Annotated in this window: 54 protein-coding genes and 2 pseudogenes (1 of these 56 only partly in view); 27 read left to right on the forward strand and 29 right to left on the reverse strand. The window is 72.5% G+C overall.

The features are described from left to right. Together ACFFF6_RS06600 and ACFFF6_RS06605 are read left to right on the forward strand one after the other, a co-directional pair. Positions 1–1,357 (forward strand): LAVTG motif-containing sortase-dependent surface protein (locus ACFFF6_RS06600; RefSeq protein WP_376979335.1); only part of this gene is annotated, 1,357 nt, incomplete at its 5' end. A 116-nt stretch (positions 1,358–1,473) separates the two neighbouring features. Beyond that, on the forward strand, positions 1,474–2,883 hold the full coding sequence (locus tag ACFFF6_RS06605) for a copper amine oxidase (protein WP_376979336.1): 1,410 nt from the start codon (positions 1,474–1,476) through the stop codon (positions 2,881–2,883). A 129-nt stretch (positions 2,884–3,012) separates the two neighbouring features. Here ACFFF6_RS06605 and manD read toward each other — a convergent pair whose 3' ends face one another. Further along, a complete protein-coding gene (manD, locus tag ACFFF6_RS06610; RefSeq protein WP_376979338.1) occupies positions 3,013–4,245 on the reverse strand; it encodes a D-mannonate dehydratase ManD in 1,233 nt (410 codons plus the stop codon). A 163-nt stretch (positions 4,246–4,408) separates the two neighbouring features. Here manD and ACFFF6_RS06615 point away from each other — a divergent pair, with 163 nt between their 5' ends. From ACFFF6_RS06615 to ACFFF6_RS06625, 3 genes are all read left to right on the forward strand, one after another. Continuing rightward, positions 4,409–5,407, forward strand: a complete 999-nt coding sequence (locus ACFFF6_RS06615; protein WP_376979339.1) for a LacI family DNA-binding transcriptional regulator — start codon at positions 4,409–4,411, stop codon at positions 5,405–5,407. Between the two features lie 167 nt (positions 5,408–5,574). Beyond that, complete coding sequence (uxaC, locus tag ACFFF6_RS06620) at positions 5,575–7,002, forward strand: glucuronate isomerase (protein WP_376979341.1); 1,428 nt, start codon at positions 5,575–5,577, stop codon at positions 7,000–7,002. After that, entirely contained in the window at positions 6,999–8,249 is a 1,251-nt protein-coding gene (locus ACFFF6_RS06625) for a mannitol dehydrogenase family protein (RefSeq protein WP_376979343.1), read from the forward strand. Before uxaC ends, ACFFF6_RS06625 begins: the two co-directional genes overlap by 4 nt. Positions 8,250–8,264: 15 nt before the next feature. Here the strand turns inward: ACFFF6_RS06625 and ACFFF6_RS06630 are convergent, their stop codons facing one another. Then, on the reverse strand, positions 8,265–8,876 hold the full coding sequence (locus ACFFF6_RS06630; protein WP_376979344.1) for an ElyC/SanA/YdcF family protein: 612 nt from the start codon (positions 8,874–8,876) through the stop codon (positions 8,265–8,267). Positions 8,877–9,127: 251 nt separating this feature from the next. Here ACFFF6_RS06630 and ACFFF6_RS06635 point away from each other — a divergent pair, with 251 nt between their 5' ends. The 3 genes from ACFFF6_RS06635 (at position 9,128) to ACFFF6_RS06645 (ending at position 11,492) form a co-directional block, all read left to right on the forward strand. Then, a complete protein-coding gene (locus tag ACFFF6_RS06635) occupies positions 9,128–9,799 on the forward strand; it encodes a TMEM175 family protein (protein WP_376979346.1) in 672 nt (223 codons plus the stop codon). Between the two features lie 436 nt (positions 9,800–10,235). Continuing rightward, entirely contained in the window at positions 10,236–11,090 is an 855-nt protein-coding gene (locus ACFFF6_RS06640; protein ID WP_376979348.1) for a C40 family peptidase, read from the forward strand. Between the two features lie 93 nt (positions 11,091–11,183). Then, positions 11,184–11,492, forward strand: a complete 309-nt coding sequence (locus ACFFF6_RS06645; RefSeq protein ID WP_376979350.1) for a hypothetical protein — start codon at positions 11,184–11,186, stop codon at positions 11,490–11,492. Positions 11,493–11,536: 44 nt separating this feature from the next. Here the strand turns inward: ACFFF6_RS06645 and ACFFF6_RS06650 are convergent, their stop codons facing one another. From ACFFF6_RS06650 to ACFFF6_RS06700, 11 genes are all read right to left on the reverse strand, one after another. Beyond that, complete coding sequence (locus tag ACFFF6_RS06650) at positions 11,537–11,728, reverse strand: hypothetical protein (protein ID WP_376979352.1); 192 nt, start codon at positions 11,726–11,728, stop codon at positions 11,537–11,539. After that, positions 11,725–12,714 (reverse strand): ATP-binding protein, encoded by a 990-nt coding sequence (locus ACFFF6_RS06655; RefSeq protein WP_376979353.1) that lies wholly within the window; start codon positions 12,712–12,714, stop codon positions 11,725–11,727. Before ACFFF6_RS06655 ends, ACFFF6_RS06650 begins: the two co-directional genes overlap by 4 nt. Positions 12,715–12,936: 222 nt before the next feature. Beyond that, positions 12,937–13,347: a VOC family protein gene (locus ACFFF6_RS06660; protein ID WP_376979355.1), complete on the reverse strand. Its 411-nt coding sequence runs from the start codon at positions 13,345–13,347 to the stop codon at positions 12,937–12,939. A 79-nt stretch (positions 13,348–13,426) separates the two neighbouring features. After that, entirely contained in the window at positions 13,427–14,485 is a 1,059-nt protein-coding gene (locus ACFFF6_RS06665; protein ID WP_376979356.1) for an intradiol ring-cleavage dioxygenase, read from the reverse strand. 310 nt (positions 14,486–14,795) lie between these two features. Continuing rightward, on the reverse strand, positions 14,796–15,884 hold the full coding sequence (locus tag ACFFF6_RS06670) for a methyltransferase family protein (protein WP_376979358.1): 1,089 nt from the start codon (positions 15,882–15,884) through the stop codon (positions 14,796–14,798). Between the two features lie 45 nt (positions 15,885–15,929). After that, positions 15,930–16,955, reverse strand: coding sequence for a Gfo/Idh/MocA family protein (locus tag ACFFF6_RS06675; protein WP_376979360.1), 1,026 nt, complete (start codon positions 16,953–16,955; stop codon positions 15,930–15,932). Positions 16,956–17,008: 53 nt separating this feature from the next. Then, positions 17,009–18,508 (reverse strand): gluconokinase, encoded by a 1,500-nt coding sequence (locus ACFFF6_RS06680; RefSeq protein ID WP_376979362.1) that lies wholly within the window; start codon positions 18,506–18,508, stop codon positions 17,009–17,011. A gap of 129 nt (positions 18,509–18,637) precedes the next feature. Beyond that, on the reverse strand, positions 18,638–19,864 hold the full coding sequence (locus ACFFF6_RS06685) for a Dyp-type peroxidase (RefSeq protein ID WP_376979364.1): 1,227 nt from the start codon (positions 19,862–19,864) through the stop codon (positions 18,638–18,640). After that, positions 19,861–20,478, reverse strand: coding sequence for a copper chaperone PCu(A)C (locus ACFFF6_RS06690; protein ID WP_376979366.1), 618 nt, complete (start codon positions 20,476–20,478; stop codon positions 19,861–19,863). The genes ACFFF6_RS06685 and ACFFF6_RS06690 overlap by 4 nt, the downstream gene beginning before the upstream one ends. Before the next feature lie 56 nt (positions 20,479–20,534). After that, positions 20,535–21,194, reverse strand: a complete 660-nt coding sequence (locus ACFFF6_RS06695) for a hypothetical protein (RefSeq protein WP_376979368.1) — start codon at positions 21,192–21,194, stop codon at positions 20,535–20,537. 50 nt (positions 21,195–21,244) lie between these two features. Continuing rightward, positions 21,245–22,168 (reverse strand): LysR family transcriptional regulator, encoded by a 924-nt coding sequence (locus ACFFF6_RS06700; protein WP_376979370.1) that lies wholly within the window; start codon positions 22,166–22,168, stop codon positions 21,245–21,247. Between the two features lie 106 nt (positions 22,169–22,274). Here ACFFF6_RS06700 and ACFFF6_RS06705 point away from each other — a divergent pair, with 106 nt between their 5' ends. Continuing rightward, positions 22,275–22,568: a hypothetical protein gene (locus tag ACFFF6_RS06705; protein ID WP_376979372.1), complete on the forward strand. Its 294-nt coding sequence runs from the start codon at positions 22,275–22,277 to the stop codon at positions 22,566–22,568. Between the two features lie 22 nt (positions 22,569–22,590). On the opposite strand, the gene ACFFF6_RS06710 is transcribed toward ACFFF6_RS06705, so the two are convergent. The 4 genes from ACFFF6_RS06710 to ACFFF6_RS06725 form a co-directional block, all read right to left on the reverse strand. Continuing rightward, positions 22,591–26,181, reverse strand: coding sequence for a S41 family peptidase (locus ACFFF6_RS06710; RefSeq protein WP_376979374.1), 3,591 nt, complete (start codon positions 26,179–26,181; stop codon positions 22,591–22,593). A gap of 74 nt (positions 26,182–26,255) precedes the next feature. Beyond that, positions 26,256–27,137: an S-layer homology domain-containing protein gene (locus ACFFF6_RS06715; RefSeq protein WP_376979376.1), complete on the reverse strand. Its 882-nt coding sequence runs from the start codon at positions 27,135–27,137 to the stop codon at positions 26,256–26,258. Next, positions 27,128–28,066: a hypothetical protein gene (locus tag ACFFF6_RS06720; RefSeq protein WP_376979378.1), complete on the reverse strand. Its 939-nt coding sequence runs from the start codon at positions 28,064–28,066 to the stop codon at positions 27,128–27,130. Before ACFFF6_RS06720 ends, ACFFF6_RS06715 begins: the two co-directional genes overlap by 10 nt. Positions 28,067–28,203: 137 nt before the next feature. Further along, complete coding sequence (locus ACFFF6_RS06725; RefSeq protein WP_376979380.1) at positions 28,204–28,806, reverse strand: TetR/AcrR family transcriptional regulator; 603 nt, start codon at positions 28,804–28,806, stop codon at positions 28,204–28,206. 74 nt (positions 28,807–28,880) lie between these two features. Between ACFFF6_RS06725 and ACFFF6_RS06730 the strand changes: the two genes are divergently transcribed. Continuing rightward, the gene (locus ACFFF6_RS06730) at positions 28,881–30,101 is read left to right on the forward strand and encodes an FAD-dependent oxidoreductase (protein WP_376979382.1); all 1,221 of its coding nucleotides are present in this window, start codon (positions 28,881–28,883) and stop codon (positions 30,099–30,101) included. Between the two features lie 8 nt (positions 30,102–30,109). On the opposite strand, the gene ACFFF6_RS06735 is transcribed toward ACFFF6_RS06730, so the two are convergent. The 3 genes and pseudogenes from ACFFF6_RS06735 to ACFFF6_RS06745 form a co-directional block, all read right to left on the reverse strand. Then, positions 30,110–31,027, reverse strand: a complete 918-nt coding sequence (locus ACFFF6_RS06735; RefSeq protein WP_376979384.1) for an exodeoxyribonuclease III — start codon at positions 31,025–31,027, stop codon at positions 30,110–30,112. A gap of 30 nt (positions 31,028–31,057) precedes the next feature. Further along, positions 31,058–32,131 (reverse strand): LLM class flavin-dependent oxidoreductase, encoded by a 1,074-nt coding sequence (locus ACFFF6_RS06740; protein WP_376979386.1) that lies wholly within the window; start codon positions 32,129–32,131, stop codon positions 31,058–31,060. A 107-nt stretch (positions 32,132–32,238) separates the two neighbouring features. Continuing rightward, positions 32,239–32,325, reverse strand: a pseudogene (locus ACFFF6_RS06745) (RidA family protein); the annotation flags it as partial. A gap of 10 nt (positions 32,326–32,335) precedes the next feature. On the opposite strand from ACFFF6_RS06745, the gene ACFFF6_RS06750 reads away from it, so the two are divergent. From ACFFF6_RS06750 to ACFFF6_RS06760, 4 genes and pseudogenes are all read left to right on the forward strand, one after another. Continuing rightward, complete coding sequence (locus tag ACFFF6_RS06750) at positions 32,336–32,767, forward strand: WYL domain-containing protein (protein WP_376979388.1); 432 nt, start codon at positions 32,336–32,338, stop codon at positions 32,765–32,767. A 161-nt stretch (positions 32,768–32,928) separates the two neighbouring features. Continuing rightward, positions 32,929–33,090, forward strand: a pseudogene (locus ACFFF6_RS20000) (helix-turn-helix domain-containing protein); the annotation flags it as partial. Between the two features lie 242 nt (positions 33,091–33,332). After that, positions 33,333–33,893: a hypothetical protein gene (locus tag ACFFF6_RS06755; RefSeq protein ID WP_376979390.1), complete on the forward strand. Its 561-nt coding sequence runs from the start codon at positions 33,333–33,335 to the stop codon at positions 33,891–33,893. Positions 33,894–33,990: 97 nt separating this feature from the next. Further along, positions 33,991–34,188: a hypothetical protein gene (locus ACFFF6_RS06760; protein WP_376979392.1), complete on the forward strand. Its 198-nt coding sequence runs from the start codon at positions 33,991–33,993 to the stop codon at positions 34,186–34,188. Positions 34,189–34,264: 76 nt separating this feature from the next. Here the strand turns inward: ACFFF6_RS06760 and ACFFF6_RS06765 are convergent, their stop codons facing one another. Next, on the reverse strand, positions 34,265–35,035 hold the full coding sequence (locus ACFFF6_RS06765) for a TetR/AcrR family transcriptional regulator (RefSeq protein ID WP_376979394.1): 771 nt from the start codon (positions 35,033–35,035) through the stop codon (positions 34,265–34,267). Between the two features lie 192 nt (positions 35,036–35,227). Next, entirely contained in the window at positions 35,228–35,677 is a 450-nt protein-coding gene (locus ACFFF6_RS06770) for a VOC family protein (protein ID WP_376979396.1), read from the reverse strand. A gap of 202 nt (positions 35,678–35,879) precedes the next feature. Between ACFFF6_RS06770 and ulaA the strand changes: the two genes are divergently transcribed. Next, positions 35,880–37,631 carry a PTS ascorbate transporter subunit IIC gene (ulaA, locus tag ACFFF6_RS06775; protein ID WP_376979398.1) on the forward strand — a complete coding sequence of 584 codons (1,752 nt, stop codon included), beginning with the start codon at positions 35,880–35,882 and terminating at the stop codon, positions 37,629–37,631. Positions 37,632–37,633: 2 nt separating this feature from the next. Continuing rightward, entirely contained in the window at positions 37,634–38,326 is a 693-nt protein-coding gene (locus ACFFF6_RS06780) for a sugar isomerase domain-containing protein (RefSeq protein ID WP_376979399.1), read from the forward strand. Here ACFFF6_RS06780 and ACFFF6_RS06785 read toward each other — a convergent pair. From ACFFF6_RS06785 to ACFFF6_RS06810, 6 genes are all read right to left on the reverse strand, one after another. After that, complete coding sequence (locus ACFFF6_RS06785) at positions 38,277–39,026, reverse strand: GntR family transcriptional regulator (RefSeq protein WP_376979400.1); 750 nt, start codon at positions 39,024–39,026, stop codon at positions 38,277–38,279. The two genes, ACFFF6_RS06780 and ACFFF6_RS06785, sit on opposite strands and share 50 nt — an antisense overlap. A gap of 40 nt (positions 39,027–39,066) precedes the next feature. Beyond that, the gene (locus ACFFF6_RS06790; protein WP_376979402.1) at positions 39,067–40,716 is read right to left on the reverse strand and encodes an alkaline phosphatase D family protein; all 1,650 of its coding nucleotides are present in this window, start codon (positions 40,714–40,716) and stop codon (positions 39,067–39,069) included. A gap of 257 nt (positions 40,717–40,973) precedes the next feature. Continuing rightward, complete coding sequence (locus tag ACFFF6_RS06795) at positions 40,974–41,498, reverse strand: ferritin (RefSeq protein ID WP_376979404.1); 525 nt, start codon at positions 41,496–41,498, stop codon at positions 40,974–40,976. Positions 41,499–41,592: 94 nt separating this feature from the next. After that, complete coding sequence (locus ACFFF6_RS06800; RefSeq protein WP_376979406.1) at positions 41,593–43,050, reverse strand: MFS transporter; 1,458 nt, start codon at positions 43,048–43,050, stop codon at positions 41,593–41,595. Positions 43,051–43,131: 81 nt separating this feature from the next. After that, positions 43,132–43,548: a DUF1801 domain-containing protein gene (locus tag ACFFF6_RS06805; RefSeq protein ID WP_376979408.1), complete on the reverse strand. Its 417-nt coding sequence runs from the start codon at positions 43,546–43,548 to the stop codon at positions 43,132–43,134. Between the two features lie 267 nt (positions 43,549–43,815). Next, entirely contained in the window at positions 43,816–44,820 is a 1,005-nt protein-coding gene (locus ACFFF6_RS06810; RefSeq protein ID WP_376979410.1) for a LacI family DNA-binding transcriptional regulator, read from the reverse strand. A 364-nt stretch (positions 44,821–45,184) separates the two neighbouring features. On the opposite strand from ACFFF6_RS06810, the gene ACFFF6_RS06815 reads away from it, so the two are divergent. The 5 genes from ACFFF6_RS06815 (at position 45,185) to ACFFF6_RS06835 (ending at position 50,078) form a co-directional block, all read left to right on the forward strand. Further along, positions 45,185–46,177, forward strand: a complete 993-nt coding sequence (locus ACFFF6_RS06815; protein ID WP_376979411.1) for a carbohydrate ABC transporter permease — start codon at positions 45,185–45,187, stop codon at positions 46,175–46,177. After that, complete coding sequence (locus tag ACFFF6_RS06820; RefSeq protein WP_376979412.1) at positions 46,174–47,094, forward strand: carbohydrate ABC transporter permease; 921 nt, start codon at positions 46,174–46,176, stop codon at positions 47,092–47,094. The genes ACFFF6_RS06815 and ACFFF6_RS06820 overlap by 4 nt, the downstream gene beginning before the upstream one ends. A 65-nt stretch (positions 47,095–47,159) precedes the next feature. Continuing rightward, positions 47,160–48,563 (forward strand): ABC transporter substrate-binding protein, encoded by a 1,404-nt coding sequence (locus ACFFF6_RS06825; protein ID WP_376979414.1) that lies wholly within the window; start codon positions 47,160–47,162, stop codon positions 48,561–48,563. After that, positions 48,560–49,345 (forward strand): glycerophosphodiester phosphodiesterase, encoded by a 786-nt coding sequence (locus ACFFF6_RS06830; RefSeq protein ID WP_376979415.1) that lies wholly within the window; start codon positions 48,560–48,562, stop codon positions 49,343–49,345. Before ACFFF6_RS06825 ends, ACFFF6_RS06830 begins: the two co-directional genes overlap by 4 nt. Continuing rightward, the gene (locus ACFFF6_RS06835) at positions 49,338–50,078 is read left to right on the forward strand and encodes a glycerophosphodiester phosphodiesterase (protein ID WP_376979417.1); all 741 of its coding nucleotides are present in this window, start codon (positions 49,338–49,340) and stop codon (positions 50,076–50,078) included. Before ACFFF6_RS06830 ends, ACFFF6_RS06835 begins: the two co-directional genes overlap by 8 nt. 7 nt (positions 50,079–50,085) lie before the next feature. Here ACFFF6_RS06835 and ACFFF6_RS06840 read toward each other — a convergent pair whose 3' ends face one another. Further along, on the reverse strand, positions 50,086–51,084 hold the full coding sequence (locus ACFFF6_RS06840) for an NAD(P)/FAD-dependent oxidoreductase (RefSeq protein WP_376979419.1): 999 nt from the start codon (positions 51,082–51,084) through the stop codon (positions 50,086–50,088). Between the two features lie 65 nt (positions 51,085–51,149). Here ACFFF6_RS06840 and ACFFF6_RS06845 point away from each other — a divergent pair, with 65 nt between their 5' ends. From ACFFF6_RS06845 to ACFFF6_RS06870, 6 genes are all read left to right on the forward strand, one after another. Next, positions 51,150–51,764, forward strand: a complete 615-nt coding sequence (locus ACFFF6_RS06845; protein WP_376979421.1) for a helix-turn-helix domain-containing protein — start codon at positions 51,150–51,152, stop codon at positions 51,762–51,764. Positions 51,765–51,958: 194 nt separating this feature from the next. After that, on the forward strand, positions 51,959–52,711 hold the full coding sequence (locus ACFFF6_RS06850) for a CPBP family intramembrane glutamic endopeptidase (RefSeq protein ID WP_376979423.1): 753 nt from the start codon (positions 51,959–51,961) through the stop codon (positions 52,709–52,711). Between the two features lie 22 nt (positions 52,712–52,733). Continuing rightward, on the forward strand, positions 52,734–53,120 hold the full coding sequence (locus ACFFF6_RS06855; protein ID WP_376979425.1) for a hypothetical protein: 387 nt from the start codon (positions 52,734–52,736) through the stop codon (positions 53,118–53,120). A gap of 10 nt (positions 53,121–53,130) precedes the next feature. Beyond that, entirely contained in the window at positions 53,131–53,328 is a 198-nt protein-coding gene (locus tag ACFFF6_RS06860; protein ID WP_376979427.1) for a helix-turn-helix transcriptional regulator, read from the forward strand. Positions 53,329–53,494: 166 nt separating this feature from the next. Continuing rightward, entirely contained in the window at positions 53,495–53,842 is a 348-nt protein-coding gene (locus ACFFF6_RS06865) for a PadR family transcriptional regulator (RefSeq protein WP_376979429.1), read from the forward strand. Further along, positions 53,839–54,192: the 5' portion of a DUF1048 domain-containing protein gene (locus ACFFF6_RS06870; protein WP_376979431.1), read on the forward strand. The gene runs 6 nt beyond the window's last position; only the first 354 of its 360 coding nucleotides appear in the window; it begins with the start codon at positions 53,839–53,841; the stop codon falls past the right edge of the window. Before ACFFF6_RS06865 ends, ACFFF6_RS06870 begins: the two co-directional genes overlap by 4 nt.

Genomic DNA, 54,192 nt, shown 5'->3' on the forward strand with positions numbered 1-54,192 from the left:
GCCGGAGGGCACTGCTGTGCCGATCCCGGAGGATGCGGTGGCCGGGGACTACACGGTCTCCGCCTCGGATCCCGACGGCAACTCCGGTGAGGGCGCAGTCTCGGTCTACACCCCGGCGATCGACGTGCCGGATCAGGTGCCCGCGGGACGCGACGTGGTCGTCTCCTCCGGCGGCTGGGTCGCTGGCAGCGAGGTGACGCTCCAGCTGGTCGATCCGTCCGGCGAGCCGGTCGGTGACGCGGTCACCGCGACCGCGGACGAGTCCGGCACCCTCCCGGCCGGCACCCTGGTCCCGGTCCCCGCGGACGCCGCGATCGGCACCGGCTACTCGGTGACGGCTCGCGATGCCCAGGGCGCCCAGGTCTCCGACGCCTTCGAGGTGCTGCACGTCGATGCGGTCTCCCCGGCGGTCACGGTCACCTCCCCGGTTCCGGCCGGCGGCGAGGCCGGGATCACCTCCGGCGGCTGGGCCCCCGGCACCGAGGTGACCATCCAGCTGACCGATCCCGAGGGCAACCCCGTGGGCGACCCGATCACGGTCACGACCGATGACCGGGGCAACACCCCCGAGGGCACCGCGGTGACCATCCCCGAGGACGCGACGGCGGGCGACTACACGGTCTCCCTCTCCGACGGTGACGGCAACGAGGCCGAGGGCACGGTGGCGGTCTACGCCCCGAGCCTCGAGGTCCCTGCGCAGGTCGCGGCCGGCGATGACGTCGCGGTGACCTCCGGCGGCTGGGTCGCCGGCAGCACGGTGACGCTGCAGCTGGTGAACCCGGCGGGCGATCCCGTCGGTGATCCGGTCGAGGTCACGGTCGATGCCGATGGCAACCTCCCCGAGGGCACCGTCCTCCCTGTCCCCGCGGATGCGGAGCTGGCGGCGGGCTACTCGGTGGTCGCCTCCGACACGACCGGGGCCAAGCTCACCGCTCCCCTCGAGGTCGTGGGCGCCGACAACGGCGGCGGCGACAACGGTTCCGGTGACGGTGACGGCGACGGGAACGGCGGTGACAACGGTTCCGGTGACGGTGACGGCAACGGGAACGGTGGCGACAACGGTTCCGGTGACGGCGACGGCGACGGGAACGGTGGCGACAACGGTTCCGGTGACGGCGACGGCAACGGGAACGGCGGCGACAACGGCTCCGACGACGGGACCGGCAACGGCTCCGGGAACGGAACGGGCAACGGTTCCGGCAACGGCAGCAGCAACGGTTCCGACCAGGGCAGCGGCAGCCTCCCGGCGACCGGTGCCACGGTGGCCCCGCTCGCCGGGCTGGGAGCTCTGCTCCTGGCCGCCGGCGCGGTCTTCATGATCGCGCGCCGACGCGGACTGGGCGGCAGCTCCGAGTGAGCATGACGCAGTCCCTCTAGAGGAACGGTGGCGATCCGCATCCGCGGGTCGCCACCGTTCCGCATCCGTGCATCCGCCTCCTTGCCCGCAGCCCCCGGCCCCGCAGAACAGGAACCATGAGACTCTCCCTCCCCGCCGCCCGAGGCCCGCGTCTGGCTCTCCTCGCCGGCGCCGTCGTCGTCCTCCTCTGCCTCGCCCTGCTCGTGCAGAACGCTCTCGGGGGCTCCCGGCCCGGCGCCGAGGCCGAACCGGCCGAACCCGGCGGGACGGCCGCCGGCGACCCGGGCGCGACCGCGGACCTCGACTGCGGCGAGGAGGGCCAGGCCCTCTCGCAGACGCTCTCGAGCGGGGCGACCTGGTCGCTGTGCACCGCGATCGACCCGGATCTGGGCCTCGTGCTCTCGCAGATCCACATCGCGCCGCCCGGCGCAGAGCCGATCAGCCTCATCGACACCCTCTCGATCTCTCAGCTCGAGGTGCCCTACGACGACGGCGGACGCACCACCTACGACATCACCGAGGCGGGCTTCGGCGGGTCGAAGATGAAGACGCTCGACGGCACGGTCTGTGCCGGAGATCTGCGCGGATTCGACATCCCCAACGTCGGCGACGGCACTCGGGGCAAGATCCGGCACCGCGAGGTGCTGTGCGAGAGCGTGGTCGACGCCGGGGTCTCCTACTACTCGAGCACCGTCGGCGAGCCGGCGACAGCCCGGCGCACCGACCTGCAGCTGTTCACGGTCTCGAAGGTCGGCTGGTACGAGTACCTCACCGAGTACACCCTCGGCGCCGACGGCTCGATCGACGTGCAGCTCGGGGCGACCGGTGACCTGTCGCCCGTCGACTTCAGCGACGAGGAGCACGGCTCGGACGTCGGCGAGGGCGAGCATGCGACCAGCCACTCGCACAACGCCGTGTGGCGCGTGGACTGGGCGCTCGGCGGCGCGGACGGGATGCGCGTCGAGCAGTTCGATGCCGAGCCCACCGGCGAGCAGGGCGAGAAGTCCCCGATCCTCACGGGCGCGCTCACCCCCATCGAGGAGCCTGCCCGCGCCCGCTGGCAGGACCGACGCTGGTGGCGGGTGGTGGCGCCCGAGGTGCAGAACGCGGACGGGCACCCGATCTCGTACCAGATCGACCTGCAGAAGACGGATTCCTTCACCTTCACGCGCGACCAGACCGGCGCGCCCGGCCACGAGCACGGGGACATCGGATACGACGTCGCCTTCACCAACGCCGACGACTGCCAGCGCTATGCCGTCCGGAACCGCGGCGGCTGCGGGGACGGCGTCCTGGACTTCGTCGAGCGCGGCGCCGGGCAGCCCCTCGACGACGTCGTCTCCTGGGTCGCGGTCGGTTTCCACCACGTCCCCCGCGACGAGGAGCAGTCGCCGATGGAGATGCACTGGCAGGGCTTCACCCTCCTGCCCCGGGACCTGACCGCGCAGCGCTTCGACGTCCCGCCAGGACGCGAGGACGTCAACGGCGTGCCCGAGGACCAGTGGCAGGTCGGCTCCACCAGCTGACCGGCCCCGCCGTCTGGTCGCGCGGATGCAGATCGGCCCGGCGCAGGAGCTCCTGCGCCGGGCCGATCACGTCGGGGCCGGCAGATCAGCGGCCCATCGGACCCGAGGATCCCGGCCGGCGGGCGGGGATCACCAGTCGTGCATCGTCCCGTCGAGGAGGCGGTTCACCGGCAGGTAGGCGGGGGAGTACTCGTAGCTCGCGCCCGCGTCCTCGTGGTACTCGACGCCCAGGCCCGGATTCTCGCCCGGGTGCAGCAGGCCGTCCTTCCAGGTGTAGGAGGTCTCGAAGACGCTGAGCGTCTCGTCGCTGTGGCGCATGTACTCCTGGATGCCGAAGTTGTGGATCGCGAGCCCCAGGTGCAGCGCCGCCGCCTGGCCCACGGGGGAGATGTCCGTGGGGCCGTGGAAGCCGGACTTGATCTGGTAGATCGAGGCGAAGTCCATGATCTTCTTCAGATGCGTGATGCCGCCGGTGTGCGTGACCGCGGAGCGCACGTAGTCGATGAGCTGCTCCGTGATGAGGGTCTGGTAGTCCCACACGGTGTTGAAGATCTCGCCGATCGCGAGGGGCTGGCTGGTCAGCTCGCGGACCCGGCGCAGGCCCTCCTGGTTCTCCGCGGGGGTGCAGTCCTCGAGCCAGAACACGTCGTAGGGCTCGAGGGAGCGGCCCAGCTGGCCGGCCTGGTTCGGGGTCATGCGGTGATGCCCGTCGTGCAGCAGCGGGATCTCCGGGCCGAACTCGCCGCGCACCGCCTCGAACACGGTGGGGAGGTGGCGCATGTAGGCCCGGGTGTCCCAGCCCTCCTCGGTGGGGCGCAGCCCTGGGCGCGCGGGCTCGTAGTCGTAGCGGCTCTGCGCCGTGGAGCCGGCGGCCGCGACCCCGTACACCTGGCCCAGGCCCGGCACCGCGGTCTGCACGCGGATCGCCCGGTAGCCCTCGGCCTGGTGCTCGCGGATCGAGTCGAACAGCTGGGGGATGTCGGCGCCGGAGGCGTGCCCGTAGGCGAGCAGGCCCGAGCGCATCGCCCCGCCCAGCAGCTGGTAGACGGGCTTGCCGGCCGTCTTGCCCTTGATGTCCCACAGGGCCACGTCCACGGCGGCGATCGCCGCCATCGTGATCGGTCCGCGGCGCCAGTACGCGCCCCGGTACAGGTACTGCCAGGTGTCCTCGATCTGCTCGGGATCGCGGCCGATGAGGATCGGCGCGACGTGGTCGCGCAGATAGGAGGCGACCGCGAGCTCGCGGCCGTTGACGGTCGCATCGCCCAGCCCCGTCACCCCGTCCGACGTCGTCACCTTGAGGGTGACGAAGTTGCGGGTGGGATTGGTGATGAGGACGTCGACCTTCTCGATCGTGGCCATGAGGACAGCGCTCCTTCCGAGCGGGGACAGACAGCTCCGGCTGATATCCGGATTGTGTCCGCAGGCCAGGCCGCCCACCACGGGTTGCCAGAAGTTGCATATCCTGGCCGGAGGCCCGCGATCGCATCGCGCGGGGAGATCGAGCGCGAGGAGGCGGAGCTGCATGACGGGCCAGCGGGTGACCATCTACGACGTCGCCCGCCAGGCGGGGGTCGCGCCCAGCACCGTCTCCCGCGCCTTCTCCCGGCCCGGCCGCGTCAGCGCCGCCACCCATACGAAGGTCATGGCCGCGGCCCGCGCCTTGGGCTACCGCACCGAGGTCCCGGACCTGCAGGAGCGGGACGTCCACCATCACCGGCTCGCGATCGAGATCCCCGACATCACGAACCCGTTCTTCGCCGAGGTCGTCTCCGGCATGCGGGAGGCGGCCCAGGCGAAGGACTATCTGCTGCTGCTCGTGGACTCCTCCGAGGACGAGGCGCGCGAGCGCCGCGGCCTCGAGCAGGCCCTCGAGATCGTGGACGGGTTCATCCTCGCCGGGACGCGCATGTCCGATGCCGCCCTCGCCCAGATGACCAAACGCCTGCCGGTGCTCGTGCTGAACCGGAGGGTCGCCGGCCTGGACTCCCTGACCCCGGACTACGAGCACGGGATCGCGCAGGTCATGGCGCATCTGGATGAGAACGGGGTGCGGGACGTCGTGTATGTCGCCGGTCCTGTGAACTCCTGGTCGGACAGCGAGCGCTGGCGTGCCGCCCGGGTGGGTGCGCGTCAGCGCGGCATGAGCATCCGCCGGGTGGGGCCGTTCACGCCGACGGCGAGCGGCGGCGAGGAGGCCTTCGAGACGCTGCGCCGCGAGCTGCCGCATGCCGTGATCTGCTACAACGACCTGATCGCGCTCGGGCTCCTGGTCTCCGCCCTGCGGGCCGGCGTGCAGGTGCCGCAGGAGCTCTCGGTGATCGGCCACGACGACATCCCGCTGGCGCGGCTGGTCGGCGCGGGCCTGACCACGGTCGTCTCCCCGAAGCGGGCACAGGGACGCTCCGCCGTCGAGCGCCTCATCCGCCGCATCGAGAACCCCTCCCAGGTGCGCACCCCGGTCGAGGGCGCGCTGCCGGTACGGCTCGTGCCTCGCGGCTCCTCGGGCCCGCGCGAGGCGTGAGACCGGGGGCCCTTCGGGAAGCGGGTCCGGAGAACGGGCCGTATACGCGCGTCTGATGCGTCTATGCGATCGGCTGCGCGCATACGACCCGTTCTCGCCCGGATCTGCCCCGGCAACCTCCGGCAACCCCGGGCCCGGGCCGCGGCGCGGCCCGAATGATGAGCCCCATGAGCACCGATGCTTTCGTCCCCCACCCCGATCGCCTGCTCCCCGTCGACCCCGCGGTCCGCGACATCGCACGCGAGCTGTACGGGCGGATGGCGGAGCAGCCCATCGTCTCCCCGCACGGGCACGTCGATCCGCGCCTCCTCCTGGACGACACCCCGTTCACGGACCCGACCAGCCTGTTCATCACCCCGGACCATTACGTGACGCGGCTGCTGCATGCGCGCGGCGTGTCCCTCGCGGACCTGGGCGTGGGCCGCGGCCCGCTCTCGGAGGCGGAGGCCCGCCATGCCTGGGGCCTGCTCGCGGAGCACTGGCGCGCCTACGCCGGAACCCCCTCGCGGCTGTGGATGGAGCACGAGTTCCATGAGGTCTTCGGCATCGAGAAGGTCCTCTCCCCGGCGACGGCCGATGAGCTCTACGACCACATCGCCGAGCGCCTGGCCCGCCCCGAGTTCCGGCCCCGCGCCCTGTTCGAGCAGTTCCGGATCGAGGTGCTCGCCACGACCGACGATCCCTGCGACGACCTCGCCCCGCACCGGGCGCTCGCCGCAGACCCCGGCTTCGCGGGCCAGGTCGTGCCGACCTTCCGGCCTGACAGGTACCTCGAGCCCGCGCGCCCCGACTTCGCGCAGCTGGCCGACGCCCTCGGCGAAGCCGCAGGCATTGACACCGCCGGCTACGCCGGGTTCACCGAGGCCATGCGCGTGCGCCGGCTCTTCTTCCGCGAGCATGGCGGTGTCTCCACCGACCACTCGCATGCCGACGCCGGCACCGCTCGCCTCGCGGAGGAGGAGGCGGCGCGGCTGTTCGCGCAGGCCCGGGCCGGGCGGATCGCGCCCGCCGATGCGGTCGCGCTGCGCCGCCACCTGCTCGCCGACCAGGCCCGCATGGCCGCGGACGACGGCCTGGTCATGACGTTGCACCCGGCCGTGCACCGCAACCATCACGCGGAGACCTTCGCACGGTACGGGGCCGACGTGGGCGCGGACATCCCCACCTCGGTGACCTTCGTGGACGGCCTCGCGCCGGTGCTCAACGATGTGGGCCTCGAGAAGGACTTCCGCCTCGTCCTGTTCACCATCGACGAGACCGTCTTCTCCCGCGAGATCGCGCCGCTGGCCGGCTTCTACCCCTCCGTGTACGCGGGGGCGCCGTGGTGGTTCATCGACGCGCCCGACGCGATCCTGCGTTACCGCCGTGCCGTCTCGGAGACCATCGGCTACTCGCGGACCAGCGGGTTCATCGACGACACGCGCGCCTTCTGCTCCATCCCCGCACGCCATGACATGTCGCGGCGTCTGGACGCGAACCATCTGGCGACCCTGGTGGCGGAGCACCGGGTGCGGCTCGAGGACGCGGCCGCGCTCGTGGAGACGCTGCCCGCGCAGCATCCTCGCGAGGTCTTCAAGCTGGGCGGCACCCGATGAGCCGCCGTCTGGTCCACCTGGGCATCGGCGCGTTCGCCCGCGCCCACACCCTGTTCTACACGGCGCGAGCCGGAGGGTGGGACGTCACCGTCTTCACCGGTCGCACGCCCACGATCGCCCAGACCCTCACCGCCCAGGGCGGCGAGTACGGCCTGGTCGTGCGGGGTCCCGCGGAGGACGCGGTCGAGCGGATCTCCGTGATCGACGAGGCGTTCGCGGCCGAGGACCTGCTCGCCCTGCGACGCGCCGTCGCGGATCCGGCCACGAGCGTGGTCACCCTGACGATCACGGAGAAGGGGTATGCCGCCGGGACGGATCCGACGACATCGGCTCCCGCGCGGCTCGCGATCGCCCTGCGGGCCCGGCGCGAGGCCGGGGTCGAGGAGCCCATCGCGCTCGTGTCCTGCGACAACCTGGTCGGCAACGGCGAGGTGCTGCGCACGGCGGTGCTCGCCGCCCTCGATCCGGAGACGCGGGACTGGTTCGATGCCCACGTCGACGTGATCTCCACGATGGTCGACCGGATCACCCCCGTCGCCGGGGAGGAGGAGATGGCGCTCGCGAGCGAGCGGCTGGGCTTCCACGACCGGGCGACCGTGGTCACGGAGCCCTTCTCCGAATGGGTGATCGAGGACGCCTTCCGCGGGGCGCGCCCTCGCTGGGAGTCGGCAGGAGCACAGCTCGTGCCCGATGTCGCCGTGCACGAGCGCCGCAAGCTGCGTCTGCTCAACGGCGCCCACACCTTCCTCGCCTATGCGGGGCAGCTCGCCGGCCACGAGAAGGTCGATGCGGCGGTCGCCGACGCGGCCGTGCGCCGCGTGGTGGACGAGCTGTGGGCCGAGGCCCGGTCCACGCTCGACCTTCCCGCGGACGAGCTCGACGCCTACACGGCCGCGCTGCTCGAGCGCTTCGAGAACTCGCGCCTGGCCGATGCGCTGATCCGCATCGCCGCGGACGGCTCCGTCAAGCTCGCGGTGCGCATCCTGCCGGTGATCGCCGAGCGCGGCGGGCCCGCGCAGGCACCCGCCGGAGTCGCCGCCGTGCGCGCCTGGACCGACTGGGTCACCGACCAGGTCCGGGCAGGGCACCGCGTGGCCGATCCGCAGGGGGAGAAGATCGCCGCGGCCGCGGTCCTCGCCGAGGACGCGGAGCGCGTGCGCGCGCTCGTGGACCTGCTGGGCGGCCCGGTCGACGCGGAGGAGCTCTCCGCGGCGGTGCTCGCGGCGGAGCCGGTCACGGCCGGCTGATCGGGCGACGCCGCTTCACAGCGGCCGGCGCGGCAGACCGCGCAGGCCGCGGGCGCCGATGACCGTGGCGAGCAGACGCAGCGGAGGCAGCTCGCCCACGCGGTGGTCATCGGCCCGGCGCAGACGCCGCGCGAGGTCCGGGCGCTGCATCCAGAGATAGGCGCGGGCCTTCTCCGCGTGCAGCGTGTTCGACGCGATGGTGATCGCCTCCGCGTCCGCGATCAGCGGGATCGCGTTCTCGATGTTCTGCCAGGTGGAGCGGCTCTCCCGCTCGATCACCAGCGGACCGTCCCAGCCCAGCTCCCCGCGGAGGAAGCGCGCCAGCAGATCCGCCTCGGCGACATCGGCCCCCACCGCCCCGCCGCAGACCACGAGGGTGCTGCGGCCCGCTTCCGGGTCGATCGACCGCAGGCCGATGCGGGCCCGCCAGCGGTTCACCAGGTTCGCGCGCCCGCCGCGGGCGCGGTCGCGATACCCCAGCACGACCACGGCCTCGGAGCGCGGCGGAACCGTGCGGGGCATCCCCAGGCGGCGGCGCGAGGACCGGGCCTGGACGAGCTCGGCGGCGACGAGCGCGCTTCCGGCGACGGCGGTGAGGACGACGAGGGCGGAGCGAGAGCACGTCATGGAGGGAGGGTATCGACCCTCACCCGCGCGGACACGAGGCTCTTCGTGAGCCGCCGGTGACAGCCGGACCGTATCCGGGCAGGATGTCGGTGGCGGCGCCGCGCCGCCGAGGACGGAGCACGATGAGCGACGGCACCACCCCCAGTCCGCATGACGCAGGTCCGCCCAGCGCGCCACCGAGGACGGCTCGACCCGACGGGAACGAGGCGCCTGCGGCAGCTGCGGGCTCCGCCGCCCCGTCCGCCGATGCCGTGACTCCCGCTGTCGAGCCCCCTCCCGCCGGACCCGCTGCCGTCATCGCCTCGGCAGAGGCGCGCACCGTGTTCTCCGCGGAGCGGGCGAAGGCCTTTGTCGACGCGGTGGTGGCGATCGCGATGACGCTGCTGATCCTTCCGCTCATGGAATCGGTGGGCGAGGCCGCTGGCGAGGAGCTGACGGCGGGCGCATGGCTGTCCGAGCATGTCGGCCAGCTGATCAGCTTCCTGCTCAGCTTCCTGCTCATCGCCATGTTCTGGAACCGGCATCATCACCTGTTCGCCGGCGTCGATCAGGTGACCCAGCGTCTCCTGCACATCACGATGCTGTGGATGCTCACGATCGTGTGGATGCCGGTCGCGACGGCCCTCTCCGGGCAGATGCCCTCGGGGCCGCTGGTGACGGCCCTCTACATCGGCACGATGATCGCCACCTGCCTGACCATGCTGCTGACCCGGGCATACCTGCATCGCCATCCCGAGCTGCACGCGATCGACGCGGCCCAGCTGCGGCGCGGCACCCTCATCGACGCGGCGATGGCCCTGCTGTTCGCCCTCGCCCTCCTCATCGCGATCCTCGCTCCCGTGATCGGGTACTTCGCCCTGTTCCTGCTCATGCTGGTCGGTCCTCTCCAGCGCCTGCTGGCGCGCACCCCGCTCGGCCGCTGACCGCGGCGCCTGCCCGGTCCGGGCGGCACGGGGAGGCGCGGGTTCCGCCGCAGCCCGCGGATCTCACCGGCTCACCCCAGCGGATTCCCAGTTCACAGGCCATATCTGGGAGTCCAGCGGGAGAGCGGCCGGTGCCGCGCCGCTGCCGATGGTCATGACCCCCGCGCCCCGAACGTCATCGGACGGCATGGCCCGTGGGCCAGGTCACGCCCGAACGGCCGATAAGTGTCAAGTCGACTAAAGCGACGGTCAAGATCCCTGCCCGCTCCGTTCAGGCCCCTTGGCCGGGCCATCCGCGGCTCCTAGCGTGGAGGCACGACAGCGGATGCCCCAGGGCCACGAGCTTCCTCCGGAGGCGCCGCGTCGAGGACCAGAACTGAACGTTGCACCGCATGACGGGCCGTCCCGAGGACGACAGAGAAGGAACACCGAAGACATGACCAAGCACAACACCCACCGAGCCGCCGGCCGCGCCCGCAACGGCGCCACCCGCTACGCCTACAAGGGCCTCGGCGGCGCCGCGATGCTCGGGACCGTCGTCGTGGGCTCCGCCTTCGCCGCTCAGAGCGCCACCGCCGCGCCGATCGCCGAGGCTCCTGCCGCGCCGACCACCAACGCCGCCGCCCCGGTCGAGATCTCGACCGCCCACAGCTCCGAGATCTCCACCCTGCTCTCCTCGACCTCCACCCTGTACCAGGGCAAGAAGGGCGATCGCGTCGAGGCGCTGCAGACCCTGCTCAACGCCGAGGGCGCGAACCTCGAGGTCGACGGCAAGTTCGGCCCCCGCACCAACGACGCGGTCCTGGACTACCAGTCCGAGAACGGCCTCCAGGTCGACGGCCGCGTGGGCCCCGAGACCCGCGGCTCCCTCTCCGGCGGCGTCAGCACCTCCTCCGCCAAGGCCGAGTCCTCCTCAGACTCCTCCGACTCGGAGAAGAGCTCCTCGAAGTCCTCCTCCCGCAGCGGCGAGTCCATCGTCGACGCGGCCCGCCAGTACATCGGCGTGGACTACGACTGGGCCGGCAGCTCGCCCAGCGGCTTCGACTGCTCGGGCCTGACCCAGTACGTGTACGCCCAGTTCGGGATCGATCTCCCGCACAGCTCCAGCAAGCAGGCCTCCGGCGGCGACCGCATCTCGCAGTCCGAGGCGCAGCCCGGCGACCTCGTCGTGTGGCCCGGCCACATCGGCATCTACGCCGGCAACGGCAAGGTCGTCGACGCGGGCTCCTCCAAGGGCTCCGTCTCCGAGCGCTCCATCTGGGGCAACCCCTCCTTCGTCACCTACCGCTGATCCGCGGTCGCCGCGGTTCGCGGCGGACTCGTCCAGGGCGTCCTTCCTCCGGGAAGGGCGCCCTGTGCGCGTTCCGGGTGCGATCATCGGTGCATGGAGTGGGTCATCATCGCGGGAGTGCTCGTCGGGATGCTCGTGCTCCCGGGTATCGCCGCAGTCGTCATCCTGGTCACCGCGCTGACCTCCCGGGACCGTGCGCGGGCGGTCCGCGATGCCGACAGCATCCTCGCTGAGGTGTTCGATGATTCCGACCAGGTCGAATACCTGGTCCATCGCTCCTCGGTGCCGCGCGATCTGGTGATCGTCGGCGCCGAGGAGCGCGGGTACGTCCTGGCGGACGAGGGGTCTGCGAGCAGCGGCGGCACGGTGCAGATGCTGCGGTTCCGCCGCGCGTCCGCCTGAACCGGGGGCGTCTGACGAGGCTTCCGGTGTCGGGAAGCGGGGGATCAGACCTCGTCCGAGCCGGGCGCCCAGGCGAGCCAGCCGCGCCCCTCGTCCTCCGGAGTCGGGCATCCGTCCGGCTCCTGGTCGGTGCCGTCCGGGTCGCCGTCGTCCTGGGGGCCCAGCAGGCGCCGGGTCAGCTCCGCCCCGGAGTCGAGGAGGTCCTCGAGGGTCGATGCGAGGTCCGCGTCAGTCACCGGGCTGCCCCGCAGCGCCGCGGCCAGCACTGTGCGCGTCGCATGAGCTCCTTCGCGAAGGAGCCCGTGGCCCCCTTCGCCCGGCCCGGCCGTGTCGCGAGCGCCCGTTCGAGGACCTGCACCCGGTTGGTGGTCATGACGAAGGCGACATCGGCATCGGCGTCCAGTCCGTCCAGGGCGTCGAGCACCTCGAACAGCAGCGGCTGCGGACTGTACGAGTGCTCCATCGCCACGAGGTCGATGTCCTCGAGCACGACGATCGAGGGCTGGAAGGTGCGCGCCAGCTCCGCCGCCTGGGTCACGAAGCCGATGCTCGATCCGGTCAGGACCACGGCCGTCGTCCCCGGGGTGCGGCCCAGCAGGTGACGGACGGTGAGGGTCTTCCTGGTCCCCGGAGGGCCGTACAGCAGCACGCCCCGCTTCAGATGCTGACCAGCGGCGCGCAGCGCCTCCCGGTGCTCGCCGATGCCGACCACATGGCTGACGACCGCCTCCAGCACCCCTGGCGGCAGGACGATCGCCTCCGCGGGCACGTCCGGCCGCGGCAGGAACGTCGCTCCCGCCGAGTCGCCGAACTGGGTCGGCTGGAAGGAGAGCACCTTCCCCTTCAGCACGCTGCGTTCGAGCATGAGGCGGCGCAGCTCCTCCAGGAGCGCGACCGCGGCGTCCTCGTCGGAGCTGATCACCTCGATCATGGCCTGCTCCTGGCCCTGCTGCGGTGCGGGGGCACGCTGGGTCACCGCGAGCGGGATGCCGTCGCGGCGCAGCAGATGAACCCCGAACGCGACCACGCGACGGTCCGCATCGGGGCCCGTCGCCCGGTGCTCGTAGGACACCGGCCCTTCGGAGAAGCGGGTGTGCGGGTTCGCGATCAGCTCCGAGATGCTGTGGTGGAATCGCTGGTCGGCGCCGGTCACGCCGATAAGCCTGCCCTCCCAGCGCTCCGCGATCACCGCGAGCGCGATGTCCGCGTCGATCGGTCTCATCCTGCTGGGAAAGCGCCTCCACCCGGCGCAGGTAGGCCGCTACCGCACGCAGCAGCTCCTGGTCGATGTCCTGATCCATCCCGTCCCTCCTTCCTCATCCGCTCGGCGCGCTCCGGCCGGTGCTGCCAGTGTAGGAAGGGGCGCCGCGGTCGAAGACGTCTGGAGCGAGAGCGGCGAAGCGCGGAGCAGGTGGCGCATCTCGGCGCTGCGGCTCCCGCAGATTCAGCTCCCGGCGGCCGGGGACGGTCGGTCCGCCGAGGCGAGGATCTCGATGCGGTTGCCGAAGGGGTCTCGGCAGTGGAAGCGCTCGAAGCCGGCGAAGGTGTGCCGCTCCGCCCAGCTGACCTCGTGCCCGGCGCCGGCGAGCCGCGCACCGAGGGCCTCGAGCTCCGCGGCCGAGTCCACCAGCAGGGCGGGATGCGCCTTCCGGGCCGGTGCGAAGGGGTCTTCGACGCCCAGATGGATCTCTGCGAGGACACGGTCTGCGTCCGGAGCGCGGAACCAGCATCCCCCGCGACCGGCGAGGTCCTGCGGCTTGGGCACCTCCACGAGGCCGAGACCTCCGGAGTAGAACCGGCGGGCCTCGGCCTCGCATCCGGCGGGCATCGAGATCTGGACGTGGTGCAGGCGCATGGCGACCTCCCGGGACACGGTATCTTGAGCTCAAGATATCAGAGGGGTGTGCGGTCCGAGGTCTCCTGCGCCGCCGACATCAGCGGGAGGAGACCAGCGCGTTTCCGACGAGCGTCGACTCCCCGCCGGTGTATGCCGCGCTCTCGGCGCCTCCGTCGGACGGAGCGCCGTCCGGGGCGCCCTCCGGCGGCGTCCTGGGCCGTCCCGCGGCGGGACCTCCGGCGCCGCCGCCGCCCGAGGGCGGCGTGCCACCCATGCCGCCCGAGGCCCCGGGCTGCGTCGTCGGATCGATCGCCACGGGAAGGGTGACGACGAATCCGCTGGTCGCGTCGCCCTCCACAGCGGCCAGCTGCAGCTCACCGCCGTCATCGCCGAACACGTTGTCACCCTCGAGCGACACCTGGGCGAGGTTCTCCGCGCTCCCGGCGTACTCCACGAGCGCATACACGTCCTCGCAGACGGCCTGCGGCAGTGCGACCTGCGAGGTGGCCAGCAGCTCGTCCGTGCTCGTGATCGAGTCCGCGTCCGGGTACACCTCGAAGTGCACGTGCGGCCAGCGCCCCGCATAGCAGGCGGGGAAGATGCTGGTGAACGTGACGGAGCCGTCGGCGCCCGCGACCTGCACCCCGCGCAGGTAGTTCTCCTGCTCGAGGCCCTCCGAGTACAGCGAGTACTCGCCGGCCGCATTGCAGTGCCAGACGTACACGGCCACGCCGTCGTACGGTGCGTTGTCGCTGCTCAGGTCCGTGATCTGCAGGGTCAGGGTCATCGGCACCCCGGGCGCGACCGTCGTCGAGGTGCCGAAGCTCGCGGTGATGTCCTCGCGCACGATCCCCGACTCGGTCAGCACGTTCACGCCGTTCGTCCCGTCCGCGGGATAGGGGCCGTTCGTCTCCTCGGGGATCTCGCCGCTCGCGCTGTCCGTGCCCCCGCCGCCGTCGGAGGCGGCCGAGGTCACGGTCTCCTCGGCGGCATCGGAGCCGCAGGCCGCGAGCCCCAGGACGGCGGCGCCCGTGCCGAGCGCCGCGAGGGCTCGGCGGCGGGAGGTGAGCGTCGCGAGGTCGAACTGCAGGCCCTGGTCGGCGAGCGGCTCATCCTGGTGGGGGAGTCTCCGCCCCTCGTAGGTGTGGTCGTCCATCATCGTCTCCTGATCTCGTCTGGTGGGGATGAGGACGATGCTCCCGGGCCCCCTCATGCGTGGCGTCAGCGACTGCTGTGCGGGACCTGTGCGATCGGATCGAGGAGCGGCCGCCGAGCGGGAGGGCCCCACCCTCCCCGCCGATCCGGCGAAGTATCCGTGCCGTTGCGGCAGCGAGCGAAGAGTCCGTGTCGTTCCGCCTGCGCGCAGTCGACACACGAACACTCCGCTCAGATCTCCGGGCTGCCGACCCGCCGGGGCCGATGCCGGCGAGAGCGGGACGAGCCAGATCGTGCGCGCAGGCGCCCGATCAGGCAGGGCCGACGCGGAAGGAGCCGGTGGGCAGGCCGCGCCGCACCGGGACGGGGCGGCGGCGAGGGATCCAGCAGCGGACCTGGGCGCGGTACTGGAGGTAGGGATCGCCGAAGCGCTCGGCGAGGTCCGCCTCCTCGGGCGGGCGCACCAGCAGATGCCACAGCACCGCCCCCGCGAGCGCGTAGGCCACGACCATCCAGGAGCCGGCGATCAGACCCACCGCCATGCCCTGACCGATCCCGGCCATCGCCATCGGATTGCGGACGTACCGGTAGGGCCCGGCGATCACGAGCGCCCGCGGCATCGCCGACGGCAGCGGGGTCCCGCGTCCGATGCTCGCCATCGTGTACGCGGACCAGACCCCGAGGGCGCTCGCCGCGATCAGCAGCAGCACCCCCGCTCCGGCGACGGCCCAGGCCGCGAGGCTCCAGACGAGCTGCGCCTCGTCCGCCCCGGAGAAGACCGTCCTGCCCAGCCCCGAGGAGCCGTCGGGCAGGGACACGTCCAGCCGCCAGCGGTTCTCCAGCAGCACCACCGGTACGGGGATGACCACGAGGAACAGCGTCCAGAACACGATGATCTGCGCGAAGGTGCTGGCCAGAAGCTCTCGCCGATCGCGGCGTGGAGAGCGGCGGAAGGCGAGGGGGCCGATGAGCACCCGGCGCACAGGCACGCTCCCCAGCAGCAGCTGCGCCCCGGCGAGCACCGTGCCCACGGCGGAGGCGATCATCAGCACCGCCCCGAGCCCCGCGGTCGTCGTCACCGTCGCATAGCCCGCCATGAACAGGGCGATCATGCAGGTCCAGGCGGTGAGGACCGGCACGGCCTCGCGGATCGCGGCAGCCGCGAGCGCGGAGGTCACCACGAACAGCGGCACGTCCAGCACGGCGAGCGGCGCCGCCGGCAGCCCGCCGAGGGTCGCGGCCCGCACCACGGGCGAGGTCGCCACGAGGATCCACCAGATCGCACCGAGGAGGGCCTGCAGCGCGAAGAAGCCGCGCGACAGCGCACGCCAGCGGGCCCTCCGCGACGGGGACAGCCGCGTCGAGCTCCGCCCTGTCCGCGCCGGCTGTGCCGCGGTCATGCCCGTGCCCTGGTCATGACGGCACTGTAGCTCGCGGCGCCGCGATCAGAAACGGGGGATCGCGACGGGCGCGCCCCGACGCGCCGACTCGTACAGCCCGTTGACGACCGCGAGCGCCGTGCGGGCCTCGCGCGTGCCCACCCGCACCTGCCCGCCGGTGCGGATCGCCCGGATCAGGTCCTCGTACTGGAGCCGATGCGCCGACGGGCCGGCCGGAGCCGCCGCCTCGGCGGGCACGTCGTCCATGCCGGTCAGGGACACCAGCCGATCGCCCTCGAGCAGAGCGGAGCCGCGGTCGCCGAAGACCTGCACACGCACGGCCTCGTCGGTGAAGGCCGCGGTCGTGGCATGGAGGAGACCCAGCGCCCCGGATTCGAAGCGGACCACGCCCGCGGCCGTGTCCTCGACCTCGATGCCCTCGTGCGCCAGCAGCGCCGTGTACCCGAAGACCTCGAGGGGCCGGCCCAGGAAGGCGCACAGCAGGTCGACCGTGTGCACGCCCTGGTTCATGAGCGCGCCGCCGCCGTCGAGGGCGACCGTCCCGCGCCAGGCGCCCGAGTCGTAGTAGTCCTGCGAGCGCCACCACGGCACCGAGGCGATCGCGCTGGTCACGCGTCCGAGCCGGCCCCCGTCGAGGGCGGCCTGCACCTGCTCGGTACCGGGGTCGAAGCGATGCTGGGAGATGACGGCCGCCTGCACCCCGGACGCGATCCGGGCCTCGTCGATACGGGCGGCCCGCTCGTCGACCACGTCGATCGGCTTCTCGATGACGACGTGGCGGCCCGCCTCCATCGCCTCGATCGCGAGGACGGCATGCAGCCCCGAGGGCGTGCACACGGCGACCACGTCGATGCCGTGCGTCGGGGCGAGGGCCTCCGCGAGCGAGCCGACCGCGGGGACCCCGTGCTCGGCGGCCATGTCCGCGGCGCGCTCGAGGTCGACGTCGACCACCGCTCCCAGCTCGATGCCGGGCGTGTCGGCGATGACGCGGCAGTGATGGGCGCCGATCACCCCCGCACCGGCCACGGCGACGCGCAGGGGCGGAAGAGGGGCGGCGGGCTGTGCGGTCATCCGGGGTGTCTCCTTCGACGGGCGGGGGCGATCGGGTGAGGTCGTGGGCTCGATCAGGCGAGGTCCGCGAGGGCCTCGAAGCGGGCGAGCCGCTCGCGGTAGTGCTCGGCGTTCCCGGGCACGGGCTCGATGCGGCGCAGCACCGGGGCGGGGGCGCGCTCCGCATCGGGTGCGACCTGCTCGAGGGCGAGCAGCGCCGTGCCCCGCATCGTGGAGCGCGAGATCGCGACGTGGTCGATGGGGCGGTTCAGCGCATCAGCCAGCAGGTGCAGCCAGGCCGGGACCGTCTCCGTCATCCCGCCGGAGAGCACGATGCGCTCCGGCTCGCCGCTGATCTCGCGCAGCTGGTCGGCGATGCGCAGGAACGACAGGGCGAGCCCCTCGAGGGCGCCGCGCAGCAGGTCCGGGGCGGTGGTGGAGGCGGAGACGCCGGCGACCAGGGCGCGGGCGCCGTCGCGCCACTTCGTGCCGCGCTCGCCGGAGAGGAACGGGACCACGAGCGGGGTGCTCGCCGAAGGCGGCGCGGACAGCAGCGTCTGCGTGTCCAGCTCCGCGAGGGCCTCGGGCACGGCCGTCTGCGTGCGGACCCAGTCGAGCATGCGCCCGCAGTCGCTCATGGCGGAGCCGACCAGGGTGCGCCGCGCATCGACCCGGTAGGCCCACAGGCCGCTGGGCAGGCGGTCGGTCTGGGCGGCACCGGTGTCCAGCAGCTGCCGGATCGCCCCCGAGGTCGCGGTCGAGATGCCCCAGGTCCCCGTCCCGGTCGCGTCGATGCCGATGTTCGCGGCGAGCCCGTCCCCGATCACGGGCACCCAGACCGCCTCCGCGAGCTCCGGGTGCCGGGCGGCCAGCGAGCTGCCGGCCAGCGGCACCGTAGCCGAGGGATCGAGAGGAGCGCCCAGCAGCTCCGGATCCGTGCCCGTGGCCTCCAGCAGTTCCGGCACGTACGCCCCGGTGCGGCGGTCGATCATGCCGGCCCAGGCGGCCGATGCGGTGCCGAGCGCGGGCGTGCCCAGCAGCTTCAGCGCCACGTACTCGCCGAGCGCCATCACCCGGTGGGCGCGGCCCAGGATGTCCGGGTGCTCCTCCCGCAGCCAGAGCAGGCGCGGCGCGAGGTACGAGGAGGCGATCCGTGCCCCGGTCCGGTCGTGCAGGGCCGCGGTGTCCAGCCGGTCGCGCAGGACGGCGACCTGGGCGTGGCTGCGGGAATCGGCGTAGGTGATGCAGGGCGTGATCGCCTGTCCTGCCGCATCGACGACGACGAGGGAGGAGGCGAAGGTGTCGATCCCGATGCCGAGGATCGGGCCGGGCGCGGGGCGCGCGAGGACGGCGCGGATCCCGGTGCGCAGCTCCTCGACGATCTGGTCCGCATCGATCGTGGAGGTGCCGTCGGGGGCGGTCGTGAACTGATGGGGAACCTTGTGACGACGTGCCCCCACCTCGCGGCCGCTCGCGTCGTACAGCGCGGCCCGGGACCCGCCCGAGCCCACGTCCAGGCCGATGACCAGCGGAGAGACGGCCTCCTCGGCAGGGGTGTGGAAGCGAGGGGTCACGGGAACCTCCGGTCGGCGTGGCGGACGGGTTCCACCCAGCGTACGGAGCCGCGGCCCTCGCGCAGGGGCGGGTGGCCGCTTGTTGCCACCTGGTGCGCGAGGGCCGCGGAGCCGGCCGTCCGGTGCCGACTACTCGAGCACGCTCTGGCCCAGGAACTCGCCCTGGGCCGCGCCGGGAGGGATCGCGAACACGGCCGAGCCGATGGGGGTGGTCCACTCGTTCATCAGGTCCAGCTCCGCGAGGCGCTGCTGGATGGGCACGAACTGGGCGAGGGGATCGGCCTGGAAGGACACGAACACCTGCCCCGACTCCGAGATCCCGCCCGCGGCGGGGTCGGGCGCGAGGTCGTAGTTGTAGCTGCGACGGAAGATGCTCTGCCCGCCGTCCGCCGCATCGACCCCGCGGGCCCGGCGCACATGCGTGAACTCGCCGATCACGGGGAAGCCGTGGGCGCTCGTCGCGGAGAAGTCCGGCTCGTCGTGCTCGGCCGTCCCGGTGAGCGGGGAGCCGTCGGCGAGCCGCCGTCCCAGCGACTCCTCCCGCCCGGAACGATCCAGCTCGTCCCAGCCGTCGACGTCCATGCGGATCCGGCGGATCACCATCGAGGTGCCCCCGGCGAAGGGGCCGTCCTCGATCCAGACGGTCCGGGCGAAGGGCTCGGTACCCGGGCGCGGGTTCGCGGTCCCGTCGACCTGACCGAACAGGTTCCGCATGGTGGTGCCGGAGGGGACCGCGCCGTGGGCGCGGCGGAAGCCCTGCTGCAGCCAGCGGAGCCGCATCGAGGACCGCGCCCCTTTCAGCAGCATCCGCACCGCATGGGCGAGCGCGAGGGGATCATCGGCGGCGACCTGCAGCATCAGGTCGCCGTCGCAGTACGCCGGATCGAGCGCATCGATCGGGAAGGCCGGCAGCGGGGCGAGCCAGGGCGGCGTCTCCCGTCCCGCCCGGGCCAGGAGCCCGGGGCCGAAGCCCGCGGTCACGGTGAGGCGAGCCGGGACCGCGGCGAGCTCCGGCTCGGTATCCGCGAGCGGGGCGTGTCCGCCGGTGAGGCGGGCGGCATCGGCGGTGAGCACCCGCAGCAGGCGCAGCACCCCGTCCCGGTCCGTCTCCTCGCGCAGGTCCAGGCCGAGGAACGTGGCGTGCGCGGGAGCCGGGGTCTCGATCCCCGCCTGGTGCGGTCCGTGGAAGGGGATCACCCCCTGTCCGTGCAGGACCTCCTCGGGCTCGGGCGCGGCACGCTCGTCCAGGGCCCTCGCGCCGAGCGCGCCGGCACCGGCGCCGATCCCGACGCCGGCCCCGGCGAGCGCGCCTGCCCGCAGCAGCCGCCGCCGCGGCAGCGAGTCCGGCGTCGTCATCGCTGCTCGCCTCCGGCGTCGGAGGCCCCGTGGTCCATGCCGTCCATGCCGGGGGCGTAGTCCTCCTGCGCCCCCGCGAAGTCGCGGATCTGCGCGGTGACGGGCACCTCGAGACCGCCCTCGAGCTCGAGGGTCAGCTCCACCTCGTCCCCCGCGAGCAGGGGGAGGGCGAGGTCCATGAACATGAGATGGTCCCCTCCCGGTTCGAGGACGAGTCTTCCGCCCGCGGGGATCTCGAAGCCGCCCTCCTTCTGCGTCATGGACATGCCGCCGGAGCCGTCCGCGGCGGTCTCGTGCAGCTGGATCTCGGGGGCGGCAGGGCTGCGGGCGCCGATCAGCGTGAGCGGGGCGTCGGAGGTGCTGGTGAGGGTCGCGAAGCCGGCGGTCATCCCGGACTCGGCGGCCTTCACCCAGGCGCCCTCGACGGTCAGCGGGGCGGAGCCGGACGGACCGGATGACGAGGAGGGAGCGGACGGAGCGGCGGAGCCGCCGTCCCCGCAGGCGGCGAGGAGGGCTGAGGTGGGCACCGCCGCGGCGGCGAGGAGGAGCGCGCGGCGGCGCGGCGCGGGGGCAGGGGCGGGAATACGGGCAGGGGTCGACGGAGAAGCCGTCATGGCAGGGTCCTTCGCGGATCGTCGGATGGCGCCGGGACAGGGGTCCCGGCGCCGCTTCAGATGGCGAGGAGCAGGGGCGGTCCGCGCCGCGTGAGCGGGCGCAGGAGGGCACGGCGGCGTCGGGGCAGATGCGCGATCGGCGGGACGGGCCGGGGTCGGGCGGGCGGGCTCACGAGCCGGGCGGCGCGCGGACCACGCCGCCGGAGGAGCGCCTCGGCCGCGGAGAGGGCGAGGCCGATGGCCCGCAGCAGCACCGCCTCGCCCCGATGGATCATCGCGGCGGTCCCCGCGGCGGCTAGCAGGTGGGCGAGCAGCATCGGCCCGCTCAGGTGCGCGGAGTGCGCGAGGTGGGTCATGCTCGTCGCCGGAGCGCCGGTCTGAGCGGCGGCCGCGGCCGCGCTGCCCACCCCCAGATGCAGGTGCATCCCGGGGGCGTCGGACAGGGTCACGGCACCCGAGGACGGTGCGCCGACGACGAAGAGGAGGTGGAACAGCAGCTGGCTGCCGGAGATCGCCGCGAGCAGGCGCGGGGCGCTGAAGCGCGCTCCGGCGAGCGTCGTGCACAGGGTGATCGAGAGCCACCACGGCAGGGCGATGCCCATCCAGCCGGGCACGTCGCCGCCGCCGAGCACGTGTCCCAGCAGCGCGATCGACGTGGCGAGGGTGGCGGCGAGGGCTCCGCGCACCAGGCGCAGCGGTTCCCGTCCCTCGCTCATGGTCCTATTGTGCCCCGTTCCTCTGCCGACGGGATCCGGGCTGGGCGCGGTCAGGACAGGGCGATCGCGTCGCTCACGGCGGCGACCCGGGCACGGGCGAGCTCGACGGTGCGCTCGACGACGAAGCGGGCGGCGTCGCTGCGCGCGACCTTCTCGTGCACCTGGATCGACAGGCGCCGGCGCGGCCCGGGAGGAGCGAGCGGAATCGCGACGATGTCGGGCCGCAGCTCGGAGGCGATGATCGAGGGCTGCACGCTCACGAAGTCGCCGCTCGCGACGAAGCCGAGCACCGCGGAGAAGTCGGAGGGGTTCACGGCGACGCGCGGGGCGAAGCCTGCTGCCCGGCAGGCGGAGGCGATCCGCCCGAACCAGTCCGAGTCCGGAGGGTCGTCGGTCGCCCAGTCGTAGGCGGCGAGCTCCGTGAGAGGCAGGCTGCTCCGTCCGGCGAGGGGATGCTCCCGCCCCACGAGCGCGGAGTATCCCTCCTCGAGGAGGACGCGGGAGATGTATGGCGGGGAGGGGAGGTCCACGGAGGTCTCGCCGATCACGATGTCCGGGACGTAGCCGGGCGGGAAGCCGCGCGTGCAGTCGCGCAGCGTCAGCTCGAGCCCCAGCTCCGGGAAGCGCTCGCGGACGTCACGGGCGATGACCGGCACCCAGGCCGCGGCGACGGAGCTCGCGTAGGACAGGGAGAGGGTCCCGGTGCGGCCCTCGCGGAGGCCGCGGGCGGTGCGCTCGAGCGCATCCAGCGCGTCCAGGACGGTGCCCGCCTCCGCGGCGAGGGTCCGGCCGGCAGGGGTGACGACGATGCCGCGGCCGGAGCGCTCCACGAGCTCCAGGCCCGTGTCCCGGCGCAGGGCGGACAGGTGCTGGCTGACGGCGGAGGGCGTGTACCCGAGCGCCTCGGCGCTCGCCCGGACGCTGCCGGTCTCGACGACGGAGCGCAGCACGCGCAGCTTGAGGGGATCGAGCATGCCCGTGAGCCTACGCCTCGCGCCTCACCCCATCATTCAGCATTGCTGAACGGAGGGTCAGAACTATTCGCTTGTCCTGCTGTGTCGGGCGGGCAAGGATCGAGGTATGTCCTCCTTCGCCATCGGTCTCGTCCTCGTCCTCCTCGTCACCGTCTTCACCGTCCTCGGCGGAGTCCTCTCCCACCGCCTCGCCGCCCGGATCGACGGCGGTGCCGCGGGTCTGCGCTCCGGCCGCGTGGCCCGCGAGCTCGTGCCCGATGCGACCGCGCCCGTCGCCCGGCTGCACCGCCCCGCCGCGGCCCCCGGTGCCGATGCGGAGCAGGAGGCCCTGCGCCGCGTCACCGTCCTCGAGAGCGAGGCGGAGGCGCTGCGCGAGCTCACCTTCGTCGGCCTGCGCTGACCGGAGCCGCGCGTCCGGCGGCTCAGCCCTTCGACGGGCCGAAGCGCGCCGGCGGCAGCGGCGGCGGGACGGCGGCCGGATGCTCCTCGAGCAGGGCGAGGGCTTCGGCCACGCCCCGCTCGAGCTGCGGATCCACCCCGGCGACCCAGGCGCTGGGCGGGAAGGGCACCTCGATGTCCGGGTCCACGCCGTAGTTCTCGATCGACCACTCCACCCCCTCGAACCAGCTGGCGTACTTGGGCTGGGTGATGCCGGTGCCGTCGACGAGGTCGTAGCGCCCGTCGATGCCGATCACACCGCCCCAGGTGCGCGTCCCGATCACGGGGCCGATTCCCATCGCCCGGGAGACCGCGTTCACGATGTCGCCGTCGGAGCCGGCCTCCTGGTTGGTGACCAGCACGAGGGGGCCCCGCGGCGCGAAGGCCGGGTAGGTGTCCGGGCGCTGGTGGCGCGGGTAGCCCCAGGACAGGACGCGACGGGCCAGCCGGTCGGTGACCAGCTGCGAGGTGTGCCCGCCGTTGTTGTAGCGCACGTCCACGACGATCCCCTCGCGTCCCGAGGCCTCGCGCAGATCGCGGTGCATCTGCGCCCAGCCGCCGGAGACCATGTCGGGGATGTGCAGGTAGCCGAGTCGCCCGCCGGACAGCTCCGCGACCGCGGCGCGCCGCGAGGCCACCCACGCCTGGTAGCGCAGCTGCGTGTCATCGGCCAGCGGCACCACGACCACGCGCCGCTCGCGGCCGTCGCGGGAGAGGACCAGCTCCGTGGGGCGGCCCGCGGAGCCGATCAGCAGCTCCTCCACACCGCGCGCGGCGTCGACGTCCCGCCCGTCGACGCGCACGATCGCATCGCCGACCTCCGCGGCGACCCCGGGGGCGCGCAGGGGGCTGCGGGCGTCCGGATCGGTCGAGTCGCCCGGCAGGATCCGCGCGATCACCCAGGCATCGCCGTCGCGGCGCAGGTCCACGCCCAGGTGCGCCGGGGTCTCCGGCAGGTCATGGCTCGCCGCCTTCGGCATGATGTAGGCGTGCGAGGTGCCGAGCTCGCCGACGACCTCCCACATCATGTCGGCGAAGTCGTCCTCCGTGACGACCCGGTCGATCACCTCGTCGTACCAGCTGGTCATGGCGTGCCAGTCCTGGCCGTCCATGTCCTCGCGCCAGTATTGCTGAGCCATGATCCGGTAGCTGTCCCAGAGCATGCCGCGCCGCTCCGCGACCGGATCCACGGCGAGGCGCAGGCGCTCGGTGCCGATGCCGATCCGGGCAGGATCCTCGTCCTCGACCTTCCGGTCGGAGGGGATCGCGGTCCAGCTCGTGCCCTGGCGGATCACGAGCACGTCGCCGCTGCCGGAGACCTCGACCGCGTCCACGCCCTCCGCGAGGACGGTGAGCTTCCGGTCCGCGAGGTTCCAGTGCTCGAGCACCGGCTTCGGGCCCTCCCCCTCGACGCCCGCGCGGGCGGTGCCGAGAACGCCTTCCTGCGGCTGCCGGATCCAGATGAATCCGCTGGTCACGGCGTGCAGATCCCGCATATGCCCGGACTCGACGGGGAAGGGCACGATGCGCTCCTCCGCCGCGTCCGCGTCGATCACGGTGCGCGGCGGCGTCTTCGCGGCCCCGGCCCCCGCGGCGCTGTCCGCGCTCGCCGGGGAGGTCGTGTCCGCGCCGCTGCCGGGGGCCGGGGTCTTCGCGCCCTCCGCTCCCGCGGCTGCGCCGGTGCCCGCCCCGGCCATGACGGTCGGGCTGTCCGCGCCGTTCCCGTCCGTGCGGTCGCCGTCCTTGCCGTCGCCGGCCTCGGCCGCGCTCGTCCAGCCGTCCGCGTCGGGGCCGAAGGGATCCCGGGTGGTGCGCTCGAGCGGCAGCAGGAACGGTCGCTGCGAGGAGATGAAGGCGAGGTCGAAGACGAGGTCGTCGTACTGGGTCTCGAAGGTGCGCCCGGACAGGAAGGCGAGATGCTTGCCGTCGGCGCTGAACGCCGGATCGAAGTCAGAGGTGCGCCCGCTGGTCAGGGCTCGCACGGCCTCCTCGGAATCGGTCGGCGCCTCCGCGTCCAGCAGGAGCAGGCGGTCCAGCTCCCAGCTGTTCGGCTCCGTCCACACGAGGAAGCGGCCGTCCGGGGACCAGCTCGCGGAGCGGATCTCGCCGCCCTCGCTGCGCGAGACCTCGCGCAGCGCTGTGAGCGTGGGCGGGGCCGGCTCCGCGGCCGATGCCGCCGCGGCGTCCGGTCCGGCCGCCGGGTCCGCGACGCCGTCGAGCTCGGCGAGCCACAGCCGGTTGTCGTGCGTGGACAGGGCCACGCGTGCTCCGTCCGGGGACGGGAAGGCGTGCAGGATCCGGCCGATCCCGCCGTCGGTGAGCGCGCCGATGCCGAGGGGCACCTCCGGCCCGCCCGCGTCCAGGCGCCGCACGTGCAGGTCGTCGGAGCCGACGCCGCCGGAGACCCGATCCTGCTGCGCCGCGGCATCGGAGACGAACAGCGCGAAGGGCGAGCGGCCCAGCGGCCGCACCTCGCGGATCCGCAGCCCGGATTCGCCGGCGAGCAGACGCGCGGGACCGCCGCGATGCGTGAGCAGGTGCGCGGTGCCGCGCCATTCGACGAGGCTCGCCCGGGCATCGTGCGTGGGACGCATGGCCAGCAGGTTCTCCGCCGGGTCGATGCGACGGGGCCGACGCGCGGCGGCCACGCCCGCGGTGCGCACCTCGACCTCCCGCGGTGCCGCGTCCAGGGAGTCCATGGCGAACAGACGGCCGCGTGAGGTGAACACGATGGTGGTGCCGTCTGTCGCGGGCTCGCGCAGGTAGCCCTGCTCGCTCGTGAGGTCCGTGTGGCGGCGCAGATCGGTGCCCGTCGCATCCACGGACCAGAGGTTGCCGCTCGCCCGGTCGGTGAGGGCGGCGCCGGGGCCGGGTGTGTCCGCGGCGAAGATCAGCCGGTCCCCGTACCAGGCCACGCGCGTCTTCCCGGCGAGGATCTCGTCCAGCAGCGGCTCCCAGGTGCGCTGGGCGTGCGCCTCGCGCGGGGCGTCCAGGGCGAGGGGCTCGCGCGAGATCCACAGCTTGGGCGCGGTGCCGCCCTGGTAGTGCTTCCAGGTCGCGGACTCGCGGCGCCACATGGTCACGACCACGGTCGTGCCGTCCTCATGGATCGCCGCCTCGCTCGAGCGGCCCAGCGGCAGGAGCTCGGCGGAGCCGTCCAGGCCGAGCGCCCACAGCTGGGCGTCCCGCAGGGACAGCGGGGCGCCGTGCGCGGTGGTCATGAGGATGCGGCCGTCCTCCAGCCAGCCGGCCACGCGCGTCGTGCGGTTCCCGGTCACCGTCAGGCGGCGCGGGGCCTGGGAGCCGTCCGCGGCGACGACGAACACCTCGGGGCTGCCGGTCACGAGGGAGACGTAGGCGACATGGGCGCCGTCGGGGGAGAAGCGGGGGAAGCGCACGGGGGCGCCGTCGTCGGTGAGGCGCCAGGCCTGTCCGCCGGCGAGCGGGGCGAGCCATACGTCGTCCGCGGCGGTGAAGACGACGAGGTCGCCGTGCACGTCCGGATGCCGCAGATAGCCCGCGGACCCGGCCGCGGCGGATGCAGGGGCGGGAGCTGATGAGGAGGTCGCTGTCATGCACCTCACCTTAGGCCGGGCGGCGGACGTCCGGCGCCCGCTTCTCCGGGCGGGTCGCCGCGGGCGCCCTCGGCTCAGCCCGTCAGCAGCTCCTGCATGGCGTGCAGAGCGACGGCGAGCTCGGCCCGGGTGGCGGCACGGTCGGGCACGAGGACGTCCGGGGCGGGGTCCATCGCGTTCACGAGCTGGGTGCCGTCGGAGGCGATCCGACTGCGCTCGAGGGCTCCGGCGGCGCTCGCCCAGCGCAGCGGGAGGGTCGCGGGATCATCGGCCGGGACGTCCTCGAAGGCCGCCGCGGAGGCGGGATCGACGGCGCGGCCCGCCGCGACGAGCCCGCCGGAGAAGGCGGACATGAGCGCGGCGGCCAGGTCCTGGCGCGACAGCTCCCGCTCGCCGTGCACGGCGAGGTCCGCATCTCCCCAGAGGATCCCGCGGGTGCCGGTCCACTGCAGGGCCTGCCCCTCCTCGCCGTCCGGAAGGTCCGTGAACACGGGTGTCTCCAGGGAGGTCTCCGGGGCGCCGGCGAAGCGGTGCAGGGCCAGGGCGAGGGTCCCGCGGACAGCGGCACCGTCGGGCGCGAAGATCCCGTCCTCGCCACCGGGGACGAGGCCCTCCTCGGCGGCCCACTCGATCGCCTCCCGGGCGGGATGGTCCTCGCCCACGTCGGAGAACATCGGCGGGTCCGGGGTCGGCGTCGGGGCTTCCGCGGTGCGAGGGGCGGACGTCGGGCGGGGGGCCGGCTGCGGGGCGCGGGTGCTTCCGTGGAGGGCGGCGGCGACCACGCCGCCCAGGGGGAGCAGGGCGGCGGCGCCGATCCCGGCGGCGGCCAGGCGACGGCTGATCCGCGTCCCGGAGCGCGGGGCCGCGGGCGGCGCGGCTGCCTCGGCCGCCCGGGATCGCGCCGTGGGGTCCGTGCCCGGGATCCGCGGCGGGACGGGCCGGCGCATCACAGCCATCCCAGCTCCTTCATCCGCTGCAGGAGCAGGTCGAGCACGAACAGGTTCCCCCAGCCGTTGAGATGGATGTCGTCGCTGCCGACGAGGGCGGGCGGGGTGATCCCCTGCGCGAGGGCGTCGTGGGTGGCGGCCTGCTCCATGATGCGCAGCGGCGCGACCGGACCCCGGGAGAGGGCCGCGGGATCCGCGAAGGCGCCGGCGAGGTCCAGGAAGTGCCGGTCGTATCGGGAGGCCTGCTCCGCGTTGACGGCCGCGAGGGCCTCGCCCGTGTCGGATCCGACCGGGTCCGCGGGCGTCGCCCACTGGCCCAGGACCAGGCTGTCCTCCTCAGGGACGTCGGCCGCGTCCCAGATCGCCTGGGTGTGCGCGAGGACCGTGGCGGTGTCGCGGATGTTGTTCTTGCCGATCCACAGCAGCTGCCGGCTGCCGGCGGCCTGCGCGCCCAGATGCGAGGTGAGCGTGCCGGCGGGGGTGACGGCGGAGGGGTCCTGGGGCTCGAAGGTCCAGGCGCCGTCCAGGGTGCGCACCTGTCCGTCGACGCCGGCGATGTCCGCGGGGAACTCGATGCCGTCCACGGCGCCGATCCCGGGCTCGAGGGCGATCCGCACCCGTCCGGTCGTCTCCGCGGCCGGGGTCGCCCGCGGGGTCTCGAGGCCGCGCTGCAGCATCGTGTGCACGCTGAGGGTGGCGCCGACGGCGTGGTTGGCGACCGTCGCGGGGGCGAGGGCCAGGGCGAGGCGGTCGGAGAGCCGGACCGTCAGCGGCGTGCCCTCCTCGGCTCGGCCGTAGGCCATCGAGGAGGAGCCCCAGCAGGTGAGGGCACGCATCTGCCGGGGAAGCGCGAAGAAGTCGCGGCCCGATGCCGTGCCGGTGCTCGTTCCCGAGGTGCCGCCCTCCGTGAGGACGGGGCCCGCGGGCTGAGGCGGCATGCTGGATCCTTCCGCGGTGTTCGGGGCGGGAGTGGCAGGGGAGGTCGCGAGGGGCGTCCCCGCAGTTCATACCGTAGACGGCCGAGGCCCGCAGGACGCGGAGCGACGCGAGGAATCCGCGTCGCGTCCGTCACCGGTCAGGGCGCGAGCATCCGGCGCAGCAGCAGCGACGGGGCGCGCCGCAGCTGATCCCGGTCGTCCTCGCCGGCGCCGTCCTGACCGAGGGCTCGTTCGTCGAGGCCGCGGAGCATGCCGAAGGCGGCGGCGCCCTGCAGCGGCGCCGGGAGGTCGGTGGAGATCGCGCCGCAGGAGCGCCCGGCCTCGAGGGCGCCCAGCACCCAGGCGCGCAGCGACTCGAGCAGCGCGGTGCGGGCATCGGGGGCGGACGCGCCGGGCAGGTAGATGATCCGTCCCAGCAGGGCGAGGGCCGGGTCCTCGGCGGTGAGGCGCGCGAGGTCGTCGAGCATGTCCTCGACCCGGTCCCAGAAGCCGGGGCCGGCGAGGCTCGCGGGGGCCGGCGGCGTCCAACGGCCCCGGACCTCGGCGACGAGGCTGGTCACGACGGCATCGAGCAGCTCCGCCTTGGAGCCGATCGCGTGGTAGAAGGAGCTCTTCGAGATCCCGGCGGCGCGGATGATGCGGTTCAGCGAGGCGCCGTCGTATCCGGCTGCGGAGAACTCCGCGACGGTCGCCTCGAGGAGGGCTCGGCGGTGGGGACCGCGGAACGGGTCGGTGCTCATGTCGACCACCCTACTGGACCAGGTGGTCCAATCAGGGTATCGTCGAGTGGACCGGATGGTCCACAGGAGGTCCCATGATCGACGACGCCCCGCTCGCCCACCAGCTCGCCGCCCAGCAGCAGGACCGCCTGCGCGTGCTCGTCGTCGGTGCCGGCGTCGCCGGCGTCGCCCTCGCGCAGCTGCTGCGCCGTCAGGGCCTCCACCCCGTGCTCGTCGACCGCGTCGACGTGCGCGCCCATCCCGGGTACATGCTCGCCCTCATGCCCGGCGTCGACGCCGCGATCCGCGATCTCGGCGCCGTCGACGCCTACCGCGCCGCGAGCACCCCGCTGGGCGGCTACCGCTTCCGCTCCCACCGCGGGGCGGAGGTGCGCACCGACGACCTGGGCGAGCTGCTCAACGTCCACGGCGACTACCGCGGCATCTCCCGCGGCGCGCTCCTGGACGTCCTCGCGGGGGACGGCTGCCCCGTGAGCAGCCCTGTCACCGTCGCCGCGCTCTCCCGTCGCGCCGAGATGACCCGCGTCCGCTTCGACACCGGGGCCGAGGCGGAGTTCCATCTGGTGGTCGGCGCCGACGGGATGCGCTCGCGCATGCGCGAGCTGCTCCTCCCGGGAGAGGTCCAGAGGGTGCGCACCGGCTGGTCCGGCTGGGTCGCCTGGGCCGATGACGCCGGCGATCCCACCCTCGGCGAGGAGCTGTGGGGCGACGGCTCCTTCCTGGGCGTCTATCCCGTGAAGGATCGCCTGGGCGTGTTCCTGGGCGGTCCCGACGCAGCGCTCGAGGCCGGGCCGGACGCCTTCGTCGCGCAGTTCCGCCGCCGTGTGCCGCAACGGGGCGAGCGCCTGGACGCCGCGCTCGAGGCGGTCCTCGCGGACCCTGCGCCGTACCTGTGGCACCTGGACGATGCCCGCTCCCCGCGCTGGGTGCTGCCGGGAGGGGTGCTGCTGGGCGACGCCGCCGCCGGCTTCCTGCCCACGGCCGGGCTCGGCGCGGGCATGGCGGTCGAATCCGCATGGGTGCTCGCCCGCATCCTCGACCATGCGGATCGCGACACGCTTCCGCGGCTGCTCGGCGCCTGGGAGGACGCGCAGCGCCCCCGCATCGAATCCGCCCAGGCGACCTCTCGCACCCTCGCCCGCCTCATGTTCCGCCGCGGGAGGCTGCTCGCCCTCGCCCGCGAGGCCGTCCTGCGCCGGATGTCCGTGCGCGCCGCCCTGGGGCCGATCCTCCGCCTGCTCGAGGACCGCCCCGATCCCGATGCGATCGCCCGGGCGGCGCTCGCCGGACGCTGACCGCCTTCTCAGCCCCAGTCGTAGTCCACGACGACGGGGGAGTGGTCCGCCAGCCGGGTCCCGGCATGGTCCCGGTCCACCACGGCGCGCATCGCGCTGCGGGCCAGGCGCGGCGTCGCCAGGTGGTAGTCGATCCGCCAGCCGGCATCCTCCGCGAAGGATCGCCCCAGCCACGACCACCACGAGTATGGTCCGTTCTCGCCCGGGTGGAGATGGCGCACCACGTCGACGAGCGTGCGCGGGGACAGCTGCGCGCCCAGCCAGGCCCGCTCCTCGGGCAGGAAGCCGTCGGTCTGCTGGTTGCGCCGCCAGGCGGCGAGGTCCAGCTCCTGGTGGGCGATGTTCAGGTCGCCCATCAGGAGGAGCTCGCGACCCTCGCGCGCCGCCGCGCGCCGGGTGCGCGTCAGGTACCGGGCGAAGCCGTCCAGGAAGCGCATCTTCCGCGCGTAGCGGGCCCCTCCGTCGGGGGCCTCCCGCATCCGCTCGGGGCGCTGCAGATGCGCGGGGAGGCCGCCCTTGGGCAGGTAGAGGCAGGCGAGGGTGAGAGGGGCGTCGGCGAGATCGACCTCGAGATATCGACCCTGGGAGGCGAAGGGGCCGAGCCCGCGCGCGAGCGGGGTCCGGTCCGGGGCCGGGATCTCTCGCATCGGCCCGGAGGGGTCGCCGAGCAGGGCGCTCCCGGCCCAGGTGCGCACCGCCGCAGGCGGTCGGCGGGTGAGCACCGCGACCCCGTTGCGGCCCGGCAGGTTCCCAGCGTCGAGGGTGACGTGGAAGTCGCCGAAGGCGCCGTCCGGGATCTTCGCGGGCTGGGCGCGGATCTCCTGGAGCGCGACCGCGTCGCAGTCGCGCCCGGCGAGCCAGTCGCCGAAGCCGCGGCGCAGCGCCGCACGGATCCCGTTGACGTTGGCGGTCGCGATGCGGAGCATCCTGCGAGCCTAGCGATCAGCGCCTGGCGATCAGCTCGCGCCGACCGGGTCGCCCTGGACGGGCCCCTCCGTGCTCGGCTTCCAGCCGAGCGCCGGGGCGACGTGCTCGGCGACGTTCTGGAGGATGCGCAGGTTCAGCGCGACGCCCATCTGCGAGGGGATCGTGAGCATGAGGGTGTCCGCGGCCTCGACCGCGGGGTCGGCCTGCAGCTGGGTGATGAGCTGGTCGGGCTCGCCGGTGTAGGTGCGGCCGAAGGTCGAGCGCATCCCGTCGATGATGCCGATCTGGTCGGAGGCCTCGCCCGGGCGCATGCCGAACAGCAGACGGTCCTCCCCGGTGACCACGGGGAAGATGCTGCGGGAGATCGACACGCGCGGGCTGCCGGTGTGGCCGGCCTCCCGGTAGGCGGCGCGGAAGCGGTCGATCTGCTCGCGCTGGAGCTCGCCGAAGGAGTCGCCGGTCGCCTCGGTGAGGAGGGTCGAGCTCATGAGGTTCAGGCCCTGGCGGCCCACCTGCTCGGCGCTGTCGCGGGATCCCGCGCCCCACCAGATCCGGTCGATCAGGCCGGGGGAGTGGGGTTCGATGCGCAGCCCCGCACCCGGAGCGACAGGCGCCCCGTACGGGGACTGGGCGGCGCGGGCCATCGGCCTGCCGCGCACGGCCTCGAGGAAGACCTCGAACTTCTCGCGGGCGATGTCCGCGCCGCGCGGGTCGGTGGAGCCGGTGTAGCCGAAGGCCTCCCAGCCGCGGTCGGCGGGCTCGGGGCTCCCGCGGGAGACGCCGAGGGCGACCCTGCCGTCGGCGATGAGGTCGAGTGCCGCGGCCTCCTCCGCGAGGTAGAGGGGGTTCTCGTAGCGCATGTCGATCACCCCGGTGCCGACCTCGATGCGCTGCGTGCGGGCCGCGATCGCGGACAGCAGCGGCATGGGCGAGGCGGACTGCGTGGCGAAGTGGTGGACGCGGAAGTAGGCGCCGTTGACGCCCAGGTCGTCCGCGCCCTGGGCGATGTCGATCGCGTCGTGCAGCATCTGACGGGCGTCGACGCCGCGCACGCCCCCGCCGTTGCCGTAATGGCCGAAGCTCAGGAATCCGAAGGCTCTCATGATGAGCCCAACGCTAGCAGGTGGTTGAATATTGCACCACTTGCCTCGGGGCCGCTGCTCGCATCAGACCGATCCTGCGAGCAGCGGTCCCCGTCAGCGCTGTCGCCTCACGCGACGGCGGTTCCTTCGAGCTCCACCATCTGGCCGGGGATCGCCAGGCGGGCGACCCCGAGCATCGTGGTGGTGGGGGCGACGTCGGGAGTGATGAGCGAGGTCTGTCGAGTCGTCCTCGCCGGGCACCGGCTCCGCTTCCGCTACGCCGCCCCCGAGGCGACGCCGACGTCACGAACCGTCGGCCCGATCGGACTGGTCGCCGTGCGCGGTCGTACCTATCTGCTCGCCACCAGGTCCGGGGAGGACCGCGCCTACCGGCTGTCGCGCGTGCTGAGCGCGAAGATGCTTCCCGATCCGGCGCAGCGCCCCGCACAGGTCGACCTCGACCGCATCTGGGCCGAGCGCTGCGCGCAGTTCCTCTCGAGCGACCACATCCCCGTGATCCTCCGCGTCAGGCGATCGCGCCGGGAGGAGCTGCGGGACATGGCGCGGGCCGTCCGCGGCGAGGAGGCGGAGCCGGATGGCTGGGTGCGTCTCGAGGTGACCTTCGAGGACCTGTGGCACGCGGTCTGGGCCGTATGACAGCTCGACCTGGACGCCGAGGTGCTGACGCCCGGCTCTCTCAGGGCGGCTCTGCATGGGCGCGCTTGCGAACTCGTGGCTCTGTACGGCAGCTCATGATGCGCCCCGCGGCCTCGTCCCTGCTGATCGCCGCGAACACGATAGTGGGTGTTGAAGCATCCATCTCGCAGCAGGGGACCCGTTCCAAGACCCACGCCTACGCCCCGCTGGCCCTGGTCGGAAGACGTCACGCGGTCGAGGAAGTCCTTGATCGAGGTCAGCCGATCGCGCACGTCGCAGCCGAGTTCCGTATCTCTCGCGCGGCCTTGTCGAGGTGGGTGAACTGCTAACGGCGCGACGGTCCGGCAGCCGATCTCCTCAGACTTTCATCGTACATCGACGCTACCAACGTTGGACTCCCTCTGGGACCGGAGTTCCATGGTGCTGGGACCTCGGTCGCGGAGAGCGGTGACAGCAGCCCCGAGAACGGGACCCAGGTGCGTGGTGAACCGCGACACCCCGTTCATAGGTTGATGAGGGGGTGCAGGCCAACGCACCTCTCCATCCTGAATCAGAGGGGAACTCAATGTTGAAGAATTCAATGCTTGGTCGCCGCGCACTGATTGCTGCGTGCGTCGCAGTGCCTGCGGTCGTGGCGGGCGGTGGGGCGGCGCTCGCGGAACAGCCCAAGACGGCGCTTCCCGTGGGGATGAAGCGGGGATCGGTGGCTGAGACCGACGAGGATGGTACGAAGATCTATGAGGTGCTCGATGGCGAAGGCAACGTCGTCGGCTACACCTTCGACGAAGAGAAGCTCCGTGAGCTGTCGACGGCGGGGGCCGCGCTCGACAAGGAGATGTCCTCCGGCGGAGATGGCGCACCCCAGGTCCAGGCCGCCTCGGTCTCCGAGGTCGCGCTGTGTGCGGCCGCGATCGCTGGGTTCGTCGCAATGACCGTGTTCCCCGCCGCGCGGGTCGCGAGGTTGGCTTGGCGGCTCGGCAAACTCACGGCGAAGTACGGCCCGAAGCTCGTTGCGCGTATTTTCATGGGTGCGCGTGGCATCGCTGGTCGTACTGTGGAGAAGGAGCTCATCGACCTCGCCAAGGAGCTGACGGGAGTCGCGGCGCTCCAGGCCTGCGGCTTGTGAGTCGCTCTGATATAGACTGCTTCTCGTGCGATGGATGGAGGTTCCCGTGGGTTCGAGAGGAAATCGACAGACTGGCTTTCTTGGTGAGGCGTCGGGCGTGACCTTCCTCGGCTTCGTCATGTTCATCCTGGGCACATGGTTGCTCGCGGGCGACGTGACTCTGGGATCCATCGTCCTCGAGCAGAGCAGTTTCTTCGGCGGCGTCACTCTCGTTGCGGGGCTCTTATTCCTCCTCGGTGGAGCGATGAAGGCCGTCCGGTCCCGCAGGGAGAAGCTGCAGCGACGGGGGCGGTAGCCGAGGGGCTGCGGGGCCCTTCGGAGCAGGTGCTCCGAAGGGCCCTCCCCATGTCTCAGCTGCTCGGGCACCGGTGTCACAACCCAGAGATGTGCTGGCGAATCTCGATCGCACCGGCGCCGACCTCGATGTGCTGCGTCCGGGCCGCGATCGCGGACAGCAGCGGCATGGGCGAGATGTACTGCGTGGCGTCGCCGATCTCCGGCGCCGCGGCTCCACGCCTGCCGTCGCCGGCCGGTCCGTCAGATGCGGACGCCGACGCCCGCTCGCGGGCTCCCCGGACGATATGCGCCGCGGCATCGGCCGCGCGATCCATGGCGTCGGGATCGTCGTCGATCGCCGCGCAGATCTGGGCTCCGGCGTAGAGCTGGTGGACGAGCTCGCCGGTCGCCGCGTCGCCGGTGAGCACCGTGAACAGGGACCGCATCCACGCCTCTTCCTGCCGGACGAGGGTGGCGGCATCCCCGGGGGAGACGGCGACCTCGGGCCAGGCGGCGAGGAAGCTGCACCCTCGCCGCGGATCCCGCGTCCAGTCCCGGGCCGCTGCGAAGACGGTGCGGATCGCGAGGGCGGGCGGCATGGCCGGAGCCGCGTCGAGCTCGTCGAGCACGTGCGCTTGCCAGGCGTGCATGCGCCGTCGCAGGCAGTCGGCGAGCAGCGCCTCCTTCGAGCCGAAGCGCTGGTAGAGCGTGCGCTTGGTGACACCCGCGCGGGCGGCGATGAGGTCCACGCCGGTCGCCGCGATGCCGCGGGAGGAGAACAGCGCCGATGCCGCGTCGAGGATCGCCTCGCCCGCCGCGGTGCTGGGGCCCGGTGCGGGGACGGACGGCTGCAGCTCGATGCTCATCTGCCTCCCGTCCCGTCGGTCTCGCCCGCGCGGCCGTTCCTCCCAGCTCGGGATGTCGCAGAAGGGTATACCGATCGGTGTGTGTACCACTATAGGTCGATATTATCGCAGGTCAGCACATACGGACGAACGGCTGCGGCGGAGGCGCAGGATGCGCGTCCGCCGCAGCCGCGGGCCGAGGTCGAGCCTCGGTCAGCTCGAGGGCGCGCCGGAGCCTCCCACCACGAGCGCCCACATGACGCCGAAGCGGTCGGTCACCTGCCCGTAGTGGTCGCCCCAGGGGGCGAGCTCGAAGGGCATGGAGATGCTCGCGCCGCTCGCGGTGAGCTTCTCGATCAGGGCGTGCGCGTCCTCGACCGTGTCCAGGCCGATGAGGAAGGAGTACACGTCGTTGGTGATGGCGGGCAGCTCGGAGCCGTCCGTCGAGATGCCGTCCCCGCCCGCGAGGGTCACGAGCCCGCCGTGGAGCTGGGCGTGGGCGACCGCGCCGGCGGGCGGAGCGAAGGGGAAGCCGGAGAGGTCGGGGAAGTCGTCGTACTTCATGATGTCGAGCTCGCCGCCGAAGATCTCGTGGTAGTACGAGAAGGCCTCGGCCGCGTTGCCGGGGAAGCTGATGTAGGGGCTGAACTGCGGTGCGGGCATGGGGATCTCCCTGGATGGTGCTGCCGGGCGCGGCGGGGTTGCCGCGCGGGCTCAGTGTGGCACGCGCCACCCCCGGACGAAACCCCCTCGGGAGCACGGCCGCGAGGTCCAGCCGACCGACCGTCTGTTGCCCTCACCCCAAGTGGGCTATACCATTCCGGGCAGACGGCGGCCCGCCTCGGCCGCCCGGACCGGGAGGACCATGATGGGAACCTTCGAGGACGTCGTCCGCCTCGTGACGGACAACCTGTTCGGCCAGGTATCGATCCTGATCGGCCTGATCGCGCTGATCGGACTGATCCTGCAGCGCAGACCTGTCGACGAGGTCGTCGCCGGGACGCTCCGGGCCACCATCGGCGTGGTCATCCTGAACATCGGCGTCGAGATCTTCGTCGGCGGCCTCGCCGCCTTCCAGGCGATCGTCTCGAGCGCCATGGGCCTCCAGGCCCCGCAGTCCAGCTCCACCCTCGCCGACTTCACGGCCGGCCCGGGCTCCGTCGTCCCGCTCATCATCGCGGGCGGCTTCGTCGTCCACCTGATCCTGGTCCGCATCTTCCCCGCGGCCCGGTTCGTCTACCTCACCGGGCACCTCATGTACTGGATGAGCGTCGTCATCGCCGCCTCCCTCGTCGAGGCCTTCGGCGACGTGAACCGCTGGGTCCTCGCCGGCGTCGGCTCGATCCTCATCGGCTGCTACTGGGTGCTCCAGCCGCTGTGGAGCGGTCCTCTCATGCGCAAGGTCATGGGCAACGACGAGGTGGGCCTCGGCCACACCGACTCGCTCATCGCGATCGCCTCCGGCTACGGCGCCCGGGCGCTGCGCCTGGGCGATGCGCAGGTCCACGACTCCGAGAAGGTGAAGCTGCCCAAGCCGGTCTCCTTCTTCAAGGACATCAACGTCTCCACCGCCACGGTCATCGGGCTGATCATGCTGATCGCGATCCTCTTCGCCGACGCATCCGTGGTCGAGGAGCAGATGGCGGGAGCCGCGATCCTCCCCTGGGTCTGGGCGATCCTGCAGGCCCTGCGCTTCGCCGCCGGCATCGCGATCCTCCTGTTCGGCGTGCGCATGTTCCTCGCGGAGATCGTCCCGGCCTTCAAGGGGCTCTCGGAGAAGGCTCTGCCCGGCGCCAAGCCCGCGCTGGACCTCCCGGTGGCCTTCACCCGCGCCCCGACGTCCGTGATGATCGGCTTCCTCGCCTCCACGGCCGTGATCCTGGTGCTCATGGGTATCTTCGCCGCCACCGGCTGGTTCGTTCTCGTCCCGCCGATGATCATGCTGTTCTTCGGCGGCGGCGCCGGCGGCGTGTTCGGCAACGCGGTCGCCGGCTGGCGCGGCGCCATCTTCGGCGGCGTGCTCAACGGGCTGGTCCTGGCGATCGGCCAGGCCATCGGCTGGGGCCTCTACGCGGGCACCGCCCCCGAGCTCGCGACCCTCGCGGACTCCGACTGGTACGCGGTCGGCTGGCTGCTCATCGGCCTGGGCTCCCTGCTCGCACCGCTGGGTGCAGCGGCGATCTGGGTGCTCCCGCTCGCCGCCCTCGTCGGCACCGTGCTTGTCCTGGTGATCCTCGGACGGCGGGCGCCGGCCGCCGCCCGTGCCCTGGACCCGATCCCGACCGAGGAGGACGCCGAGGTCGGCCTCCCCCTCGAGCTCCGCGGTCGGACCGAGCCCCTGGACGTGCTCGCGGTGTGCGGCGCAGGGATGGGATCGAGCCTGATCCTGCGGACCACGGCGGAGAAGGCGCTCGCGCAGATGGAGATCCCCGCACGGGTGCGCCACGCGGACGTGGGATCGGCACGGTCCGAGTCGCCGGACGTCGTGATCGCCCAGGCCACCTACCTCGGGGAGCTCGGCGAGATCGCGCCGACCATGGTGGCGATCGAGAACTTCGTGGACGTGGCCCACGTGAAGCAGCGCCTGGTGGAGGCGCTCACGGTGAAGGAGAGCTGAGGATGGACGACCTGACCGGCATGATCACGCGGACCGCGGCGCAGAACCGCGAGACGATCGAGGCCGCGGCCGCCGCGATCGTCCGCTCCGGCCGCGACGGAGGCCTGCTCTACGCGGCCGGGGCCGGGCACTCCCTCGCGGCCGTGATGGAGACCTTCTTCCGCGCCGGCGGGCTGGCCTTCGTCCGTCCGCTGTGGGACCCGCGGGTCCTGCCGCTGGCCGGGGCGCTGGCCTCCACGGCCGCGGAGCGGGAGCCCGGGCTCGGACGGCGGGTCGCCGAGGACGCGGGTCTCGCAGCCCAGGACACGGTGCTGGTCATCTCGACCTCCGGCATCAACCCCTACCCGGTCGAGATCGCCCGGCACGCCCGCGCGGCAGGCGCCCGCGTCATCGCCATGACCTCGACCGCTGCGAGTGCGGCCGCCCCGCCTCGTGCCGGCGAGCGGCTCTACGAGCTCGCCGATGTCGTCCTGGACACCGCGGTCCCGCCCGGGGACGTGACCTGGCCGCCGCAGAATCCGGTGACGGCGCCCGCCTCGACGCTCCTGACGACGGCGCTGTGGACCGCGGTCCTGCGCCGGGTCGACGAGATCTGGCCGGATGCGCCCCGCTGGCTCAGCGCCAACATGGAGGGCAACGACGAGGTCAACTCCTCGCTCGTAGAGCGCTACGCACCGCAGATCCCGGAGCTGTGACCGGCGCGATCCGCGCGGACAGCTCGAAGCGGTCCCCCGGATAGGTCGAGACGGTCCGCTCGATGCTGCGCCCGCCCGCCCCGGAGACGCGCAGCAGCTCCAGGACGGCGCTGCCCGCCTCGACCTCGAGCTCCCGCGCGGCCTCCGGGTCGATGATCCCGGCGCGGATCGTCTGCTCCCCGGCATCGAACACGATCCCGTACCGCACCTCGAGGACGCGGTAGAGGGAGGCGGTGGAGAAATCGACCTCCGCCAGCCCCGGGACGACATCGGCGTCCAGCGCGGTCCGCTCGATGGCCATCGGTCGGCCGTCCGCGAGACGGACGCGGTCCAGCCTCACCACGGGGGCGCCGTCCGGGAGGCCGAGGGCCGCGGCCGTCGGCGTGTCAGCGGGCTCCTCGGCCAGGCGCAGCACCCGCGAGGACGCCGCGATGTCGCGGGCGGCCATGTCCTCGGTGAACCCCGTCAGGTGCAGCGGCAGGCTGACCGCGGGCCGTGCCACGAACGAGCCCCGGCCCACCTCGCGCACGAGCCGACCCTCCCGCGTGAGCTCGTCCAGGGCGCGCCGAGCCGTCATCCGCGAGACCCCGGACTCCGCGGCCAGGGCACGCTCGCTCGGGACGGGCGCCCCGACCGGGAGCTCCTCGATCTGCCGGCGCAGCGCGTCCACGAGGGTCATGAACTTGGATCGCTCGGTCATGGAGCGATCTTCGCACGCCCCTCCCGGCGGCCGGGCCCGCTCATCCCTCGTGCAGCCCCGGCTCCCCGGCCGGCACGAGGAAGGTGCGGTCGATGCTCACCGGGGCATCGGGCGTGGTCACCGCGGAGACGGTCTTGTAGTCGACGCGCAGCTCCGTCGTCGAGTACTCCGACAGGACGTAGCCGCGGCGCCCGCGGATGTACTTGATGTGCGGGTTCTCCGCGTACACCGTCTCCTCGCCCTTGACCGTGTCGGAGCCGTCGCCGCCGGAGGTGATCGAGGTGGCGACGAGCTCGACGCCGACCGTGGGGGAGTCCGGCTCCCAGAAGTCGGCCTTGAGCTCGTTGGCGAAGTGGACGTGGACGTCCCCGGTGAGCACCACCGGGTTCGCGATCCCCCGCTCCGACCACGCCCGCACGAGGGTGTCGCGGTCGGCGCGGTAGCCGTCCCAGCCGTCGGAGCTGAGCGTCGTGGTGGGACCGGCGGCGTTGTCGCGCTTGGCGAAGAAGACGCTCTGCGCGAGCAGCTGCCAGGTCGCGGGGGACTGCGTCATCCCCTCGAGGAGCCACGCCTCCTGCCTCTCGCCGAGGATGGTGCGCGAGGGGTCGGCCTGCTCCGCGCAGTCGGTGAACCACCAGGTCTTCCCGCCGTCGTGGCAGGCTTGGAGGTCCCGGTACTGGCGGGTGTCCAGGACGTGGAAGGTCGCGAGGTCGCCCCAGGAGAGCCGGCGGAACAGCTGGATGCTGCCGCCGGAGGGAGCGCTCGTGCGGCGCAGCGGCATGTTCTCGTAGTACGCCTGCTCGGCCGCGATCTTGCGGGCGATCCACGCATCGGTCGGCACCCCGTCCTTGGGGTAGATGCCGGCCCAGTTGTCCTGGATCTCGTGGTCGTCCCAGGTGAGGATCCACGGCGCCGTCCGATGCAGGAGCTGCAGGTCCGGGTCCGTCTTGTAGGTCGCGTAGCGCAGACGGTAGTCCTCGAGGGTCGTGCAGGTCGTCCCCGGGTGGCGGCGGACGCCGCCGTCCTTGGGTGCTCCCTCGTAGATGTAGTCGCCCAGGCCGAACACGAGGTCGGGACGGTCCTCGGCGGCCCGGCGGTAGGCCGTGAACCAGCCGCCCTCCCAATGCGAGCAGGACAGGTGCACCATGCGCAGGTTCCGGGTCTCGCCCGCGGCAGGGGTCGTCAGGGTCCGTCCGGCCGGGGACACGTGCTTGCCCGTCCGGAACCGGTAGAAGAACTCGGTGCCCGCGGGCAGGCCCTCGAGCTCGACGTGGATGCTGTGCGCGGCCTCCGGCCGGCCGACCTCGGTGCCGCGGCGGAGCACTCGGCGGAACTGCTCGTCCGCCGCGAGCTCCCAGTGCACGGGCACGGCCTGGTCGGGCATGCCGCCGCGGCCGTCGCGCGCATGCGGGTCCACGGCGAGCCGCGTCCACAGCACGACGGAGTCGCTGGTGGGGTCCCCGGAGGCGATGCCGAGGGTGAAGGGGTCCTTCGTCTTCCAGGTGGCGTCCGCCGCGGCGGGCAGTGCACCCAGCACACCCGCGCTCACCAGGGTGGTGAGGGTGGCGCCGGTGAAGATGCGCCGGCTCATGCGGCGCTGTGCGGCGAGGTTCGCGCGGCGGTCGGGGGCGATGAAGCGGGTGGGCTCGGGGGCGTCGTGGCCGAGGAGGCCGTCGGAGAGGTCGCTCATGGGGAGAGGTTCCTGTTCGGGAGAGGGAGCGGGGACACCACCCTGCCCCGTTCGCGAGCCGGTGTCAGCCCGTCGCGGCGCATCGGTCCCGCCTCGTCGCCGCGAGTTCACCGCGCCGCCATGCGCCACCGATGGAGGCGGCCTCCACCTTCGGAGCCACCGGAGACTTCTGGAGCCTGAGGGCGGGAAAGCGGCTGTTCCTCCGCGCCCGGTCGCTCAGGCTCCAGAAGTCTTCGGTCCGGCCGGAGCGGAGCCGATCAGTCCTCGTCGTCGGCCTCGGTGCCGCCGGCGGGGCGCCGGCCCAGCTCGGCGTCGAGGCGGAGGATGCCGGAGCCGTCCTCGCCGATGAGCTTCACGCGGCCGATGATCTCGGAGACGGTGGCCTCCTCCTCGATCTGCTCGTCGACGAACCAGTTCAGCAGCGGGCGGGAGTCGTAGTCGCCCTCCTTGTCGGCGCTGCGGTACAGCTCGCGGATCGACTCGGAGACCTTCTGCTCGTGCGCGAGCGAGGCCTCGAAGATCTCGAGGACCGACAGCCCCGGGGCGACCTCCGGGGCGTGGATCGTCCCGATCGCCGCGTGGTTGCCGCGGTCGGAGACGTGCTGGATGAACTTGTTGGCGTGGACGATCTCCTCATCGGCCTGGTGACGCAGCCACGCGGCGATGCCGGGGAGGTCCTGCTCGTCGGCCTCGATCGCGAGCTGGCGGTAGGTGATCGAGGCGGCGAACTCGAGGGTGATCTGGTCCTGGAACTTCTTCTCAAGGTCGTTGCTGAGCTTCATGACCTCGACACTAGACCCGCTGCCGCGAGCTGTCACCCATGGCAAGGCTTTCCTTGTTCTCGCAGGTCACGCAAGGAAAGCCTTGCCTGGGCGCTCAGGCGGCATCCGGCGGCGGGAGGGGCCCCGAGGACCGCGCGGAACGCTCGACGAGGCTCGCATCGGCTCCCTCCCCCGCGGTCTCCGCCCCGCCGGCGATGTCCTGGCTCGAGTGCGCGTAGTGCGCGGACAGGCGCCGGTACTGCGGGGAGGCGAAGGCGAGGGCGATCACCGCGAGCATCACGACGGAACCGCCCATGAACATGAGGGCGATGCCGCGGGCGTCGCCCGTGCCCACGAGCCAGCCGAGCGTCTCCTGCCCGGAGCCCTCGCGCATCCACGGGATCACCCAGAACTCCGCGAGAGGTGCGACGAGGAAGGCGGAGACCGGCGTCGCCGCCGTCTCGACGCTCTGCGCGAAGCCGAACACGCGGCCCTGGCGCGAGAAGGGGACGACGCGCTGGAGGATCGTCTGCTCGGCGGCCTCGGCGGCCGGGATCATCGTCATGAACACGAGGATGCCCACGGCGAACAGGATCCAGGACTCGCGGATCGCGAAGGTCCCGCCCACGACGGCGACGCCCACGTTCACCAGGAGCAGCGTGCGCACCGGATTCCGGCCCAGGCCCGTCCTGGAGATGATCGCGCCGCCGATGATGAAGCCCGTGCTGGTCACCCCGAGGACGATGCCCCAGGCCTCGGGGCTGAGCAGCTCGAGCCCGTAGGGGTCCATGAGCGCCATGTACACGCCGCCGACGAGGTTGTTGAAGCAGGTGAACAGGATGAGCGCGGCGAGCCCCGGGACGCCCCGGATCACGGCGATCGATCCGGCCAGATCCACCCGGCCGCGCAGCGTCCCGAGCAGCGAGGACCGGGCCGGGACCGGGTCCCCGTCGGAGCCGGGGACCTGCTCCGTGGCGGCGGCGACCCGCGCCTCGGGGATCCGTACCGTGGTCAGGTGCGCGAGTGCCGCACCGGTCGCGAGGATCGCGATGAGCAGGGTGGGGCCCATCCCCAGCAGCCCGATCGCGAGGCCCGAGAACACGGACGTGACCATGAAGGCGATGCCCTGCACGGCGCCGACCAGGCCGTTGGCCTTGTCCCGTTCGCCCTCGGGGACCAGCAGGGTCACCGTGGTGGACAGGGCGATGTTGCGCATGTTCTCCACCACGCTGCCGGCGAGGATCACGAGGATGAACAGCCAGAAGGCGGGGGAGTCCACGCGCAGGAGGGAGTCGTGGGGGAGCGCGAGCCAGATCCCCCCGGCCAGGAGATAGGCGCCGAAGGTGACCACCGAGCTGAGCAGCATCACGTTCTTCTTGCGCATGTGGTCGACGACGACGCCGAATCCCAGCGAGCAGAGGGCGACCAGGGCCATGTAGGAGCCACCGATGATGCCCGTGGCCAGCACGGAGCGCGTCTCGAGGTAGATCCAGAAGGTGAGCGCGAACCACAGGAAGCTCGTGGTGACGTTCGCGAGAAGGGTGTTGACGAGGATGTGGTGGAAGGATTTCACGGCGGCCTCGGATTCGGGTCGGAGGGGGCCAGTCTGTCGCGAGGTGCGGACAGATGCTGTCCGCTGATCGCGAGGGAGGGCTCAGCAGCCCGTCGGGTCGGTGCTCCAGGCGAGCGCGACGAGCTCCCGAAGGACCTGCTCGTCGATGTCGCGCAGCCCGTTCACGTAGACGCAGCCGACGCCCAGGCGATGCTTCCCCAGGCGTGCGAGCAGGTCCGATGCCCCGGGCGGGCTCTGCAGCCCGTACAGGGAGATCGAGGCCTTCCGGGGGCTGAAGCCCACGACGAACCACGTGCCGCGGGCGCCGGCCTCGGTCGCGTACGCGAAGGAGCCGTAGCCGATCATGCTCGGCCCCCACATGATGGCCTCGGTCCCGGTGACTTCCCCGAACAGGGCGAGCAGACGCGCGCCCTCGTCCCGTCGCCGGGCCGTCGGCAGCTCCGCGCAGAACTGCGCGGGATCCACATCGGTGGGGTGCGTCGTCACCTCGTAGGCCATGGAGGGAATCTACCGCCCGGCCCTGCCCGGAGTCAGCCCGGTAATTCCCTTGCGACCCCCGCGGCTGCGGTCCTAGCGTGGTGCTCACACAGAGAGGAGGTGATCCGAGGAATGATTTCCCATCGGACGCGTGAGGTGGCTCGCCGCTGAGGCGACCATCGACCCATCGAGGATCGACGGACGCGCAGCGAATACCACCGAGCTGCCCGGACCCGCAGGCGCTGGACCCGTCCACCAGCACGCGCATCGCGCAGCCTGCGGGTCTGCTCATGCCCTCCCGAGGGTCCGGCCGTCCACGAACACGCCCGCGTGCAGCGCATGGCGCACCGGCAGCGGTTCGCGGGTGCGGAGGATCTCGTCCATGCGGGCCATCGCGTCGGCGGCGACGGCCGCGACCGGCAGGCGCACGGTCGCGAGGCCGATGAGGTCCAGCCCGTCGGCGAGCCCGTCGAAGCTGACGACGCTCACCGCCCTCCCCACCTCGGTCCCGCGCGCCGCGGCCGCCCGCAGCAGATCGAGCGCCACGTAGTCGACCGGGCAGACGATGCAGGTCAGCCCCTGCTCCTCGGCGGCGTCGAGGGCCCGGGCAACCCCTTCGGCCACCGGCAGCAGGTCCAGCGGCACGGCGACGGCGCCCAGCTCCGCGGCCCGTTCCCGCACGGCCCGGGCGCGCAGGTCGAAGACGCGCGAGTACAGCACGGGCGCGGTGAGCACCCCGAGGCGCCGGTGTCCGCGGGCCATCGCCTCCTCCGCCACGAGCCGTCCGTGGGCCCGCTCGTCGTAGCTGACCGACTCGAGCAGCGGGTCCGTGTTGGGGCGGCCCAGGACCATCATCGGCACCCCGGTCCCGGCGGCGCGGAGGTCCTCGGCGCTGGTCACGCCGGTGCCCACGAACATGCCGCCCACCCGCAGGCCCGCGAGGCGCCGCAGCCCCTCGACCTCTGCGGTGCCGTACTCGTGGCGGAAGGCGGTCACGGAGACGAGGGTGCGGCCCGAGCGGGTCGCGGCCCGCTGCATCTCCGCGTGGAGGTGCCCGTAGGCGGGATTCGTCGCGTCGCGGATCAGCAGGCCCAGCTGCCGGTGGCTTCCGCCGGCGAGGCCGGAGGCGACGAGGTTCGGCACGTAGCCGAGGGCCGCCGCGGCCTCGCGCACCGCGATCTGCGCCTTCGGGGAGACGTTCCCGCCGTCCTGGAACACCCGGGAGACCGTCGAGCGGGACAGGCCCGCGGCCCGGGCGACGTCCTCCATGGTGGGCACACGGTCCTCGCGCATGCGGCGGCCCCTTCGCGTCGTCGGTGCGGGAAGCATAACCAGATTCGCGCACGACCTCGCCCGGGTGACGAGCACATGAACCGGAGGTTCCGTGGCCCTGCCCCGTGCGCGCCCGACGGGCCTGCGCCGATGAACAGATCATGACGTCCTCCTGAGCAGGCGGCGACGGATCTGTGGACAGGGCATGATCCGGGGCCGTAGCATGTCGAGCCAACCAGGCTGGGAGCGCTCCCACCAGCACCGTTGCTCGTTGTTCCCGCCCCGTTCATCCCGCGGTGGCACGCCTGGTCAGAGCTGGATTCCGCCCCTACCGTAGGGGCGGGCCGCCCGCCGGGCGGCTCCCGATCCTGAGGAGGCGAGAAGCGTGTCCCCTTCGACCACGCCCCATGCTGGGAGCGCTCCCACGGCCACGGCCGCCGCAGCGGCTCCGGCCCGGCACGTCCCGACCCGAGAGGACCGGCGCCGCTCCCCGCAGCGCCGGCGCCGGGTGCGCCGCGACGCGATCCTCTTCTTCGCGCTGATCGCGCCGAACTTCCTGGCGATCCTCGTGTTCTCCTACTATCCGGCGCTGTACAACATCGGCCTCAGCTTCTTCGACTGGGACTTCGTCGCACCCGTCCCCGAGTTCGTGGGCCTGTCCAACTACCTCGAGCTGCTGACCGACCCCGGTTTCGGGGAGGTCCTGCTGAACACCCTGATCTTCTCCGGGGCCAGCGTGGTCGTCTCGATCGCCGGCGGGCTCCTGCTGGGGAGCCTGATGGCGACGAAGGTCCCGCTGACGGGCTTCGCGCAGACGATGGCCTTCGCCCCGCACATGCTGCCCGGCGCCGCCGTCGGCACCCTGTGGCTGTTCATGTTCGACCCCAACTACGGCCTCTCGCGCTGGCTGTTCTCGCAGATCGGCCTCGCCTCCCCGGACTGGACCACGACCTCGGACTGGTCGCTGGCCGCGATCACGATCGCCTACACCTGGCAGAGGCTCGGCTTCGTCACCGTCATCTGCTACACCGCGATCCTCGACCTGCCGAAGGACCTGTACGAGGCCGCCGCCCTCGACGGCGCCCACGGCTGGCAGCTCTTCCGGCACATGACGCTCCCGCTGCTGAGCCCGATCACCTTCTTCCTGTCGATCACCGGGATCATCTCCGCCGCGCAGGCCTTCGACATCATCTCGATCATGACGAACGGCGGGCCCGGCACCTCCTCCTCGACGCTCAGCTGGATGGTCTACGAGGAGGCCTTCAAGAACTTCGACATCGGCGCGGCCTCCTCCGCCGCGACCATCCTCCTGATCATCCTGCTGGTGGTCACGTGGATGCAGGTCCGCGCCGGCGACAAGAAGGTGAGCTACGCATGAGCACCCTGACCGCGCCCTCGAGCCCCGCGGAGGCTCCGGCCGCTCCGCCGGCCGCGCCCCGCGAGGCCGTCCGCTCCCGCCGCCCCCGCGGTCCCCGCCGGCCCCTGTGGAAGACGGCTCTGCTGATGCTCGGCGTGATCGCGACGATCCTGCTGTTCGCCGTCCCGGTCTACTGGCTCTTCTCCTCCTCCCTCAAGCCCCGCCCGGACATCTACTCCTGGCCGCTGCAGTGGATCCCGACCTCCCTGACCTTCGACAACTTCGTCGAGGCCTGGAACTCGGCGCCCTTCGGCCGGTTCTTCGTGAACTCGATCATCACCACGGTCGTCGGGACAGCCCTCGAGGTCACCCTCGCGATCCTGTGCGCCTACGCCTTCGTGTTCGTGAACTTCCGGTACAAGAAGATCTTCTTCGGCCTGATCGTCGCCTCGCTCATGCTCCCCGGGCACGTGACCCTCATCGTCAACTACATGACGGTCGCGAACCTGGGCTGGCTGAACACCTACCAGGGCATCATCCTGCCCGGCATCGCGAGCGCCTTCGCCATGTTCCTGCTCTTCCAGTACATGCGCACGATCGACAAGGACATCCTGCAGGCCGCGGAGATCGACGGTGCCGGGCACATCCGCCGCATGCTCACGATCGTCGTCCCCCTCTCGAGCCCGATGATCCTCACCTGCACGCTCATCGTCATGGTGGGCAAGTGGAACGAGTACGTGTGGCCGCTCATCGTCACGAGCACCGCGGAGATGCGCACCCTCCCCATCGGCCTGCAGTTCCTGCGCCAGCAGGAGGGCATGTCGAACTGGGGCGCCATCATGGCCGGCGCCGTGTTCGTCTCCCTGCCGATGCTGATCCTCTTCTTCCTCGCCCAGAAGCGCATCATCGGCGGCCTCGCCGCCGGCGCCCTGAAGTGAGCTCCCCGCTTCACCGTCCTCGACCTTCCCGGACCTTCCCGCACGCCCGAAACGGAGATACCCCCATGCCTTCGACGTCCTCGACCTTCACGCAGCTCACCCGCCGTCGCCTCCTCGCCGGACTCGGCCTCGGCGCGACCGCCGCCGGCCTCGCCGCCTGCGGTGCCCCCGGCGGCGGCGGAGACGCCGACAGCCCCGTCCGCGACGGCTTCTCCCAGGCCGATCTCAAGATCCCGAAGGGCTACGAGGGCCGCACCGCCGTGCTGTTCTGGGCGCCCTGGACCGCCGGCCCCTTCGAGGCGCTCTCCGCGCTGATCACCGAGTTCAACGAGTCCCAGGAGGAGATCGTCGTCGTCGCCGAGTCGGTGGGCGGCTACGCGGACCTCAACCAGAAGTTCACCGCCTCCCTGCAGGCCCGCGCGGTTCCGGACATCGTCTGCTTCCCCGAGATGCAGTGGCTCCAGTTCTACTTCTCCGGCGCCCTCGCACCGCTGGACGGCTACTTCGACGACAGCTGGAACCTGGACGTCTACCTGCAGAACTACGTCGCCGAGGGCAAGGCGGCCGGGGAGACCTTCGTGGTCCCCTTCGCCCGCTCGACACCGCTGTTCTACTTCAACAAGACCCGCTACCTCGAGGCGGGCCTGCCCGAGGAGGGCCCCTCCACCTGGGAGGACCTCTCCGCCTTCGGCGCGGAGCTCGCGAAGATCCAGGTCGACGGCCGGCCCCTGGCGGCGATGGCCTTCGGCTCCGACGACGCCTGGTTCGCGCAGGCAGACATCTGGGGCTTCGGCGGGGCGAACTCGAACACCGACTTCCAGGTGACGATCAACGACGAGGCCGGCGTCGAGTGGCTCGAATGGCAGCGCCGCTTCATCCACGAGGACAAGTACGGCTACCTGGCGCAGGCTGCGGGCACCGACTTCACCTCCGGCATCAGCGCCGGCATGCGCGGGTCCACGGCCAGCCTGACCGGTCTCACGAAGGACACCGAGGGCGTCTTCGAGGTCGGCACCGCCTTCATGCTCGCCAAGGAGGGGCAGGAGAAGGCCGTCCCCACCGGCGGCTCGGGCCTGTCCCTGGTCCGCAGCGAGTCGAAGGACCGCCAGGACGCCGCCGCGGAGTTCTTCCGCTTCCTCGCCGGCCCGGAGCAGTCCGCCGCCTGGCACGCCGCGACCGGCTACGTGCCGATCGTGCAGGCCGCCGCGGAGACGTCGACCGTGAAGGATCTCGTCGCCGCGAACCCGAACTACGGCGTCGCGCTCGCCCAGCTCGACAACGCCCGCACCGCCGACTACACGAACTGGACCCAGGCCTCCGTCACCCAGATCGGCGCCGCCCAGGCGAAGGTCTACGGCGACAACACGCCGGCGAAGGACGCCCTCGACGCCCTCGCCCCGCAGCTGCAGGAGTCTCTCGACAAGAACCGCGAGGACTACGAGTCCGTGCAGTTCGAGGGCTGGAAGTGAGCGCCGCGACCCTGCCCCGCGTCGTGGGGCACCGCGGTGCGGCCGCGGTCGTGCCCGAGAACACGGTCGCCTCCTTCCGCCGAGGCGTGATCGACGGCGCGCCGCTGCTCGAATGCGATGTGCACCTGAGCGCCGACGGGCACGACGTGGTCATCCACGACGCGACCATCGACCGGACCGCGCAGGCGGACTCGCCCCTGCGCACGGGCGCCGTCGCCTCCCTGACCCGCGCGGCCCTGGACACGGTCCTCGTGGGCGAGGGCGAGCACATCCCCACCCTCGCGCAGGTCCTCGACGCGGCGGTGCGCGCGGACGGCACCCGGGTGCCGCTGCTCGTGGAGGTGAAGGCCCCGGCCGCCGCGGCGGTCGTCGCGAGGATCCTGCGGGAGCGCTTCGCCCCCGCGGAGCTCGCGGACCCGGAGACCTCGCCCGCCTGGGTGATCTCCTTCGACGCGGAGGCGCTGCGCACGGTGCGGGGCCTCCTGCCGGAGGTGCCCCTGCTGCTGACCAGCACCGTCGCGACCCCGGAGCTGCTGACGCAGGCGGAGGAGCTGGGCGTCGCGCAGATCGGCCTCCGGATCGCCGATGCCCGTGCGGCCGATGTCGAGCGCTGCCGTGCGCTCGGCGTGCAGCTGAACCTGTGGACCGCCCGCTCGGAGGTCGAGCTCGACCGGGCTCTGGAGCTGGGCTGTGACACGATCACCGTGGACGATCCGGCCTGGGCGCTCGAGCTGCTCGGCATGGAGCAGCGATCCCTTCCGAGCAGGAGCACCGATGTCTGAGATCCCCGCCGCCCGCCCCCGCATCGTCGGTCACCGCGGCGCCGCCGCGCTCGCGCCCGAGAACACGCTCGCCTCCTTCCGGCGGGCGGTCGCGGACGGCGCCCAGCTTCTCGAATGCGATGTGCACCTGAGCCGCGACGGGCACGTCGTGATCATGCACGACGAGACGATCGACCGGACCGCCCACGTCGCCTCCCCGCTGCGCACGGGAGCGATCGCGGATCTCACCCGTGCGGAGCTGGAGACCGTGCTGCTGGGCGCGGACGGCGACGGCGAGCCCGTGCCCTTCCTCGACCAGCTGCTCGAGGAGACCACGGTGCCGCTGTTCATCGAGGTCAAGGCCGCTGCGGCCGCCGCCGCGGTCGCCGCGCAGCTCGAGTCCCTGCCCGGCGACGCGCCCGGGAGGGCCTCGACCGTCATCACCTTCCATGCCGCGGCCGCCGCGGACATCCGTCGCGAGCGCCCGGACACTCCCGTCTCCTACCTCGTCGACGTGATCGACGAGGCGGCCCTCGCGCGCGCGGCGGAGCTGGGCGCCGTCGGCATCGGACCGTGGGTGCAGGGGCTGTCCCTGCACGCGGCGCGGGCCGTCCATGAGGCGGGCCTCGAGCTGAACCCGTGGACCGTGAACGAGGCGCCTCAGCTGGACGTGGCGCTGGCCTGCGGGGCGGACACCATCACGACCGACGACCCGGCCTGGGTGGCCCGCGAGCTCGACGCCCGGGGGCTCTGAGCGGCCCCTACCCGAGCGCCGCGCGCGCCTCCGCGAGGGCCAGGTCCGCGTTGATCTGCGCTCCGGCCATGCCTCCGGCGGCGCTCGCCGGGGCGACCTGCGCCATGGGGCTGGTGAGGTTCCCCGCGGCCCACACGCCGGGGACGGCGGTCGCGCCGGTCATCGGATCGGCCTCGAGCTGCACGCCCATCCCGGAGGGGTGCTCCGTGAGGGAGAGGCCCAGCCCGGGAAGGATCTGCTGGGCCAGCTCCGGGCGGGCGGCGAGCCGGGTCTGCACCGCGATCGCGGTCGCCGGGACGACCTCGCCGTCTTCGAGCTCGAGGCCGGTGATCGCATCCGCGGCGGTGCGGAGGCGGACGGCATGGCCGGAGCGGAGGCGCACGCCGCGGGCGGCGAGCAGGGCCCGGCCCTCCGCGGGCAGCTCCACCCCGTCCTCGAGGACGGTGACGTCCTCGCTGAGCTGACGGAACAGCAGAGCGCTGTGGACCGCCATCGGCGAGGTCGCGAGCACGAGGATCGCCTGGTCGCGCACCTCGTAGCCGTGGCAGTAGGGGCAGTGGACGACGTCCCGGCCGAAGCGCTCGGCGAGCCCGTCGACGGGCGGCAGCTCGTCGACGAGGCCGGTCGCCAGAAGCAGGCGCCGGGCCCGATGCACGGCGCCGGAGGCGGTCCGCACCGTGAACGTGCCGTCCTCCTCGCGCTGCGCCTGCGCGACCGGGTCCTGCCGCACCTGCCCGCCGTAGCGGGCCACGTCCTCGCGGCCGCGGGCCAGCAGCTCAGCGGGGGCCACGCCGTCCAGGCCCAGGAGGGCATGGACCCCGGCGGAGGGGGTGTTGCGCGGCGAGCCGCCGTCCAGGACGAGGACGCTGCGGCGCGAGCGGGCCAGCATGAGGGCGCCGGCGAGGCCGGCGGCACCGCCGCCGATCACCAGGGCGTCGTGCAGCAGCTCGGCGGGGGATTCGTTGTCGGACATGGTGCTCTCCGTGCTCTTCTCGGGGATCGGCATGTCCCGAGTCTGCGAGGCCTCCCCTCCCTTGGCAAGCATCATTGCGGTTATGGCAAACTACGGGCATGTCCTCGCTCTCCGGCACCTCCGATCAGCTCGCCGCCCTCGGTCCGCACCTGCGCGCCCTGCGCCTGCGCCGCGATGCGACGCTGCGCGAGGTCTCGGCCGCCACCGGGATCTCCGTGAGCACCCTCTCCCGCCTCGAGTCCGGCGGCCGCCGCCCCAGCCTCGAGCTGCTGATGCCTCTCGCGACAGTCTACGGGGTGAGCCTCGACGAGCTGGTCGACGCCCCGGTGACGGGGGATCCGCGGATCCACCTGCGCCCGGTCCGCCGGGAGGGGATGACCGTGGTGCCGCTGACCCGGCGTCCCGGCGGCATTCAGGCGCTGAAGATGATCTTCGAGCCGGCCGCGCCGCCCGGGCCCGAGGGCCTGCGCGTCCACGACGGCTACGAGTGGTTCTACGTGCTCAGCGGCCACCTGCGCGTGATCCTGGGGGAGCACGATCTGACCCTCGGTCCCGGCGAGGCCGCCGAGTTCGACTGCCGCACCCCGCATTGGTTCGGCGCCGCGGACGGGCGCAGCGTCGAGGTGCTGAGCCTCTTCGGCCCGCAGGGGGAGAAGGCGCATCTGCGTGCGCGGCCGCGAGGGCTGCCCGGGGACGAGGCACGACCGGGCTGATCTGCATCGACGACGGGCAGTGCCGGCCTCGTGCGGTGCGTTCTGCCATGGCGACGGACAGAGGCGGTGGGATGCGGTCCGCGGTCCGGGCGGAGGGGCGGTCGATCTCCGGCGATTCCTCTCTGTCAAAGAACCTTGACTCATTTTGTCAAGAACCCTTGACCTCGATGTCAAGCACCCCTTACATTCGTGGCATGGCAGCAACGACCCGACACCCCGACAGCGCCGCGCATCGGTCGGCGGCGTCCCCTACGTCCTCTGCATCCGCTCCCGTCCCCGCCCTCCGTCTCGCCGCCGTCCTGGCCGTCCGTCCGGTGCTGATCCTCCTGCTGGGGCTCGGCCTCCTCGCGGCGAACCGGTCCCTGCTCCTGGCCAACGCGCTGGTCGTCGTGGTCGATCTGGCGGCCCTCGCCGTCGTCGCCCTCGCGATGCGCGCGGAGGGCCGCAGCCTCCTCGACCTGCTCCGCCCCTGGCGCTGGATCGACCTCGCCTGGGGAGCCCTCATGCTGGTCATCCTGCTGATCGGCTTCCTCGCCTCGAACGTCGCGGCGAACCTGATCGTCTACGGCGGCGCCCCGCCGATGCCGACCGCCCTGCCGGAGGTCCCGCTGTGGGCGGGTCTCCTCGCCGTGCTCGTCGCGCCGCTCACGATCGCCGCGGCAGAGGAGGCCGTCTACCGCGGCTACGCCCAGCCCCGGCTCGCCGGCCGCATCGGCGCCCCGCTCGCGCTCGTCCTGGTGGCTCTCGTCTTCGGGCTCCAGCACATCGGCTTCGCCCTCACCTCTCCGGCCGATGTCGCCGCCAAGGTCCTCACCACCCTCTTCGCGGGGCTGATCCTGGGCGCGCTCATGCTGTGGATGAAGCGCATCGCCCCGCTGGTCCTCGGGCACTGGGGGCTGGACCTCCTGTTCCTGGGTCTGCCCACCCTCGCCCTCTCCCTGTCCTGATCGCTCCTGGAAGGTGATCCCCATGAACACCCGTCGTCCCCTCACCCCCGGCGCCCGCTACGGGTCCCGCTTCGGCCTCGGCATGGGTCTGTACGCCATGGGCCTCACGGTCGGGCTGATCCTGCGCAGCCGCGGCATCGGCGACTGGCAGCCGATGCTCCTGACCCTCCCGGGGGTCGCGATCATCGTCTGGGCCCTCATCGTCTACTACCGCGAGGCGGATGAGTTCGCCCAGCGGAAGCTGGGGGAGTCCTTCGTCGTCGGCTTCGCGATCGGCGTGCCGATCCTGCTGGTCATCGGCCTGCTCGAATCCTTCGGTGGTCCGCACCTGAACGGGATGGTCTCCTTCCTCATCATGATGGCGGGCTGGCTCGTCGGCTCCCTCGTCTCCGCTCTGCGGTACCGCTGAGGGAGGGGTCATGCGCAACGACATCAAGGCCCGCCGCACGGAGAGGCGATGGTCGCAGGCGGAGCTCGGCGCTCAGCTCGGCGTCTCCCGCCAGACCGTGATCGCGATCGAGAACGGGCGGTACGACCCCTCCCTCCCGCTCGCCTTCAAGCTCGCCGCCGTCTTCGAGGCGCGGATCGAGGAGATCTTCACCCCCGAGGACGCTTGACCTGTGCCTCCGTCAGGGCCCCGGCTGATGCCGGGGCCCTTCGTCGTGCCGCCCGAAGATCTCTTGCTACTCACTCTTGCGCAGTAGTGGTACTCAGCGTTACCGTATAGCGGTAGTCAGCAACGCCAAGTACATCAGCACCGAGTGCAGAGAGGAGGCCCGCCGCATGCCCAGCCAGATGACCGAGATGCTCAAGGGGACCCTCGAGGGGATCGTGCTCGCGATCCTCGCCCAGCGGCCCGCCTACGGCTACGAGATCACCGCCCGCCTGCGCGAACAGGGCTTCACGGAGCTCGCCGAGGGGACGATCTACGCCCTCCTCGTGCGGATCGAGCAGAAGGGGCTCGTCGACGTGGAGAAGGTCCCCTCCCAGAAGGGCCCGCCCCGCAAGGTCTTCACCCTGGGCCCCAGCGGGACCGCTCGCCTCGCCGAGTTCTGGGAGGACTGGGACTTCCTCTCCCGCGCCCTCTCCCAGCTGCGCACCACCCCCACCGATGAAAGGAACCCGTCATGACCGCCAAGTGGATCGAAGCGATCACCGGCTCGCTCGAGCAGAAGAAGCAGTACAAGCAGGACATGGCCCGCATCGAGGCGCTCCCGCCCGCGTTCCGGACCGCTGCGAAGGCCGTGAACCGGTACCTCATGTACTACAGCGGCCAGACCGACGGCGAGACCCTCACCCGCATGGTCACCGACCAGGTCGACCTCTGGGAGCGTGCCGCGCTGGACGGCCTGAGCATCCGCGACGTCGTCGGGGAGGACCCGGTCGCCTTCGCGGAGGACTTCGCCCGCTCCTACGGCGGCAAGGAATGGATCGACAAGGAGCGCGCCCGCCTGGTCCGCGACATCGACGGGGCGGCCGGG

Source organism: Brachybacterium hainanense (assembly GCF_042434575.1).
GTDB classification, from domain to species: domain Bacteria; phylum Actinomycetota; class Actinomycetes; order Actinomycetales; family Dermabacteraceae; genus Brachybacterium; species Brachybacterium hainanense.

Coding starts and splice junctions, on each gene's coding strand:
- ACFFF6_RS06605 (WP_376979336.1), top strand. CDS start 1,474: ATGAGACTCTCCCTCCCCGCCGCCCGAGGCCCGCGTCTGGCTCTCCTC.
- manD (WP_376979338.1), bottom strand. CDS start 4,245: ATGGCCACGATCGAGAAGGTCGACGTCCTCATCACCAATCCCACCCGC.
- ACFFF6_RS06615 (WP_376979339.1), top strand. CDS start 4,409: ATGACGGGCCAGCGGGTGACCATCTACGACGTCGCCCGCCAGGCGGGG.
- uxaC (WP_376979341.1), top strand. CDS start 5,575: ATGAGCACCGATGCTTTCGTCCCCCACCCCGATCGCCTGCTCCCCGTC.
- ACFFF6_RS06625 (WP_376979343.1), top strand. CDS start 6,999: ATGAGCCGCCGTCTGGTCCACCTGGGCATCGGCGCGTTCGCCCGCGCC.
- ACFFF6_RS06630 (WP_376979344.1), bottom strand. CDS start 8,876: ATGACGTGCTCTCGCTCCGCCCTCGTCGTCCTCACCGCCGTCGCCGGA.
- ACFFF6_RS06640 (WP_376979348.1), top strand. CDS start 10,236: ATGACCAAGCACAACACCCACCGAGCCGCCGGCCGCGCCCGCAACGGC.
- ACFFF6_RS06645 (WP_376979350.1), top strand. CDS start 11,184: ATGGAGTGGGTCATCATCGCGGGAGTGCTCGTCGGGATGCTCGTGCTC.
- ACFFF6_RS06655 (WP_376979353.1), bottom strand. CDS start 12,714: ATGAGACCGATCGACGCGGACATCGCGCTCGCGGTGATCGCGGAGCGC.
- ACFFF6_RS06660 (WP_376979355.1), bottom strand. CDS start 13,347: ATGCGCCTGCACCACGTCCAGATCTCGATGCCCGCCGGATGCGAGGCC.
- ACFFF6_RS06665 (WP_376979356.1), bottom strand. CDS start 14,485: ATGGACGACCACACCTACGAGGGGCGGAGACTCCCCCACCAGGATGAG.
- ACFFF6_RS06670 (WP_376979358.1), bottom strand. CDS start 15,884: ATGACCGCGGCACAGCCGGCGCGGACAGGGCGGAGCTCGACGCGGCTG.
- ACFFF6_RS06675 (WP_376979360.1), bottom strand. CDS start 16,955: ATGACCGCACAGCCCGCCGCCCCTCTTCCGCCCCTGCGCGTCGCCGTG.
- ACFFF6_RS06685 (WP_376979364.1), bottom strand. CDS start 19,864: ATGACGACGCCGGACTCGCTGCCGCGGCGGCGGCTGCTGCGGGCAGGC.
- ACFFF6_RS06690 (WP_376979366.1), bottom strand. CDS start 20,478: ATGACGGCTTCTCCGTCGACCCCTGCCCGTATTCCCGCCCCTGCCCCC.
- ACFFF6_RS06695 (WP_376979368.1), bottom strand. CDS start 21,194: ATGAGCGAGGGACGGGAACCGCTGCGCCTGGTGCGCGGAGCCCTCGCC.
- ACFFF6_RS06700 (WP_376979370.1), bottom strand. CDS start 22,168: ATGCTCGATCCCCTCAAGCTGCGCGTGCTGCGCTCCGTCGTCGAGACC.
- ACFFF6_RS06705 (WP_376979372.1), top strand. CDS start 22,275: ATGTCCTCCTTCGCCATCGGTCTCGTCCTCGTCCTCCTCGTCACCGTC.
- ACFFF6_RS06710 (WP_376979374.1), bottom strand. CDS start 26,181: ATGACAGCGACCTCCTCATCAGCTCCCGCCCCTGCATCCGCCGCGGCC.
- ACFFF6_RS06715 (WP_376979376.1), bottom strand. CDS start 27,137: ATGGCTGTGATGCGCCGGCCCGTCCCGCCGCGGATCCCGGGCACGGAC.
- ACFFF6_RS06720 (WP_376979378.1), bottom strand. CDS start 28,066: ATGCCGCCTCAGCCCGCGGGCCCCGTCCTCACGGAGGGCGGCACCTCG.
- ACFFF6_RS06725 (WP_376979380.1), bottom strand. CDS start 28,806: ATGAGCACCGACCCGTTCCGCGGTCCCCACCGCCGAGCCCTCCTCGAG.
- ACFFF6_RS06730 (WP_376979382.1), top strand. CDS start 28,881: ATGATCGACGACGCCCCGCTCGCCCACCAGCTCGCCGCCCAGCAGCAG.
- ACFFF6_RS06735 (WP_376979384.1), bottom strand. CDS start 31,027: ATGCTCCGCATCGCGACCGCCAACGTCAACGGGATCCGTGCGGCGCTG.
- ACFFF6_RS06740 (WP_376979386.1), bottom strand. CDS start 32,131: ATGAGAGCCTTCGGATTCCTGAGCTTCGGCCATTACGGCAACGGCGGG.
- ACFFF6_RS06750 (WP_376979388.1), top strand. CDS start 32,336: ATGAGCGAGGTCTGTCGAGTCGTCCTCGCCGGGCACCGGCTCCGCTTC.
- ACFFF6_RS06755 (WP_376979390.1), top strand. CDS start 33,333: ATGTTGAAGAATTCAATGCTTGGTCGCCGCGCACTGATTGCTGCGTGC.
- ACFFF6_RS06765 (WP_376979394.1), bottom strand. CDS start 35,035: ATGAGCATCGAGCTGCAGCCGTCCGTCCCCGCACCGGGCCCCAGCACC.
- ACFFF6_RS06770 (WP_376979396.1), bottom strand. CDS start 35,677: ATGCCCGCACCGCAGTTCAGCCCCTACATCAGCTTCCCCGGCAACGCG.
- ulaA (WP_376979398.1), top strand. CDS start 35,880: ATGATGGGAACCTTCGAGGACGTCGTCCGCCTCGTGACGGACAACCTG.
- ACFFF6_RS06780 (WP_376979399.1), top strand. CDS start 37,634: ATGGACGACCTGACCGGCATGATCACGCGGACCGCGGCGCAGAACCGC.
- ACFFF6_RS06785 (WP_376979400.1), bottom strand. CDS start 39,026: ATGACCGAGCGATCCAAGTTCATGACCCTCGTGGACGCGCTGCGCCGG.
- ACFFF6_RS06790 (WP_376979402.1), bottom strand. CDS start 40,716: ATGAGCGACCTCTCCGACGGCCTCCTCGGCCACGACGCCCCCGAGCCC.
- ACFFF6_RS06795 (WP_376979404.1), bottom strand. CDS start 41,498: ATGAAGCTCAGCAACGACCTTGAGAAGAAGTTCCAGGACCAGATCACC.
- ACFFF6_RS06805 (WP_376979408.1), bottom strand. CDS start 43,548: ATGGCCTACGAGGTGACGACGCACCCCACCGATGTGGATCCCGCGCAG.
- ACFFF6_RS06810 (WP_376979410.1), bottom strand. CDS start 44,820: ATGCGCGAGGACCGTGTGCCCACCATGGAGGACGTCGCCCGGGCCGCG.
- ACFFF6_RS06820 (WP_376979412.1), top strand. CDS start 46,174: ATGAGCACCCTGACCGCGCCCTCGAGCCCCGCGGAGGCTCCGGCCGCT.
- ACFFF6_RS06825 (WP_376979414.1), top strand. CDS start 47,160: ATGCCTTCGACGTCCTCGACCTTCACGCAGCTCACCCGCCGTCGCCTC.
- ACFFF6_RS06835 (WP_376979417.1), top strand. CDS start 49,338: ATGTCTGAGATCCCCGCCGCCCGCCCCCGCATCGTCGGTCACCGCGGC.
- ACFFF6_RS06840 (WP_376979419.1), bottom strand. CDS start 51,084: ATGCCGATCCCCGAGAAGAGCACGGAGAGCACCATGTCCGACAACGAA.
- ACFFF6_RS06845 (WP_376979421.1), top strand. CDS start 51,150: ATGTCCTCGCTCTCCGGCACCTCCGATCAGCTCGCCGCCCTCGGTCCG.
- ACFFF6_RS06850 (WP_376979423.1), top strand. CDS start 51,959: ATGGCAGCAACGACCCGACACCCCGACAGCGCCGCGCATCGGTCGGCG.
- ACFFF6_RS06855 (WP_376979425.1), top strand. CDS start 52,734: ATGAACACCCGTCGTCCCCTCACCCCCGGCGCCCGCTACGGGTCCCGC.
- ACFFF6_RS06860 (WP_376979427.1), top strand. CDS start 53,131: ATGCGCAACGACATCAAGGCCCGCCGCACGGAGAGGCGATGGTCGCAG.
- ACFFF6_RS06865 (WP_376979429.1), top strand. CDS start 53,495: ATGCCCAGCCAGATGACCGAGATGCTCAAGGGGACCCTCGAGGGGATC.